This window comes from Streptomyces sp. NPDC007907 (assembly GCF_042959365.1).
Classification (GTDB): Bacteria; Actinomycetota; Actinomycetes; order Streptomycetales; family Streptomycetaceae; genus Streptomyces; species Streptomyces indiaensis.
In genome coordinates this window covers 456,140-510,274 of the sequence record NZ_JBIBKR010000006.1, presented here as the reverse complement: position 1 = coordinate 510,274, position 54,135 = coordinate 456,140, and the positions used below count along the sequence as shown (strand labels likewise).

The 54,135-nt window shown below is 71.7% G+C and carries 56 protein-coding genes, 1 tRNA gene and 1 riboswitch (2 of these 58 only partly in view); of the genes, 31 read left to right on the top strand and 26 right to left on the bottom strand.

All coding sequences use genetic code 11. The features are described from left to right. Positions 1 to 138: the 5' portion of an AraC family transcriptional regulator gene (locus tag ACFZDI_RS26800; protein WP_234845588.1), read on the bottom strand. It extends 669 nt beyond the left edge of the window; the window shows 138 of its 807 coding nt (coding positions 1–138); its start codon is at positions 136 to 138; its stop codon lies beyond the left edge, outside the window. 49 nt (positions 139 to 187) lie between these two features. Here ACFZDI_RS26800 and ACFZDI_RS26795 point away from each other — a divergent pair, with 49 nt between their 5' ends. After that, positions 188 to 613, top strand: coding sequence for a DUF2000 domain-containing protein (locus tag ACFZDI_RS26795; RefSeq protein ID WP_234845589.1), 426 nt, complete (start codon positions 188 to 190; stop codon positions 611 to 613). Between the two features lie 109 nt (positions 614 to 722). Continuing rightward, positions 723 to 1,466 (top strand): hypothetical protein, encoded by a 744-nt coding sequence (locus ACFZDI_RS26790; RefSeq protein WP_391253793.1) that lies wholly within the window; start codon positions 723 to 725, stop codon positions 1,464 to 1,466. A gap of 36 nt (positions 1,467 to 1,502) precedes the next feature. On the opposite strand, the gene ACFZDI_RS26785 is transcribed toward ACFZDI_RS26790, so the two are convergent. Further along, a complete protein-coding gene (locus tag ACFZDI_RS26785; protein ID WP_234845591.1) occupies positions 1,503 to 1,940 on the bottom strand; it encodes a nuclear transport factor 2 family protein in 438 nt (145 codons plus the stop codon). 125 nt (positions 1,941 to 2,065) lie between these two features. On the opposite strand from ACFZDI_RS26785, the gene ACFZDI_RS26780 reads away from it, so the two are divergent. Together ACFZDI_RS26780 and ACFZDI_RS26775 are read left to right on the top strand one after the other, a co-directional pair. After that, a complete protein-coding gene (locus ACFZDI_RS26780; RefSeq protein ID WP_234845592.1) occupies positions 2,066 to 2,401 on the top strand; it encodes a DUF6233 domain-containing protein in 336 nt (111 codons plus the stop codon). Between the two features lie 71 nt (positions 2,402 to 2,472). After that, entirely contained in the window at positions 2,473 to 3,012 is a 540-nt protein-coding gene (locus ACFZDI_RS26775; RefSeq protein WP_234845593.1) for a GNAT family N-acetyltransferase, read from the top strand. Positions 3,013 to 3,071: 59 nt separating this feature from the next. Here the strand turns inward: ACFZDI_RS26775 and ACFZDI_RS26770 are convergent, their stop codons facing one another. Beyond that, positions 3,072 to 4,340: an MFS transporter gene (locus tag ACFZDI_RS26770; protein ID WP_391253791.1), complete on the bottom strand. Its 1,269-nt coding sequence runs from the start codon at positions 4,338 to 4,340 to the stop codon at positions 3,072 to 3,074. A 169-nt stretch (positions 4,341 to 4,509) separates the two neighbouring features. On the opposite strand from ACFZDI_RS26770, the gene ACFZDI_RS26765 reads away from it, so the two are divergent. The 3 genes from ACFZDI_RS26765 (at position 4,510) to ACFZDI_RS26755 (ending at position 7,175) form a co-directional block, all read left to right on the top strand. After that, positions 4,510 to 5,271, top strand: coding sequence for a phosphoglyceromutase (locus ACFZDI_RS26765; protein ID WP_234845595.1), 762 nt, complete (start codon positions 4,510 to 4,512; stop codon positions 5,269 to 5,271). 119 nt (positions 5,272 to 5,390) lie between these two features. Further along, positions 5,391 to 5,540, top strand: a complete 150-nt coding sequence (locus ACFZDI_RS26760; protein WP_391253909.1) for a hypothetical protein — start codon at positions 5,391 to 5,393, stop codon at positions 5,538 to 5,540. 99 nt (positions 5,541 to 5,639) lie between these two features. After that, a complete protein-coding gene (locus tag ACFZDI_RS26755; protein ID WP_391253790.1) occupies positions 5,640 to 7,175 on the top strand; it encodes a ricin-type beta-trefoil lectin domain protein in 1,536 nt (511 codons plus the stop codon). Between the two features lie 96 nt (positions 7,176 to 7,271). Here ACFZDI_RS26755 and ACFZDI_RS26750 read toward each other — a convergent pair whose 3' ends face one another. Next, positions 7,272 to 8,117, bottom strand: coding sequence for a hypothetical protein (locus ACFZDI_RS26750; protein WP_234846610.1), 846 nt, complete (start codon positions 8,115 to 8,117; stop codon positions 7,272 to 7,274). A 358-nt stretch (positions 8,118 to 8,475) separates the two neighbouring features. Here ACFZDI_RS26750 and ACFZDI_RS26745 point away from each other — a divergent pair, with 358 nt between their 5' ends. Together ACFZDI_RS26745 and ACFZDI_RS26740 are read left to right on the top strand one after the other, a co-directional pair. Next, the gene (locus tag ACFZDI_RS26745; protein ID WP_234846609.1) at positions 8,476 to 8,883 is read left to right on the top strand and encodes a YciI family protein; all 408 of its coding nucleotides are present in this window, start codon (positions 8,476 to 8,478) and stop codon (positions 8,881 to 8,883) included. A gap of 8 nt (positions 8,884 to 8,891) precedes the next feature. Then, the gene (locus ACFZDI_RS26740; RefSeq protein WP_391253904.1) at positions 8,892 to 10,037 is read left to right on the top strand and encodes a DUF6596 domain-containing protein; all 1,146 of its coding nucleotides are present in this window, start codon (positions 8,892 to 8,894) and stop codon (positions 10,035 to 10,037) included. 53 nt (positions 10,038 to 10,090) lie between these two features. Here ACFZDI_RS26740 and ACFZDI_RS26735 read toward each other — a convergent pair whose 3' ends face one another. From ACFZDI_RS26735 to phoU, 3 genes are all read right to left on the bottom strand, one after another. Beyond that, positions 10,091 to 10,342, bottom strand: coding sequence for an SCO4226 family nickel-binding protein (locus tag ACFZDI_RS26735; protein ID WP_234846613.1), 252 nt, complete (start codon positions 10,340 to 10,342; stop codon positions 10,091 to 10,093). Between the two features lie 153 nt (positions 10,343 to 10,495). Continuing rightward, positions 10,496 to 10,651: a hypothetical protein gene (locus ACFZDI_RS26730; RefSeq protein WP_234846608.1), complete on the bottom strand. Its 156-nt coding sequence runs from the start codon at positions 10,649 to 10,651 to the stop codon at positions 10,496 to 10,498. 191 nt (positions 10,652 to 10,842) lie between these two features. Further along, on the bottom strand, positions 10,843 to 11,544 hold the full coding sequence (phoU, locus tag ACFZDI_RS26725) for a phosphate signaling complex protein PhoU (RefSeq protein WP_234846607.1): 702 nt from the start codon (positions 11,542 to 11,544) through the stop codon (positions 10,843 to 10,845). 245 nt (positions 11,545 to 11,789) lie between these two features. Between phoU and ACFZDI_RS26720 the strand changes: the two genes are divergently transcribed. Both ACFZDI_RS26720 and ACFZDI_RS26715 read left to right on the top strand, forming a co-directional pair. Beyond that, positions 11,790 to 13,130, top strand: a complete 1,341-nt coding sequence (locus tag ACFZDI_RS26720) for an ATP-binding protein (protein ID WP_391253787.1) — start codon at positions 11,790 to 11,792, stop codon at positions 13,128 to 13,130. Then, entirely contained in the window at positions 13,127 to 13,807 is a 681-nt protein-coding gene (locus tag ACFZDI_RS26715; protein ID WP_030243122.1) for a response regulator transcription factor, read from the top strand. The genes ACFZDI_RS26720 and ACFZDI_RS26715 overlap by 4 nt, the downstream gene beginning before the upstream one ends. A 72-nt stretch (positions 13,808 to 13,879) precedes the next feature. Here the strand turns inward: ACFZDI_RS26715 and ACFZDI_RS26710 are convergent, their stop codons facing one another. Further along, positions 13,880 to 14,554 carry a copper chaperone PCu(A)C gene (locus tag ACFZDI_RS26710; protein WP_234846605.1) on the bottom strand — a complete coding sequence of 225 codons (675 nt, stop codon included), beginning with the start codon at positions 14,552 to 14,554 and terminating at the stop codon, positions 13,880 to 13,882. A 582-nt stretch (positions 14,555 to 15,136) separates the two neighbouring features. Between ACFZDI_RS26710 and ACFZDI_RS26705 the strand changes: the two genes are divergently transcribed. From ACFZDI_RS26705 to ACFZDI_RS26680, 6 genes are all read left to right on the top strand, one after another. Next, positions 15,137 to 15,619: a CarD family transcriptional regulator gene (locus tag ACFZDI_RS26705; protein ID WP_003953493.1), complete on the top strand. Its 483-nt coding sequence runs from the start codon at positions 15,137 to 15,139 to the stop codon at positions 15,617 to 15,619. Between the two features lie 334 nt (positions 15,620 to 15,953). Continuing rightward, complete coding sequence (ispD, locus tag ACFZDI_RS26700; RefSeq protein ID WP_391253785.1) at positions 15,954 to 16,718, top strand: 2-C-methyl-D-erythritol 4-phosphate cytidylyltransferase; 765 nt, start codon at positions 15,954 to 15,956, stop codon at positions 16,716 to 16,718. Next, positions 16,708 to 17,202 (top strand): 2-C-methyl-D-erythritol 2,4-cyclodiphosphate synthase, encoded by a 495-nt coding sequence (gene ispF, locus ACFZDI_RS26695; protein WP_104785887.1) that lies wholly within the window; start codon positions 16,708 to 16,710, stop codon positions 17,200 to 17,202. Before ispD ends, ispF begins: the two co-directional genes overlap by 11 nt. A gap of 97 nt (positions 17,203 to 17,299) precedes the next feature. Next, entirely contained in the window at positions 17,300 to 18,697 is a 1,398-nt protein-coding gene (gene cysS / locus ACFZDI_RS26690) for a cysteine--tRNA ligase (RefSeq protein ID WP_391253782.1), read from the top strand. Positions 18,698 to 18,806: 109 nt separating this feature from the next. Continuing rightward, positions 18,807 to 19,748 (top strand): 23S rRNA (guanosine(2251)-2'-O)-methyltransferase RlmB, encoded by a 942-nt coding sequence (gene rlmB / locus ACFZDI_RS26685; RefSeq protein ID WP_234846602.1) that lies wholly within the window; start codon positions 18,807 to 18,809, stop codon positions 19,746 to 19,748. A 128-nt stretch (positions 19,749 to 19,876) separates the two neighbouring features. Beyond that, positions 19,877 to 21,610 carry a DoxX family membrane protein gene (locus tag ACFZDI_RS26680; protein ID WP_391253780.1) on the top strand — a complete coding sequence of 578 codons (1,734 nt, stop codon included), beginning with the start codon at positions 19,877 to 19,879 and terminating at the stop codon, positions 21,608 to 21,610. Between the two features lie 198 nt (positions 21,611 to 21,808). On the opposite strand, the gene ACFZDI_RS26675 is transcribed toward ACFZDI_RS26680, so the two are convergent. The 4 genes from ACFZDI_RS26675 to ACFZDI_RS26660 all read right to left on the bottom strand — a co-directional run bounded on the left by ACFZDI_RS26675 (position 21,809) and on the right by ACFZDI_RS26660 (position 25,581). Continuing rightward, positions 21,809 to 22,540: a nucleotidyltransferase family protein gene (locus ACFZDI_RS26675; RefSeq protein WP_361116544.1), complete on the bottom strand. Its 732-nt coding sequence runs from the start codon at positions 22,538 to 22,540 to the stop codon at positions 21,809 to 21,811. 117 nt (positions 22,541 to 22,657) lie between these two features. Next, positions 22,658 to 23,107 carry a hypothetical protein gene (locus ACFZDI_RS26670; protein WP_391253778.1) on the bottom strand — a complete coding sequence of 150 codons (450 nt, stop codon included), beginning with the start codon at positions 23,105 to 23,107 and terminating at the stop codon, positions 22,658 to 22,660. A gap of 218 nt (positions 23,108 to 23,325) precedes the next feature. Next, entirely contained in the window at positions 23,326 to 24,414 is a 1,089-nt protein-coding gene (locus ACFZDI_RS26665; protein WP_234846598.1) for an ABC transporter ATP-binding protein, read from the bottom strand. A gap of 198 nt (positions 24,415 to 24,612) precedes the next feature. After that, positions 24,613 to 25,581: a WYL domain-containing protein gene (locus tag ACFZDI_RS26660; RefSeq protein WP_391253776.1), complete on the bottom strand. Its 969-nt coding sequence runs from the start codon at positions 25,579 to 25,581 to the stop codon at positions 24,613 to 24,615. A gap of 132 nt (positions 25,582 to 25,713) precedes the next feature. Between ACFZDI_RS26660 and ACFZDI_RS26655 the strand changes: the two genes are divergently transcribed. Together ACFZDI_RS26655 and ACFZDI_RS26650 are read left to right on the top strand one after the other, a co-directional pair. After that, positions 25,714 to 26,178, top strand: a complete 465-nt coding sequence (locus ACFZDI_RS26655) for a DUF3224 domain-containing protein (RefSeq protein WP_234846596.1) — start codon at positions 25,714 to 25,716, stop codon at positions 26,176 to 26,178. Positions 26,179 to 26,236: 58 nt separating this feature from the next. Continuing rightward, a tRNA-Thr gene (locus ACFZDI_RS26650) sits at positions 26,237 to 26,310 on the top strand. A gap of 157 nt (positions 26,311 to 26,467) precedes the next feature. Here ACFZDI_RS26650 and ACFZDI_RS26645 read toward each other — a convergent pair. The 5 genes from ACFZDI_RS26645 to ACFZDI_RS26625 all read right to left on the bottom strand — a co-directional run bounded on the left by ACFZDI_RS26645 (position 26,468) and on the right by ACFZDI_RS26625 (position 32,148). Beyond that, positions 26,468 to 27,016 (bottom strand): hypothetical protein, encoded by a 549-nt coding sequence (locus tag ACFZDI_RS26645; protein WP_391253774.1) that lies wholly within the window; start codon positions 27,014 to 27,016, stop codon positions 26,468 to 26,470. Positions 27,017 to 27,061: 45 nt separating this feature from the next. Beyond that, positions 27,062 to 28,006, bottom strand: a complete 945-nt coding sequence (locus tag ACFZDI_RS26640) for an aminoglycoside phosphotransferase family protein (RefSeq protein ID WP_391253772.1) — start codon at positions 28,004 to 28,006, stop codon at positions 27,062 to 27,064. Between the two features lie 55 nt (positions 28,007 to 28,061). Beyond that, positions 28,062 to 29,564: a DHA2 family efflux MFS transporter permease subunit gene (locus tag ACFZDI_RS26635; protein WP_391253770.1), complete on the bottom strand. Its 1,503-nt coding sequence runs from the start codon at positions 29,562 to 29,564 to the stop codon at positions 28,062 to 28,064. Positions 29,565 to 29,941: 377 nt separating this feature from the next. Then, the gene (locus tag ACFZDI_RS26630) at positions 29,942 to 30,925 is read right to left on the bottom strand and encodes a zinc-binding dehydrogenase (RefSeq protein ID WP_234846574.1); all 984 of its coding nucleotides are present in this window, start codon (positions 30,923 to 30,925) and stop codon (positions 29,942 to 29,944) included. 62 nt (positions 30,926 to 30,987) lie between these two features. Next, complete coding sequence (locus ACFZDI_RS26625; protein WP_391253767.1) at positions 30,988 to 32,148, bottom strand: FAD-dependent oxidoreductase; 1,161 nt, start codon at positions 32,146 to 32,148, stop codon at positions 30,988 to 30,990. A gap of 143 nt (positions 32,149 to 32,291) precedes the next feature. Between ACFZDI_RS26625 and ACFZDI_RS26620 the strand changes: the two genes are divergently transcribed. Then, a complete protein-coding gene (locus tag ACFZDI_RS26620; protein ID WP_391253765.1) occupies positions 32,292 to 32,969 on the top strand; it encodes a pentapeptide repeat-containing protein in 678 nt (225 codons plus the stop codon). 44 nt (positions 32,970 to 33,013) lie between these two features. Here ACFZDI_RS26620 and ACFZDI_RS26615 read toward each other — a convergent pair whose 3' ends face one another. Then, positions 33,014 to 33,514: a hypothetical protein gene (locus ACFZDI_RS26615; protein WP_114257476.1), complete on the bottom strand. Its 501-nt coding sequence runs from the start codon at positions 33,512 to 33,514 to the stop codon at positions 33,014 to 33,016. A 37-nt stretch (positions 33,515 to 33,551) separates the two neighbouring features. Between ACFZDI_RS26615 and ACFZDI_RS26610 the strand changes: the two genes are divergently transcribed. Further along, positions 33,552 to 34,985 (top strand): M1 family aminopeptidase, encoded by a 1,434-nt coding sequence (locus ACFZDI_RS26610; RefSeq protein ID WP_391253763.1) that lies wholly within the window; start codon positions 33,552 to 33,554, stop codon positions 34,983 to 34,985. Positions 34,986 to 35,215: 230 nt separating this feature from the next. Here the strand turns inward: ACFZDI_RS26610 and ACFZDI_RS26605 are convergent, their stop codons facing one another. Then, positions 35,216 to 35,791, bottom strand: coding sequence for a TerD family protein (locus ACFZDI_RS26605; RefSeq protein WP_234846570.1), 576 nt, complete (start codon positions 35,789 to 35,791; stop codon positions 35,216 to 35,218). Positions 35,792 to 35,951: 160 nt separating this feature from the next. Between ACFZDI_RS26605 and arfB the strand changes: the two genes are divergently transcribed. Further along, complete coding sequence (gene arfB, locus ACFZDI_RS26600) at positions 35,952 to 36,389, top strand: alternative ribosome rescue aminoacyl-tRNA hydrolase ArfB (protein ID WP_234846569.1); 438 nt, start codon at positions 35,952 to 35,954, stop codon at positions 36,387 to 36,389. 131 nt (positions 36,390 to 36,520) lie between these two features. Here the strand turns inward: arfB and ACFZDI_RS26595 are convergent, their stop codons facing one another. Continuing rightward, complete coding sequence (locus ACFZDI_RS26595; protein WP_234846568.1) at positions 36,521 to 37,105, bottom strand: flavin reductase family protein; 585 nt, start codon at positions 37,103 to 37,105, stop codon at positions 36,521 to 36,523. Positions 37,106 to 37,461: 356 nt separating this feature from the next. On the opposite strand from ACFZDI_RS26595, the gene cdgB reads away from it, so the two are divergent. Beyond that, positions 37,462 to 39,120 (top strand): diguanylate cyclase CdgB, encoded by a 1,659-nt coding sequence (gene cdgB / locus ACFZDI_RS26590; protein ID WP_234846567.1) that lies wholly within the window; start codon positions 37,462 to 37,464, stop codon positions 39,118 to 39,120. 117 nt (positions 39,121 to 39,237) lie between these two features. Next, positions 39,238 to 40,176, top strand: a complete 939-nt coding sequence (locus tag ACFZDI_RS26585) for a CBM35 domain-containing protein (protein WP_234846566.1) — start codon at positions 39,238 to 39,240, stop codon at positions 40,174 to 40,176. 9 nt (positions 40,177 to 40,185) lie between these two features. On the opposite strand, the gene ACFZDI_RS26580 is transcribed toward ACFZDI_RS26585, so the two are convergent. The 3 genes from ACFZDI_RS26580 to ACFZDI_RS26570 form a co-directional block, all read right to left on the bottom strand. After that, positions 40,186 to 41,115 carry a hexose kinase gene (locus tag ACFZDI_RS26580; protein WP_391253902.1) on the bottom strand — a complete coding sequence of 310 codons (930 nt, stop codon included), beginning with the start codon at positions 41,113 to 41,115 and terminating at the stop codon, positions 40,186 to 40,188. 119 nt (positions 41,116 to 41,234) lie between these two features. Then, positions 41,235 to 42,446 carry an N-acetylglucosamine-6-phosphate deacetylase gene (nagA, locus tag ACFZDI_RS26575; RefSeq protein ID WP_391253759.1) on the bottom strand — a complete coding sequence of 404 codons (1,212 nt, stop codon included), beginning with the start codon at positions 42,444 to 42,446 and terminating at the stop codon, positions 41,235 to 41,237. Continuing rightward, on the bottom strand, positions 42,446 to 43,387 hold the full coding sequence (locus ACFZDI_RS26570; protein WP_391253757.1) for an ROK family protein: 942 nt from the start codon (positions 43,385 to 43,387) through the stop codon (positions 42,446 to 42,448). Before ACFZDI_RS26570 ends, nagA begins: the two co-directional genes overlap by 1 nt. Positions 43,388 to 43,519: 132 nt before the next feature. Between ACFZDI_RS26570 and ACFZDI_RS26565 the strand changes: the two genes are divergently transcribed. Continuing rightward, positions 43,520 to 44,773: an extracellular solute-binding protein gene (locus tag ACFZDI_RS26565; RefSeq protein WP_391253755.1), complete on the top strand. Its 1,254-nt coding sequence runs from the start codon at positions 43,520 to 43,522 to the stop codon at positions 44,771 to 44,773. A 40-nt stretch (positions 44,774 to 44,813) separates the two neighbouring features. Then, positions 44,814 to 45,059 (top strand): DUF3263 domain-containing protein, encoded by a 246-nt coding sequence (locus ACFZDI_RS26560; protein ID WP_031110589.1) that lies wholly within the window; start codon positions 44,814 to 44,816, stop codon positions 45,057 to 45,059. 85 nt (positions 45,060 to 45,144) lie between these two features. On the opposite strand, the gene otsB is transcribed toward ACFZDI_RS26560, so the two are convergent. From otsB to ACFZDI_RS26545, 3 genes are all read right to left on the bottom strand, one after another. Further along, entirely contained in the window at positions 45,145 to 45,966 is an 822-nt protein-coding gene (otsB, locus tag ACFZDI_RS26555; RefSeq protein WP_391253753.1) for a trehalose-phosphatase, read from the bottom strand. 7 nt (positions 45,967 to 45,973) lie between these two features. Beyond that, complete coding sequence (locus tag ACFZDI_RS26550) at positions 45,974 to 47,362, bottom strand: trehalose-6-phosphate synthase (RefSeq protein ID WP_391253751.1); 1,389 nt, start codon at positions 47,360 to 47,362, stop codon at positions 45,974 to 45,976. Positions 47,363 to 47,435: 73 nt separating this feature from the next. Further along, on the bottom strand, positions 47,436 to 48,380 hold the full coding sequence (locus ACFZDI_RS26545) for a glucosyl-3-phosphoglycerate synthase (RefSeq protein ID WP_234846560.1): 945 nt from the start codon (positions 48,378 to 48,380) through the stop codon (positions 47,436 to 47,438). Between the two features lie 151 nt (positions 48,381 to 48,531). After that, a riboswitch (SAM riboswitch) is annotated at positions 48,532 to 48,687 on the top strand. Between the two features lie 18 nt (positions 48,688 to 48,705). Between ACFZDI_RS26545 and thrC the strand changes: the two genes are divergently transcribed. The 5 genes from thrC to ACFZDI_RS26520 form a co-directional block, all read left to right on the top strand. After that, on the top strand, positions 48,706 to 49,992 hold the full coding sequence (gene thrC, locus ACFZDI_RS26540) for a threonine synthase (protein ID WP_234846559.1): 1,287 nt from the start codon (positions 48,706 to 48,708) through the stop codon (positions 49,990 to 49,992). A gap of 102 nt (positions 49,993 to 50,094) precedes the next feature. Continuing rightward, positions 50,095 to 50,370 carry a MoaD/ThiS family protein gene (locus tag ACFZDI_RS26535; protein WP_003991133.1) on the top strand — a complete coding sequence of 92 codons (276 nt, stop codon included), beginning with the start codon at positions 50,095 to 50,097 and terminating at the stop codon, positions 50,368 to 50,370. Between the two features lie 446 nt (positions 50,371 to 50,816). Further along, positions 50,817 to 51,020, top strand: a complete 204-nt coding sequence (locus ACFZDI_RS26530; RefSeq protein WP_010035953.1) for a cold-shock protein — start codon at positions 50,817 to 50,819, stop codon at positions 51,018 to 51,020. Between the two features lie 334 nt (positions 51,021 to 51,354). Further along, complete coding sequence (gene groL / locus ACFZDI_RS26525) at positions 51,355 to 52,977, top strand: chaperonin GroEL (protein WP_053672570.1); 1,623 nt, start codon at positions 51,355 to 51,357, stop codon at positions 52,975 to 52,977. Positions 52,978 to 53,206: 229 nt separating this feature from the next. Further along, a protein-coding gene (locus ACFZDI_RS26520; RefSeq protein ID WP_391253747.1) for an NADH:flavin oxidoreductase crosses the window boundary here: on the top strand, positions 53,207 to 54,135 show its 5' portion. 199 nt of this gene lie beyond the right edge of the window; only the first 929 of its 1,128 coding nucleotides appear in the window; it begins with the start codon at positions 53,207 to 53,209; its stop codon lies off the right edge, out of view.

Here is a 54,135-nt window from a genome sequence, read left to right as displayed (position 1 = left end):
CAGCGTCCAGGCGTCGTGGACGTGCATCGGATACGCGTACTCGGTGAAACGCGCGTGGAAGACCTCGACGACACCCTCGACGGCGGGCCGCCAGGCGGAGACGGTCCGGGAGGACCGGGAGGCGGACTCGGAGGCCATGCAAAGAACGTACAAGACCCCGGCGGCGGCCGGCGGGCACGCTCGGACCATGAACACCGAACCGATCCGCTTCGACACGAAGATCGCCGTACTGCTGCGCGCGGACCTGGAGCCCTGGCAGCGCCTCAACGTGACATCGTTCCTGGTCAGCGGCCTCGGAACACAGGTGCCCGAGGTGATCGGCGAACCGTACGAGGACGCGGACGGCGTGCCCTACCTCCCCATGTTCCGCCAGCCCGTCATGGTCTTCGAGGCCACCAAGGAGGTCCTGGCCACCGCCCACGCCCGTGCCCTGTCCCGGGCCCTGCCCCGCGCGCTGTTCACCTCCGACCTCTTCGCCACGGGCAACGACCGTGACAACCGCGCCGCCGTGCGGGCCGTGCCGACGGCGGACCTGGACCTCGTGGGGCTCGCCGTGTACGGCCCGAGGAACGCGGTGGACAAGGTGGTGAAGGGCGCGCGGATGCACCCCTGAGCGGGGGCACGAAGGCGACCGAAGTCGCGGGCGCGTAGACCAACGGCTGACGACAGGGGACACGGCGCCTGAGGAGACTGGCCGCATGGAGGAAGCCAGGAACGTTCCCATGCGGAAGAGCCCCCGTGCGCAGGCGGGCGGGGCGACGGAACTCGCCGAATCGGCCTGGGCCGTCGTGCTCTTCTGCGTCGCCTGCGGTGCGGCGGCCGGCGCGCTGCTCCCGCTCCTCGCCCGCCTGCTGCTCGCCCTGCCGTGGGCGCCCCTCGAAGGCCCGGCCGAACTGCTGACCTCGGTTCCGGAGCCCGCCCTCACCCTCGGCACGATCGCTCTGGGGGCGCTCGGCGGACTGCTGCTCGGCTTCTGGGCGGTGCACGAGTCGCTGTCCGTCCGCGTAGCCGACACTCACGTGACGCTGGCCGTCAGGGACAGCTCCCAGGAGTTCACGCGCGAGGAGGTCTGCGCGTGCTTCCGGGACGGCAGGCAGCTCGTCCTGCTCGGCCCCGGCGGTCTGGAACTCGCGCGGGAGCAGTGCGGCCTGGACTGGCGGCGCCTCGCGGACGCCCTGACCGCACACGGGTACAGCTGGGAGGAACAGGATCCGCATCGCGCCGAGTTCCGCCGCTGGGTCCCCGGCACCCCCGGCCTGCCCGCGGGCGCGGACGCCCTGCTGCGGGCCCGCGCCCGGACCCGTGAGGACGAGCACGGCGCCGAGGCCCGGGAGCTGCGCGGGGAACTGCTGCGGCTGGGGGCGGTCGTGCGGGACGAGGACAAGCGGCAGTACGTCCGGGTCGTGCCGGGCGGCGGCAGCGGGTGGCCGGGGACGGCACGGCCATCGGGCGACGGCGACGTATGACCGGGCACGCCTGGCCCCGCTGACGCACGTGGTGGGTCAGGGCGTGCAGGCCGCGGCGATCGACACGCTGTTCTCGTACAGGTGGTGCCGGGTGATCCGCCCGCCGTCGACGGTGAGCCGCAGCGCGAAGGGCCCCGAGAAGGGCTTGCCGGTCGCCCGGACGGTCCCGGAGAGGTGCCCCATGAGCACGGCGTCCGTCCCGTCGACGAGGAAGGTGTCGACGGACGCGCGGGCGTCCTCGGGGACGGTGTACCGGGCCAGGTCGTCGGCCTGCGCCGCGCACTCGGCGGCGGTGGAACGGGGCCGGATCCAGGGCACGACGGGGTTCTCGGCGAGTATCCAGTCGACGGTGTCGGCGAAGAGGGCCGTGAGCCCTTCGGTGTCACCGGCGAGCCGGAGTTCGAGGAACTTCCGGACGGTGGAGCGGGTGACTTCGGATGCGTCGACGGTGTCGGCGATTCCGGCGGTTCTCATGGTCCCAGCTTGCCCGAGCCGCCCGGGGGAGTCGATCACCTCGGAGGTGGTTCGGGAGATCCACCCATGAGCAGGGACGAAGGGCGGGGTGGGCTCGGGGGCGACCTGCTCCTAGAATCGAACGTATGAACGATCCAGAGTCGCGGCTCGCGCTGCTCCGCTTCCTGGAGCGCGTGCAGGTGCGCGACCTGGCCCGCACCCGCCGGTGGATCGCGGACGAGGAACGCCGCCAGGCCGAACACCGGCGCGGCCTCCAGGCCCGCCCGCCCGCGCCGGACTGGCTGATCGAACGCGGCCTGTCCGGGCGCGAAGCCGTGTACGTCCACGTCGGCGGCTGCTGGACCGCGGGCCGACGCAGCAAGGGCGTCGACCGTGACCATGCCCGGCGAGCCCTCGCGGAAGGGGTCAAGCCCTGCCCGCAGTGCCGACCGGACACGGAACTGGGCTTCGTGGACGGGTAGGGCGGCGGTGGCCGGGGGGAGAGAGGAGGAGAGGGGGTGTCGGCGGGATGGTCCTGGATCATGATCCTGGTATGCCAGTGAACGATTCCCCCGGCGGGGGGCCGACCGTCACCCGGCTCTCCCGCTACACGAAGACGGAACAGGACGAGATCCTCGGCACCGGCGACGACCCGTTCGGTGTGGCCGACACCGGTCTGACCTGGCTTCCCAAGGACGAACACTTCGGCGTCCGGCTCGATGGCCGGCTGGTGGCACACGCCGGTCTGCTACGGCTGCCGATCACGGTCGACGGCGTGGAGACGGAGGTCATGGGCGTGGGCGGAGTGGCCGTGGCGCCCGGCGTACGGGGCAGGGGCCTGGCCCGGCTCGTCCTCGCGGCGGCCCTCGACCACGCTCGCACCCAGGGCCCCCGGCACGCGCTGCTGTTCTGCCGACCACCCCTCGTGCCGCTGTACGAGCGCCTCGGATGGCGGCCGCTTGACACGGACGTACGCGTCGAACAGCCCGGCTCGCGCGTGGTGACCATGCCGCTGCGCACGATGGTGACGCCCCTGCGCGACGACGCGCGCTGGCCCGCCGGGCCGGTGCGGCTGCGCTCGCTGCCGATGTAAGGGACGTTCCGCCGCGCATCCCGGCCCGGGCCGCCGCGCCGACCCGGGTGCGCTGCGCCTCACCCCGCGCCGACCTCCGGCTGCGGCCGCACCCCCGCCGACGGCTCGACCACCTTCTCCTCGCCGGGCATGCGCCGCATCAGCAGGGCGTATCCCGCCCCGGCCACGGTCCCCACCACCGCGCACAGCCCCCACAGCCACTCCGCCCCGAACCGGTCGATGACGAACCCGGAGAGCAGCGGGGCGACGAGGCCGGCCACCGACCAGGACATCGTGTACATGCCCTGGTAGCGCCCGCGTCCGTGCACCGGCGACAGCCGTACGACCAGACTGGTCTGCGTCGGCGCGTTGACGATCTCGGCCAGCGTCCACACGCACACCGTGAGCGCGATGAGCCCCAGGGACCCCGCGAAGGCGGTGAGGGCGAAGCCGTACCCGGCGAGGACGGACGAGACGACCAGCAGCCGACGGGGATCGCGGTGCTCGATGAAGCGGGTGACGGGGATCTGGAGCACGACGATCAGCACACCGTTGACGGCGATGGCCATGCCGTACTCGGCCGGGGTGAAGCCGGCCTCGCCCATGGCCACCGGCAGCCCCACCGAACCCTGCTGGAAGATGAGCGCGACGAGGAAGGACAGCCCGACGACGCTCATGAACCGTCCGTCGCGCAGCACGGTGCGCAGGCTCACCAAGTCGTCCTGGGCGCCCGCCGGCACCACCCGCCCGGCCGGCTTGGACTCCGGCAGCCGCAGGAAGACGAGGATCGCGCAGGCCATCGTCATCCCCGCCTCGATCAGGAACCCGGCGCGGTAGCTGACCTCGGCGATGAAACCGGCGGCCATGGAGGAGACGGCGAAGCCGAGGTTGATGGCCCAGTAGTTGAGGGAGAAGGCGCGGATACGGTCCTCGGGCCGGACGATGTCGGCCATCATCGCCTGCACGGCGGGCCGCGAGGCGTTGCTGGCCATGCCGACGAGGAAGGCGACACCGGCGATCGCGACCGGGTCGTGCACGAAGCCCAGCAGTGCCACGAACACGGCGGTGGAGGACTGCGCGATCAGCAGGGTCGGCCGTCGGCCCAGCCGGTCGGTCATCACCCCGCCGCCCAGCGAGGAGACCACGCCGCCGAGCCCGTGCAGGGCGGCGACCAGACCGGCGTAGGAGGCGGAGTAGCCGCGGTCGAGGGTCAGGTACAGGGCCATGAAGGTGGCGACGAAGGCGCCGAGCCGGTTGACGAGGGTGCTGGTCCACAGCCACCAGAACTCCCGGGGGAGACCGGAGACCGTCTCCCGGACGGCTTGTCGGGCACGCAGGGCGTACGGCATGGATCCCCCGGGGCAGCAAGGCGTGAGTGGTGTGTGTAAGCAGCGCTGAAGGCATGAGCACGTTACGAGCCGTCGGTTGACGGGGGCCACTCAATTAACAGATCCCGTCAAACGTCCGCCTGCCGGGCAGCCACGCGAACGGGCGAAAGCGTGGATTACGCTCTGGGGCATGGCCGACGCACCGTACAAGCTGATCCTCCTCCGCCACGGCGAGAGCGAGTGGAACGCGAAGAACCTGTTCACCGGCTGGGTGGACGTGAACCTCAACGAGAAGGGCGAGAAGGAGGCAGTCCGCGGTGGCGAGCTCCTGAAGGACGCCGATCTTCTCCCCGACGTGGTCCACACGTCCCTCCAGAAGCGGGCGATCCGCACGGCCCAGCTGGCCCTGGAGGCCGCGGACCGCCACTGGATCCCGGTCCACCGCAGCTGGCGCCTCAACGAGCGCCACTACGGTGCTCTCCAGGGCAAGGACAAGGCCCAGACGCTCGCCGAGTTCGGCGAGGAGCAGTTCATGCTGTGGCGCCGGTCCTACGACACCCCGCCCCCGCCGCTGGACGTCGACGCCGAGTACTCCCAGTTCCACGACCCGCGCTACGCGACCCTCCCGCCGGAGCTGCGGCCGCGCACGGAGTGCCTGAAGGACGTCGTCGTCCGCATGCTCCCGTACTGGTTCGACGCGATCGTCCCCGACCTCCTGACCGGCCGTACGGTCCTGGTCGCGGCCCACGGCAACTCGCTGCGCGCCCTGGTCAAGCACCTCGACGGCATCTCCGACGCGGACATCGCGGGCCTCAACATCCCCACGGGCATCCCGCTCTCCTACGAACTCGACGCCGACTTCAAGCCCCTGAACCCGGGCGGCACCTACCTCGACCCCGAGGCGGCGGCAGCGGCGATCGAGGCGGTCAAGAACCAGGGCAAGAAGAAGTAAGTCCGCACGAACAAGCCCCCCACCTGCTGTTTCATGGCAGATGAGGGGCTTGTCGGCATCCTGGGGCCGCCTGTGGGCCGTCAGAAGGCTGCGGGCCGGTGCGGGGGCGGGCAGTTGCCGTGAGGAACTCGGCAATCTCCCAGATGCACGTCTCCCGGCTGCTGTCGCGCACGCGGGTGCGGTTGCGCACGGGGCTGACGGTGGAGGAATGCGCCTTTTCGGAGGCCCGCTTCCCGGTGACCGAAGCCCTGTTCAGTTACCTCAGGTAACTCCCTTTTCCGAAAGGGCCGCCTCCGCCACCATGTGGGCACCCCAAACTGGCCGGTACGTCAGGACAGGGGAAGGGTGGCGGGCTAGGAGGGGCGAGGATGGCTCAGGGCGGCGACACTGCCGGGGACGCGGGCCGCGGGCCGTACGGCGAGGCGTCGGACGCGCGGCTGACCGTACTGCTGCGCGGCGACACCGCCACCGCCTACGCGGCGCTGCGGGAGCTCCACCGACGGCACCGCCCGGCGGCCCTCGGCTACGCCCGGCTGTGCACCGCGGGCGAGTCGGCGGCCCGGCGGCTGGTGGCCGAGACCTTCACGGCGGCGGCCCGCGAGACGGCACACGGTGTGGAACCCCGCGTCCCGCTCCGCCACCACCTCCTGCTGCTGACCGCCCGGCTGGCCGCGTCCTGGGCCCGCGACGACCGCTCCGCGGGCCTGGACCCCGGCCTGCTGCTGGTCCTGAACACCGCCGGCACCCCGGGGGGCCCGCTGCCGCCCCTGCTGGCCGCGTTCCACGCCCTGCCCTCCCGCACCCAGGGCCTCCTCTGGTACGCCGTCGTGGACGAGGAACCCGAGGGCCGCACGGCCGCCTTCCTCGACCTCGCCCCCCAAGACGTGGTGTACGGCACGACGCAGGCCCTCCAGGCGATGTCCCAGGCCTGTCTCAGGTCGCGCCTGGCCGCCTCCGACGACCCGCGCTGCGCGGACTTCCGCCGCCTGATCGAGGAGTCGACGCGGGCGCACGCCCCCCGCCACAGTGCCGACCTGCACGCGCACATGGCGCAATGCCCGCATTGCACGGCCGCACACGAGGAGCTGACGACCCTGCGGGACACCCCGCGCGCGGCCCTGGCGGAGGGCTTGCTGCCCTGGTCCGGTTCGGCATACACGACCCGGCGAGGCGCCGAGCCTCGGGTCGTCGCCGGCGGCACGGGGTCGCGGCGCCCTCCGTCCCGCCGTCTACTGCTGGCCTCCGCGGCCTTCGGCGTGGGCCTGGTCCCCCTGGCGATCCTCATGCTGCCCTCGGGCGGCTCCGCGGACCACCGCTCAGCGGGCGCCGGCGGCACGCCCATGACCGCGCCGCCGGTCACGGTCACGGCGACGGTGTCCGCGACGCCGTCGCCGTCCCGGACCTCCAGGTCCCCGTCTCCCACGCGGAGCCCGAGCCCGACGACACGGCCCTCGAGCCGCAGCCCCCGCCCGTCCCCGTCCCCCTCCCCCACGGCCCACGCCCCGAACGGCAGGTACGCCCAGGTCGTGAACGCCGCCTCGGGCCGGTGCCTGCAGGTGTCCGGCGGCTTCGACAACGGCACCGACGTCGTCACCGCGCCCTGCACCGCCGCCCCCACCCAGCGCTGGCGCGTCGACACCGATCGCGGTGTGGTGCAGTCGTCCGCGGACCCCGGCTTCTGCCTGGACAGCCGCGGCTCCGTCGACAGGGGTCTAGGCATCTGGGACTGCGACTCGGTCGACGGCGACCACGGCGAGAACCTGCGCTTCACGGTCGACGCCGACGGGGTCATCCGCCCGGCGATCGCCATCGAGACGGCGGTCACTCCGGACGAGGGCGGCGGGCTGTCACTGGAGCCGCTGACCGGGGGCACGGCTCAGCAGTGGCGGGCGGGGGCGGAATGACCCGCCCCTCCTGACGCCGTCGTACGACGTGGCGGAAACCCGCGTACCCGTACTGGATCGCCGCCGTCAGGACTTGCGGTCGCCCCGACCCACCGTTCAAGGACGTTCGCCGAACTGCAGAAGGCCGCCCATGGAGAAGCACGCCGCGCCGAGGAGGGTGCCCCAGTTGGCGATGTCCGCGTTGGCCGGGTCGGCGGTGGCCGGGCGGGTGTAGGCGGCGAGTGCGGAGACCATGAAGAGGACGGAGCCGAACTGGTTCACGGCGACGATCGACCAGCCGAGGTCGCGCCGACGCAGACACGGGCCCCGGCCGTGGCAGATCTCGACGAAGGCGAGGTGGCCGGAGATCAGGAACAACAGGCAGCCGATCACGTCCGGTACCCAGATCAGCCGGTTGATCTGCTGGACGCTCAGCCCCTGGAGGAAGGAGTCCAGCAGGTTGATGCCGAACACCAGCGTGCCGGCGAACAGGACGAACGCGCTCAGCCAGTCCACCCGCGTCGGCTCGTAGCTCCACCAGCGCCAGCCGCTCGTGACCAGGCGCCCGGCGCCCCCGGGGACGTGCCGGGGCGCGTTGACGACCTGGAGCAGCGAGACGTAGCCGCCGGTGTTGAAGAACAGGCCGCCGGCGAAGTAGATCGAGGCACAGGTGGTGGCGTCGCCGGAGCCGAACTGGGCGACACCCGCGCCGAGTGCGAAGAGCGCGCCGCCGATGACGAAGGAGGTCGCGGCGATGGCGTTGAGTCTGCGCAGCCGGCCGAGCGCGAGATCGTCGGCCCGGGTGTGCCGGCCCGCCGGGGCGCCGACCGGGCGGACCGCGATGATGCCGCGCCGCCGGGCGAGCCGTGACTCCCACACGGCGGTGCCGCCGCCGGGGACGTGCCAGGTGAGCCGGGTGGTGAACGGTCCGGCGCCCTCGGCGCGCTGCTCGGTGGACGTCACGCGGACCGGGTGCCGCGCGTGCGCTGCGTGCAGTGGCACCCGGCCGGAACGGCGGGCGGGAGGGCGGCGATGCGACTCGGGTCGGTGTTCCGTCCGGAGTCGCTCCGTGCGTCGCTCATGGCATGTCCCGGGTGACTGGGCGCAGGGGGCACGCGCATCGGGCGCCCCTCGAACAGGCATCGACTCTGCCAGAGCGGATCACGCGTCGCGGTCATTTCGCGAGCGTTTTGTCCCCGTCCGCGTACCACGACGTGGACGGCGGAAAAAACTTCGGCGGTGATGTCGAGAACCCGCGTCCGGCTCCGTCCCCGGGGTGAAAGCGGCCAAGATGGCCGCACCGGCACCGAGGAGAATCACCATGGCGAAGTACCTGCTGCTGAAGCACTACCGAGGCGCCCCGTCGGCCGTCAACGACGTACCGATGGACCAGTGGACGCCGGAGGAGATCTCGGCCCACATGCAGTACATGCACGACTTCGCGGCGCGGCTGGAGAAGACCGGCGAGTTCGTCGACGGGCAGGCGCTCGCCCCCGAGGGGGCGTGGGTCCGGTACGACGGGGAAGGGCGTCCGCCGGTCACGGACGGGCCGTTCGCCGAGACCAAGGATCTCATCGCCGGCTGGATGATCATCGACGTCGACGGCTACGACCGTGCCGTCGAGCTGGCCGGGGAACTGTCTGCCGCCCCCGGCGCGGGCGGCAAGCCGATCCACGAGTGGCTGGAGGTGCGCCCGTTCCTGACCGCCCCGCCCACCATCACGGAGTGACCCCACCGATGGACGAGGCCCTCATCAGAAGCCTCACCCCGAGTGTGCTCACGGTCCTCGTCCGCCGCGGAGCCGACTTCGCGGCGGCCGAGGACGCCGTGCAGGACGCGCTGGTCGAGGCGTTCCGCGTCTGGCCGGCCGAGCCCCCGCGGGACGCGAAGGGATGGCTGGTCACCGTGGCCTGGCGAAAGTTCCTCGACCAGGCCCGCGCGGACAGCGCCCGCCGCAGGCGGGAGGACCTCGTCGAGGAGGAGCCGGCGCCCGGGCCCGCGTCCGACGTGGACGACACCCTCCAGCTGTACTTCCTGTGCGCCCACCCCTCCCTGACACCGTCGTCGGCGGTCGCGCTCACGCTGCGCGCCGTCGGCGGGCTCACCACCCGGCAGATCGCCCGGGCCTACCTGGTGCCGGAGGCGACGATGGCGCAGCGCATCAGCCGCGCCAAGCGCACCGTCTCCGGCGTACGGCTCGACCAGCCCGGTGACGTGGCGACGGTGCTGCGCGTCCTCTATCTGGTCTGCAACGAGGGCTACTCGGGCGACGTCGACCTCGCCGCCGAGGCCATCCGGCTCACCCGGCAGCTCGCGGCCGCCATCGACCACCCCGAGGTGTCGGGGCTGCTCGCGCTGATGCTGCTCCACCACGCCCGGCGCGCCGGGCGTACCGCGCCCGACGGCAGTCTGGTGCCGCTCGCCGAGCAGGACCGCGGCCGGTGGGACACCCGGCTGATCGCCGAGGGCGTCGGCATCCTCCAGGCGGCCCTCGCCCGCGACCGGCTGGGCGAGTTCCAGGCCCAGGCCGCCATCGCGGCGCTGCACGCGGACGCGCCCACCGCCGAGGAGACCGACTGGGTGCAGATCGTGGAGTGGTACGACGAACTCGCCGGTCTCACCGACAGCCCGGTGGTCCGGCTCAACCGCGCGGTGGCCGTGGGCGAGGCCGACGGACCGCGCGCCGGTCTCGCGGCGCTCGCCGAGGTGGACGACGCGCTGCCCCGCCGTGACGCGGTGGCGGCCTACCTCCACGAACGCGACGGCGACCCGGAGACGGCGGCCCGTCTGTACGCCGAGGCGGCCCGCAAAGCTCCCAACCTCCCCGAACGCGACTATCTGACCCGCCAGGCGGCCCGTCTCAACGCCGGCCGGCGCCGCTGACGGGCCGCGCGCGACGGGTCACCGGCCTGACGACCCGGGACCCGTTCCGCCGGTCACCGCACCATCAAGGGCACGGGGTGCACCTCGTCCGCCTTGTGCCCGGCGCGCTCGTGAATGCGCTGGACCGCTTCGGCCGAGGGTGCCTCGGAGAGGCAGTAGACGTGGCCGGACTCCGGGTCCGCCCAGGCCATCTCGAAGTGGACCTGCTCGTCCTTCTCGATCGCGAGGTCCGCGTTGTGGGCTTCACGCAACTGCTCTTCCGTGATGCCCTTCATGCCGCGATGGACGTCCATGTACTTGGGCATGCCGCGCGCCTCCTTCCCGGCACGGTGCTCGTCCGCGCCGCCTTGCCTACCTCTCATGCTCCGCCCGTACGGCCACCCGGGCGACCGCACGCCGAGGGGCCCCGGCGACACGGCCGGGGCCCCTCGGGTCGTACGGTCGGCGAAGTGTCGGCGTCAGCCGCACTGGCAGGGGCTGCCCGACTGGCACCCGCAGCCGCAGCCCGAGCCGCAGCCGCACGCGGCGATCAGGGGCAGGCTCCTGATCTCGGCGGGCTGCTCGGTCTCACGCTGCCGGGCGGGGTCGGGCGCCGTGCTGGGGGATTCGGCCATGGGTCCCTCCTCGAGGCTGGTGCCTGTACCCATTGGACGCCCGTCCGGCTGGGCGCATCAACGGCGCATTGAGGCGCCCACGCGCCCCGACCGTCCCCGACCCGTCTGCGGGTCACGCCCCGGACGGCCCCCGGGGGTCCCGCCCCCGGGCCGGGCCCGTCTAGGGGTTCTCCGCCTCCCGGCCGGGCCCGTCAGGCGCTCTCCGCCCCCGACACCGCCTGGATGTCCGGCTGCATGTCCGCCTGGAGCTCGTCCGCGTGCTCACCCGTCACCAGGTACACCACGCGCTTGGCGACCGACACCGCGTGGTCGGCGAACCGCTCGTAGTAGCGGCCGAGGAGCGTGACGTCCACGGCCGTCTCGATGCCGTGCTTCCAGCGGTCGTCCATCAGGTGCTGGAAGAGGGTGCGGTGCAGCAGGTCCATCTCGTCGTCGTCCTGCTCCAGCTGGAGCGCCAGGTCGACGTCCTTGGTGATGATCACCTCGGCGGCCTTCGCCATCAGGCGCTGCGCGAGCTGGCCCATCTCCAGGATCGTGGCGTGCAGGTCGCTCGGGACGGCGCGGTCGGGGTAGCGCAGGCGCGCGAGCTTCGCCACGTGCTGGGCGAGGTCGCCCGAGCGCTCCAGGTCGGCCGACATGCGCAGCGACGTGACGACGATGCGCAGGTCCGTCGCCACCGGCTGCTGGCGCGCCAGCAGGGCTATGGCCCTCGCCTCCAGCTCGTGCTGGAGTTCGTCGACCCGCTGGTCGGCCTCGATCACGTTCTCGGCCAGCTTCAGGTCGGAGTCGAGCATGGCGGTCGTGGCGCGCCCGATCGCCGACCCGACCAGCCGGGCCATCTCCACCAGACCGTCGCCGATCGAGTCCAGTTCCTCGTGGTACGCGTCCCGCATCAGGCTTCCCTCTCGTGCGTTTCAGTCGGGGGTCCAAGGGCCGGGGCCCACCGGACAACCGGCGGTACGACCGTCGTACGACCGGTGGTCCGAACCCCACGCTCCCACGTTCCGCCCCGTACGCGTCCGTTTCCGTCATCCCAAATGAACCAATACTGGCTCCAAGGTGAACTCTGGGCGACGAGTGTTCGAGCTCGCAGCCCGACGGCTGTGGAGGGTGCCCGAGCCATGCCTAACCTGGGTGCATGGACGTGAACGCGGCGGTCGCCGCAGCGGCAGCGATCGCCGGGGTGCTCACCGGCGTCATCGCCATGCTCGCGTTCCGCTGGAGTGAGCGCGAGCAGAAGCGCCCCACCCGTAGCTCCCTGCACACCGACGCGGTGCTCCCGCCCGGCGTGGACACGGTCCTGTCGGTCCTCCGGTCGTCCGCCGTCGTCCTCGACGAGGCCGACGCCGTGGTCAAGGCCAGCTCGGCGGCGTACGCCCTCGGCCTGGTCCGCGGTGGCAAGCTCGCCGTCGAGCCGATGCTGCAGATGGCCCGGGACACCCGGCGGGACGGCGAGATACGCCAGGTCGAGCTGGACCTGCCCCGGCGCGGCACCGGACGCGGAGAGGCCCTGGCCGTCTCCGCGCGGGTCGCGCCGCTCGGCTCCCGGCTGGTGCTGCTGCTGGTGGAGGACCTGACCGAGGCCCGCCGCATCGAGGCGGTCCGGCGCGACTTCGTCGCCAACGTGAGCCATGAGCTGAAGACGCCGGTCGGCGCCCTCTCGCTGCTCTCCGAGGCCGTGATGGACGCCTCCGAGGACCCCGAGGCCGTGGAGCGGTTCGCCGGGCGCATGCAGATCGAGGCCACCCGGCTCACCAGCCTGGTGCAGGAGCTCATCGACCTCTCGCGCGTGCAGAACGACGACCCGCTGGAGGACGCCGAGCCGGTCCGCGTCGACGAACTCGTCGCCGAGGCCATCGACCGCTGCCGGCACCAGGCCGGGGCCAAGCAGATCACCATGGCCTCGAATGTATGGGCGCCCGAAGGGCCCGATCAGGGTGGTGGCGGGCGTCGGGCGGGCGGCACCGCCGACCTGCGCGTGTGGGGAAACCGCGGCCAGCTCGCCGCCGCCCTCGGCAACCTCGTCGAGAACGCGGTCAACTACTCGCCCGCCCGCACCCGCGTCGGCATCGCGGCCCGCAGCGTCAGCGCCGCCAGCGGGGACCACATCGAGATCGCCGTCACCGACCAGGGCATCGGCATCTCCGACAAGGACAAGGAGCGCATCTTCGAGCGCTTCTACCGCGTCGATCCCGCCCGCTCCCGCGCCACCGGCGGCACGGGGCTGGGGCTGGCCATCGTCAAGCACGTGGCCGCCTCGCACGGCGGGGAGGTCACGGTGTGGAGTGCCGAAGGCCAGGGCTCCACCTTCACCCTGCGCCTGCCGGAGGCCGGTGCGGCCCGCGGCGCACGTCAGCAGCCCGCCCGAGAGACACGCGCAGGAGGCGCGGGCCTCGACGAGGAGGCCGGGCGGTCCACCCCCACATCCCCCGAATCAGACGCGTACGAAACGCTTCCCGCCCCGGAGGTCCTTCCGTGACCCGAGTGCTCGTCGTCGAGGACGAGGAGTCCTTCTCCGACGCCCTGTCGTACATGCTCCGCAAGGAGGGCTTCGAGGTCGCCGTCGCGACCACCGGGCCCGACGGACTCGACGAGTTCGAGCGCAACGGCGCCGACCTCGTCCTCCTCGACCTGATGCTGCCCGGCCTGCCGGGCACCGAGGTGTGCCGCCAGCTGCGCGGCCGGTCCAACGTCCCCGTCATCATGGTGACCGCCAAGGACAGTGAGATCGACAAGGTCGTCGGGCTGGAGATAGGAGCTGACGACTACGTCACCAAGCCGTTCTCCTCGCGCGAGCTGGTCGCGCGGATCCGTGCCGTGCTGCGCCGCCGCGGCGAGCCCGAAGAGGTCACCCCGGCGGCCCTGGAGGCCGGCCCGGTCCGCATGGACGTCGACCGGCACGTGGTCACCGTCGGCGGCACCAAGATCGATCTGCCGCTGAAGGAGTTCGACCTGCTGGAGATGCTGCTGCGCAACGCCGGCCGGGTGCTGACCCGCATGCAGCTCATCGACCGCGTCTGGGGCGCCGACTACGTCGGTGACACCAAGACCCTCGACGTCCACGTCAAGCGGCTGCGCGCCAAGATCGAGCCGGACCCGGGCGCTCCGCGCTACCTGGTGACGGTCCGCGGTCTCGGCTACAAGTTCGAGCCGTAGGCCGGCGGGCGGCGACGGCGGCACGAAGGGCGGGCCCCCTCCTCGGAGGGGGCCCGCCCTTGTCGCGTCTGCTCAGTGACCGGCGCTCGCGCTCGCCGAGGCCGCGTCGGTCGGCGTGCCGGACGCGTTGTGGCCGCCCTCACCGGCCGCGGGGCTCTCCGGCGCGCCCGACTCGCCCTCGGCGGGGGAACCGGACGGCGAACCCGACGGGGACGACGAGGCGCCCGGCGCCGGGACCTCGGTGGGGCCCCACTCCTTGAAGTAGTGCTCGGCGGGCACGACGAACGCCTGCAGGCTCACGGCACCCGTCTTGCTGAAGGTGAAGGTGATCTTCTGGGCGTTGCCGTCCTGCACGGCCTCACGGCTGCTCGGCAGCATCGCCGTGGCGTTGTCCTTGCCGCCCAGGATCAGCGAGCCACCGGCCGGGATGCTGAGGCTGCCGCCCTTGGCGGGCTTGAGCTCGGCGGTCTTGCCGGTGCCGGGCAGCGTGATGGACTCCAGCGTCTCGGCGCTGCGGCCCGAGTTGAAGAGGGTGGCGGAGATCGCGGCCGGGCCGGTCGACTCGAGGTCGGGCTGCGTGATCACGATCGCGTTCTGGACCTTGATGTCGCCGACGCTCGTCGCTGCGTTGTCCGGCTTGATCTCCAGCGTCTGGGCGTCGTTGCCGGCGCCGCACGCGGCGAGCGAGGCGATCGAGAACGCGGTGACGACGGCGGCGAGGGCACCGCGTCGAAGGCTGCTGCTCACGGCGGCGGCAACTCCTTGACTCGAGCGGAGCGGCCGATAAAGCCGCCCTAAGTGTCTGTCAGCGGGCCTTAGGTTACCGAGCCGCCCTCGTCCGGCCGCACCCGACCCCCCGGCACCGCCGATCCCACCTGAGTCTCCTGTGACTCCCGCGTCACATTGGCGTGGTCGTCGTCCGGCATTCACATAAGAGACCCGCGCGGCACCGCAAATGTTCCGTGGAGGAATGCGCGGACCGCCTCGGAATTGATCACCGGCGGCTCGTCGGAGGGCCCTGTGATCAATTCCGGATTCGACGTGAACCCGGCGCGGACCGCCGAACGGAGTAGCGGAAGTCGATCATACGGAACCGGACATATGGGGATGTTCGGCCTTCCGGAGGATGCTCCGGATGCGTGTAACGTACGCGTTTCACTCGCCCCGAAGAGCCGCTCCCACCTGCGAATACCTTCTTCCGATCCCTGTCCGAAGCACGTTCCTGTCGGAGTTGTCAAGCCCCGAGATATGCCCTGACCTGCGAAAACGCCATTCAGTACCCGCAGTTTCCGTGTTACCCTGGATAGCCACGGAAGGGGTACCTGTCACATGACGTTCAAGGTTGGCGACACCGTGGTCTATCCCCATCACGGGGCCGCGCTGATCGAGGCCATCGAAACTCGCCAGATCAAAGGCGTGGACAAGACCTACTTGGTGCTGAAGGTCGCCCAGGGCGACCTGACGGTACGTGTGCCAGCGGACAATGCGGAGTTCGTCGGCGTGCGTGATGTGGTCGGTCAGGACGGGCTGGACCGGGTCTTCGAGGTGCTGCGCGCACCCTACGCCGAGGAGCCCACGAACTGGTCCCGTCGATACAAGGCAAACCTGGAGAAGCTCGCCTCGGGCGATGTCATCAAGGTCGCGGAAGTGGTGCGTGACCTGTGGCGTCGTGAGCGCGAGCGCGGACTCTCCGCCGGTGAGAAGCGCATGCTCGCCAAGGCCCGCCAGATTCTGGTGAGCGAGCTCGCCCTCGCGGAGAACACCAACGAGGACAAGGCCGAAGCCCTGCTCGACGAGGTGCTCGCCTCCTGAGGCGAAACCCGTCGCACAGCGCTCTGCGCTTGCCGAAGCCGCTGATCAAGGCTGCTGGTCGAGGCTGATCGGCCGAGCGCGCGCCTGCACATCGAAATGCCGCGGTGCCCGATGACGAATGACTTGTCGCCGGGCGCTGCGGCATGTTCGTACTCCGAAGCCGATGCGCCGTCACTCCGAGATGTGTTATCACTCACGCCCCGGTGTTCAGGGGTGCCGGGCCCGGGCAGCCGGCTCGACCAGCGTCACGGAAGGGTCCGGTCGAGCGCGTCGCGCCCGGCACTCCTCCAGGCCATACCCACGCCGGGCCAGCACACAAACCTGACAGGAACTGATGTCTGACGATTCGCGTCCCTCGCCGCCCGCCGGCCCCTCCGCGGCCCGTACGGCGGCCGTGATCCCCGCCGCCGGCCGCGGTGTCCGGCTGGGCCCGGGCGCCCCCAAGGCGCTCCGCGCGCTCGGCGGTACCCCCATGCTCATCCACGCCGTCCGCGCGATGGCCGCCTCCCGCGCCGTCGGCACGGTCGTCGTCGTGGCCCCGCCCGACGGCGCCGCCGAGGTCCGCTCGCTGCTCGACGCGCACGCCCTGCCCGAACGCACGGACTTCCTCGTCGTCCCGGGCGGGCAGACCCGCCAGGAGTCCGTGAAGCTCGGCCTCGACGCGCTGCCGCCCGGCCACGACATCGTGCTCGTCCACGACGCGGCCCGGCCGCTGGTGCCGGTGGACACCGTCGACGCCGTGATCGAGGCCGTACGGGACGGCGCCCCGGCCGTGGTGCCGGCCCTGCCGCTCGCCGACACCGTCAAGCAGGTCGAGCCCGCCGGCACCCCCGGCGAGCCGGAGCCGGTCGTCGCCACGCCGGAGCGCGCCCTGCTGAGGGCCGTGCAGACCCCGCAGGGCTTCGACCGGAACACCCTGGTCAGGGCGCACGAGACGGTGACCGGCGAGGTCACCGACGACGCCGGCATGGTCGAACAGCTCGGCCTCACCGTGGTGGCCGTCCCCGGCCACGAGGAGGCCTTCAAGGTGACCCGTCCCCTGGACCTGGTCCTCGCGGAGGCGGTCCTGGCCCGCAGGAGGCTCAACGATGGCTTCTGACCAGCCCGTACTGCCCCAGGTCGGCATCGGAACCGACATCCACGCCTTCGAGGAGGGCCGCGAGCTGTGGTGCGCCGGCCTGAAGTGGGAGGACGCGGGCCCGGGCCTGGCCGGGCACTCCGACGCGGACGTCGTCGCCCACGCCGCCTGCAACGCCCTCTTCTCCGCCGCCGGCCTCGGCGACCTCGGGCAGCACTTCGGCACCGGCCGCCCCGAGTGGTCCGGCGCCTCCGGGGTCACGCTCCTGACGGAGGCCGCGCGCATCGTGCGCGAGGCCGGATTCCGCATCGGCAACATCGCCGTACAGGTGGTGGGCCCTCGCCCGAAGATCGGCAAGCGCCGGGACGAGGCCCAGAAGCTGCTGTCGGAGGCGGCCGGAGCGCCCGTGTCGGTGTCGGGCGCGACCACGGACGGGCTCGGCTTCCCCGGCCGGGAGGAAGGACTGATGGCGGTGGCCACGGCCCTGGTGGTGCGCGCCGGCTGAGGGCGGGCGCCGGGCCTTCCCGTTGCCTGTGTCACGAATGTGTGCGTCCCGTGGTGAAGGTCCTGAGGCACACCCCGGGGCCCACTACCCTGGAGTGGTGACTATTCGCCTGTACGACACCAGCGCCCGGCAGATCCGTGACTTCTCCCCGCTCCGGCCGGGTTGTGTCTCGATCTACCTGTGCGGTGCCACCGTGCAGGCGGCCCCGCACATCGGGCACATCCGCTCCGGGCTGAACTTCGACATCATGCGCCGCTGGTTCGAGTACCGCGGCTACGACGTCACGTTCGTGCGGAACGTGACGGACATCGACGACAAGATCATCGCGAAGTCGGCCGAGCAGAGCCGCCCCTGGTGGGCCATCGGCTACGAGAACGAGCGCGCCTTCAACGACGGCTACACGGTGCTCGGTTGCCTGCCGCCCACCTACGAGCCGCGGGCCACCGGCCACATCACCGAGATGGTCGAGATGATGCGCGGCCTCATCGAGCGCGGGCACGCCTACGAGGCCGACGGCAGCGTCTACTTCGACGTCCGCTCCTGGCCCTCCTACCTGGAGCTGTCCCGGCAGGACCTCGACGAGATGCGGCAGCCCGCCGAGGAGGGCATCACCGGCAAGCGCGACCCGCGCGACTTCGCCATGTGGAAGGGCACCAAGCCCGGCGAGCCCGACTGGGAGACGCCGTGGGGACGCGGCCGGCCCGGCTGGCACCTGGAGTGCTCGGCCATGGCGCACAAGTACCTCGGCCCCGCCTTCGACATCCACGGCGGCGGCCTGGACCTGATCTTCCCGCACCACGAGAACGAGATCGCCCAGGCCAAGGCCTACGGCGACGAGTTCGCCCGGTACTGGGTGCACAACGCCTGGGTCACCATGAGCGGCGAGAAGATGTCCAAGTCGCTCGGCAACTCGGTCCTGGTCAGCGAGATGGTCAAGCGCTGGCGGCCCATCGTGCTGCGCTACTACCTCGGCACCCCGCACTACCGCTCGATGATCGAGTACAGCGAGGAGGCGCTGCGCGAGGCCGAGTCGGCGTTCGCGCGGATCGAGGGCTTCGTGCAGCGCGTGGTGGAGAAGGCCGGCGTCGTCGAGCCCGCCGCCGAGGTGCCGCTGGCCTTCGCCGAGGCCATGGACGACGACCTGGGCGTGCCGCAGGCCCTCGCCGTCGTGCACACCACGGTCCGGCAGGGCAACAGCGCGCTGGCCGCCGACGACAAGGAAGCCGCCGTGGCCCGGCTCGCCGAGGTCCGCGCGATGCTCGGCGTGCTCGGCCTCGACCCGCTCGACCCGCAGTGGGCCGGGGAGGGCGACCGCGGCCAGGACCTGCACGGCGTGGTCGACACGCTCGTGCGCATGGTCCTCGACCAGCGCGAGGCCGCCCGGGCCCGCAAGGACTGGCCCACCGCCGACGCCATCCGCGACCAGCTCGGCCAGTCCGGCCTGGTCATCGAGGACAGCCCGCAGGGCCCCCGCTGGAGCCTCGGCCCCCGCTAGGGCCCGGCCGCGGCCGGAAGATCGATTGTGCCGCCCGGGCCCCCGGGCGGCACACTTCATAGACGTACGCACTTCACCGCCTCACGGCGACAGCAGAGACAGGTAGGTCATGGCAGCCAACAACCGCCGCATGTCCGGCAAGAAGGGCGCGCAGGTCGGCAGTGGCGGCCAGCGGCGCAAGGGTCTCGAGGGCAAGGGCCCCACCCCGCCCGCCGAGATGCGCAAGGGACACAAGAAGAACCGCATCGCCAACGCCAAGGCGAAGCAGTCGGTGCGCCGGCCCGTGGCCCGCGGCCGCGGCGGCAAGGGCACGTCCGAGCTGGTCGTCGGACGCAACCCGGTCCTGGAGGCGCTGCGCGAGGGCGTCCCGGCCTCCACGCTCTACGTCCAGCAGTTCATCGACAACGACGAGCGGGTGCGCGAGGCCCTCCAGGTCGCCGCCGAGCGCGGCGGCATCAACCTCATGGAGGCCCCGCGTCCCGAGCTGGACCGGATGACCAACGGCCTCAACCACCAGGGCCTGGTCCTCCAGGTCCCGCCGTACGAGTACGCCCACCCCGAGGACCTGGCGGCCGCCGCCTACGACCACGGCGAGGACCCGCTGATCGTCGCCCTGGACGGCGTCACCGACCCGCGCAACCTCGGCGCGGTCGTCCGTTCCGTCTCCGCCTTCGGCGGTCACGGCGTCGTGGTCCCCGAGCGCCGCGCGGCCGGCATGACGGCCGGTGCCTGGAAGACGTCCGCCGGTACGGCGGCCCGCACCCCGGTCGCCCGCGCCACCAACCTGACCCGGGCCCTGGAGGCGTACAAGAAGGCCGGCATCACGGTCGTCGGCCTGGCCGCCGACGGCGAGGCGGACCTCGGTGAGCTCGCGGCGCTGGACGGCCCGCTCGTCATCGTCGTCGGCAGCGAGGGCAAGGGCCTGTCCCGGCTGGTCGGGGAGACCTGTGACGTCCGGGTGCGGATCCCGATGCCGGGCGGCGCCGAGTCGCTCAACGCCGGTGTGGCGGCGGGGATCGTGCTGTACGAGGCGGCCCGCCGACGGCGCTGAACAAGCGTCCGGAACTTCACCTGTACGGGGCAATTCCGGTGTCATCGGGGCGACGAGGGCAAGCTTGACGGGGTCCGGACAGATCCGGCGGGTCAAAGCAGTGTCCTAACGCGACGTCACTCGGTTAGATGAGTGTGGACACCAGAACACCCCGCACACCCACGGGGGACCGCTCGTCGGGACTCGACGACGCTCCCGCGCTGAGCATGGTGAAGGTGCCGAGCGACCCGGCGCAGGTCATCGTCAATCACGCGAGTTTCCGCGTGCTGTTGGGCGTATCGACGCGTCACGTCCAGTCCCCCCGGGTCGCACGGCATCTGACCGCCACCGAGGACACCGCCCGCATTCCCCAGGCGGGGGGAGGGGCGGACGGGGCCGGCGCCCGACGCCGACCCGTCGTCTGGAGTGGCAGATCCGCCCCCGACGACACCGGGGCACACCGGCTCCTTCAGGCCGTGCGGCACGAGAGCGTCCGCCACGCCGACGAGCCCGCCGCCGACGCCGGGGCCACCCAGGTCATCTCCCGCGTGGGCCCGGGCTACGACACGCCCGGGTACCAGGGCGTGGGCTACGGCGGCGACGGCTACGCGGGCGACGGCTACGAGGGCGACCTCGCCCAGACCGTCGAGACGCCGGTCGTCGGCCCGCAGCGCACCCACGAGCCCGCCGAAGGCACCCGGCTGCTGCCCCCCATGCGCACCGTCGGCAGCGCCTACGACGAGCAGGCCTACGACGAGCAGGGCTACGGCGATCCGGACTACGAGGACGGCGAGTTGGAGGAGTCCGCGACCGAAGCGGACGACACCGGACGCCGGGCCAAGCGGCGCGGCGACGACCCGGCCCGGCACGGCTACTACCCGGGCCGCTGGATGAACCTCGGTGTCGTCCTGCTCCCGCTGCGCGTCTTCCTCGGCTTCATCTCCATCTACGCCGGCATGGGCAAGCTGTGCGACCCCGTCTACTTCGAAGGCGGCAAGCGCGGCTCGATGGTCAAGTGGCTCAACACCCTGCACCCGTGGGAAGTGGCCGAGCCGCTGCGCCAGTTCGCCCTGGAGCACCCGGTCGGCGCCGGTCTGGTCATCGCCTTCGCGCAGGTCATCGTCGGCGTTCTGACGGTGCTGGGCTGCTGGCAGCGTGTCGCCGCCTGCCTGGGCGCCCTGCTGTCGGCCGCGCTGCTGGTGACGGTCAGCTGGAAGAGCGTCCCGGCCTACGAGACCCCCGACATCATCTACCTCGCCGCCTGGTCGCCGCTGATCATCGCCGGCGCCCCCGTCTACTCCGTCGACGGCCGCCTGGCCGGCAGCGCCTGGCGCCGGCTCGGCCCTCGCACCGACATCTGGGACCTGCGCCGCTACGTGCTGCGGCGCGGCGCCCTCGTCACCGCGATCGTCACCGGCATCACCCTGCTCGTCGGCTCGTTGCTCGGCGGTGCCGTCCGGGACGCCGACCGGGTCGTCGTCCCGGGCCCCGGCGAGGCCCCGCGCAACGAGCTGCCCGGCTCCCCGCTCCCGGGCGAGCCCGGCAAGCGCAAGGAGAAGCGGACCCCGTCGGCCTCCTCCTCCGCGCCCACCCAGGGAGCCACGGCCGGCTCGGCGAGCCCCAGCGCGGGCACCACGACCCGGCCCGACGCCACCCGCGACACCGGCACCGTCACCGGCGGATCCCCCAGCCAGACCCAGGGGACCACGGGCCAGGCACCGCCCCAGCAGACCGCCCCGGCCGACCAGGCCCCGAGCACCACGACCGGCCCCACGTCCGGCGGCGGCACGGCTACGGGCGGCACGGGCTCGACCGGCGGCACCGGCAGCGGAGGCTCTTCCTCCCCGGGCCGCTCGGGCCTGGTGGGCGGCCTCCTGGGCTGACACCCGACCAGCACACCAGAAGGCCCCGCATCAACAGATGCGGGGCCTTCTCACGCGTAAGGGGGCAACGTCCCCAAGGGGCTGCACGGATCAACGGGCTCGGAGGCCAACACCTCAAGGGGCGCGGGGAACTGCGCGACAAGCCACGACGAGCCCGCAGCCGAAGCACACCACGCCACGCCACGCCACCCGCCACGGCTACCGCTTCAGCGCCTCCAGCTCCTTCGCCGCCTCGGTCAGATCCTTCGCCGTGTCGATGGCCCGCCAGTACGCCCCCTGCGGGATCGTGAACCCGGCCAGCCGCCGCTCACGCGCCAGATGCGGGAACGTCGTCCGCTCATGGTCACCCCGGTGCGGCAGCAGCCCGGCGAACTCGGGGGAGAAGACGTACACACCGGCGTTGATCTCGAAGGTCGACGGCGGTGCCTCGATAAAGTCGGTGATCCGCCCGAAACCGTCGGTCTGCACCGCACCCCACGGCAGCCGGGGCCGCGCCAGCGCCAGCGTCGCGACGGCGTCCCGCTCGGCGTGGAAGTCGGCCATGTCCCGCAGCGAGAACCGCGTCCAGATGTCGCCGTTCGTCGCGTACCAGGGCTGGTCGGGGTGCGGGAGGTGAGCCGCGGCGTACTTGAGGCCGCCGCCGCGCCCGAGCGGCTCCGGCTCGACGACCGTCGTGACGGAGACGGGCAACTCGGCCGTCTCGAGCCACTTCTGCAGCACCTCGGCGAGATGACCGCAGGACACGACGACGTCCGTCACACCCTCGTCGGCGAGCCAGGACAGCTGATGGCCGATGATCGGCGTCCCCGTCCCGGGGATCTCGACCATCGGCTTGGGCCGGTCGTCGGTGTACGGACGCAGCCGGGAGCCCTGGCCACCGGCCAGAACGACGGCTTGAACGGGGCGGGACGCGGCGCTCGGATCGCTCATGAGAACGAACTGTACGTGGCGTCCCGCCCGGGACAGCGGCTGACGACCGTTCCCGTGTCAGCCGTGGTGGACGTCCCGCACGGTGGCGGGGCGGTATGCGCGGGCAGGGTGGTGCGCTCAGCGGTGCGCGGCGGCGACGCCGGTGGCGAAGGCCGTGTCACAGACCGGGCGCGCGTAGGACTGCGCGCGGGTCGGGCCGTAGACCCGGACGGCGGCCTGGCCGAGCGCGCGGGCGATGGACGCGCAGTGCTTCGCCAGGGCGGGGCGGCCGTTCACGGCTTGCTGGAGGTGGGTGAGGGCGACGCCCGGGTCCTCCTCCTGCAGTTCGGTCAGCAGCTTGTCGCGCAGGACGTCCTGGGGGGCGCGCTTGGCGGCCCGCGGGGTGCCCACGGAGGCGTCGGCGGCGGTGAGCACCGGGTCCGTGGAGTTCCCCGACCAGTTGACCCGGGTGACCGCCAGGGTCCCGGAGAGCACCAGGACGACGGGCAGGACGAAAGCGAGGGTGCGGCCGATCCGGCGGGCGGGGCCCCGGCCGCGTCGCGTCTGTTGGTTCATGGAGTGCTTCACGCGTGTGAGGGTAGCGCCCGGTAATGGTTTGTAGACATTTAGTCACCGGTTCGGGGGATGAGAGAGTGCCACTTTCCGGGTAGTGCGTTGACGCACAGCGCTCGAAACGTCCGGTCTGCCGGGGTATTTGTCGACAACGTGAAGGGCCCCGCAGCACGCTGCGGGGCCCTCTTCGTCAATCTGGGTGATTCACCCGGGATGGTGCGCTCGCTGGTTGATCAGTCGGACAGGCGCGCACCGGTCGACGTCGAGAACACGTGGGTCTCGCCGGAGCGGGGCACGATGTGCAGCTGGCTGCCCTTCTCCGGGACGTCACGGCCGCTGACGCGGACGACGAGGTCCTTGGACTCGTCGCCGACCGTGGCGGTGCCGTAGACGTACGCGTCGGCGCCGAGCTCCTCGACGACGTTGACGGTGACCGCGAGGCCCAGGTCGGACTCCGGGCCGGCCACGTCGAAGTGCTCGGGGCGGACGCCGACGGTGACGGTCTTGTCGGTGGCGGCGGCGATCGCGTCGCGCTGCACCGGCACGACGGACTTGCCGAACTTGACGCCGCCGTCGGTGATCGGCACCTCGACGAGGTTCATCGCCGGGGAGCCGATGAAGCCGGCCACGAAGAGGTTGGCGGGCTTGTCGTACATGTTGCGCGGGGTGTCGATCTGCTGGAGCAGACCGTCCTTGAGGACCGCCACCCGGTCGCCCATCGTCATGGCCTCGACCTGGTCGTGGGTGACGTAGACGGTGGTGATGCCCAGGCGGCGCTGGAGGCTCGCGATCTGCGTACGGGTGGAGACACGGAGCTTGGCGTCCAGGTTGGACAGCGGCTCGTCCATGAGGAACACCTGGGGCTCACGGACGATGGCGCGGCCCATGGCGACACGCTGGCGCTGACCACCGGAGAGGGCCTTCGGCTTGCGGTCCAGGTACTCGGTGAGGTCGAGGATCTTCGCGGCCTCCTCGACCTTCTGCCGGATCTCCGCCTTGTTGACGCCGGCGATCTTGAGCGCGAAGCCCATGTTGTCGGCGACCGTCATGTGCGGGTAGAGCGCGTAGTTCTGGAACACCATGGCGATGTCCCGGTCCTTGGGCGGCAGGTGGGTGACGTCGCGGTCGCCGATGCGGATGGCGCCGGCGTTGACGTCCTCGAGCCCCGCGAGCATGCGGAGCGAGGTGGACTTGCCGCAGCCGGAGGGGCCGACGAGGACGAGGAACTCGCCGTCCTCGATGTCGATCTCCAGCGCGTCGACGGCGGGCTTGGTGGAACCCGGGTAGATCCGGGTCGCCTTGTCGAACTGCACAGTGGCCATGGTGAATGAACCCCTTCTACCGGCAGGAACGTGCCGGACGATCCGAGTAGGAAGGCGGTGCCACGACGGTGATCCCGTTGTGGTGTAGTCCACGCGTGTGAACTGGCTCAGGACGGTACCTGGCGTTCACACGTATGTCAGCAGTTCCGGCCCTGTGAACTTCGCGGAAATTTTCGAAGCGGCCCGATCTCTTGCGTGTCACTCCCGCCCGTAGCGGCGGGCCAGGGCCGCCACCGCCCGGGCGACGGCCTGCCGCAGCTCGGGCGGACCGAGCACCTCGGCCTCGGGGCCCAGCCGCAGCAGATCGCCGACGGCCACGGCCTCCGTCTCCACACTCAGCTCCACCTCGGTCCAGCCGTCCGCGTCCGGTGCGCTCGCGCTCTCCAGGGCGCGTACGCCCGCCGCACCGAACTGCATCGGCAGCAGCTTCTGCCCGCGCGGTGAGAGCCGCACCCGGGCGGTGCCCTCCCGCAGGGCGGCCTCCAGGTGCCGGGAGGACGTCTCCCAGTAGGCGGCCAGGTCGAACCCGGCGGGGCGGTCGAACAGCTCGCCCGTCTCCGCCACGGACAGCACGCGCGAGACCCGGTAGGTCCGTACGGCCCCCTCCGCCAGGGCGACCAGGTACCAGATGCCGCCCTTCAGGACGAGCCCCAGCGGCCGCACCTCCCGGTGGATCTCGCCGCGCCAGCGCCGGTAGTGCAGCCGCAGCACCCGCCGCTCCCACACGGCCGCCGCCACGGCCTCCAGACACGGCACCGGGTCGGCCTCCCGGAACCAGGCGGGCGCGTCCAGGTGGAACCGCTCCTGGACCCGGCGCGCCTGCCCGGACAGCTCCGCCGGCAGGGCCGCCTGGACCTTCAGCTGAGCGCTGGCCAGGACCGCCCCCAGCCCCAGGTCCCGGGCGGGCCCGGGCATCCCGGCGAGGAACAGTGAACCGGCCTCGGCGTCGGTGAGACCGGTCAGCCGGGTCCGGTATCCGTCGACCAGCCGGTAGCCGCCCTCGGGCCCCCGGTCGGCGCACACGGGCACACCGGCCGCCCCCAGCGCCTCGACGTCCCGGTAGACCGTCCGCACCGACACCTCCAGCTCGGCGGCGAGCTCGGGTGCGGTCATCCGCCCGCGGTTCTGGAGCAGCAGGAGCAGGGAGAGGAGCCGGTCGGCGCGCATGGGGGCATTGTCGCGGCGTACGAGGCATACCTGACAGGGGATGTCAGGTACGGCGTCCAGGCTGGGGGAGCACATCGAGGCACATCGAGGTCATCGAGGCACACCGACGAGCGGCCGACCGAAAGGACCACCATGTCCGGCACCCGCACCACCGCCGCCACCACCACCGGAAACTTCACCTTCGCCGACTGGCGGGAACGCGTGATCGGCCCCGCCGAGGACGCGACCCCCCGCCTCGCGCACGCGTCCGTCCGGAACACCTTCACGGGCGGCATCGAGGCGGCCGGGACGACGTGTGAGTACGCGATCGTCTACGTCACCGCGAAGACCGGCTCCTTCAGCGGCATGGAACTCCTCACCGGCCGCGTCGACGGCCGTGAGGGGAGTTTCGCGGTGGAGGAGCGGGGGTGGTTCGGCGAGGACGGCACCGTGCACTGCACCTTCGAGGTGGTGCCGGGCTCGGGCAGCGGCGAGCTGACCGGCCTCACGGGGGAGGGCGGCTTCACCGCACGGCACGGCGAGACGGCGGTGCCGTACCGCTTCGCCTACGACCTGGAGGAGACCCCCGACGGCACGGAACTTCGTGGCTCGGCGTAACGGGCTCTGTGTACAGTGGTGCCGCCCCTCACGCGCGGCAACGCGCGACACGGCACCCGCCTCCTTAGCTCAGCTGGCCAGAGCAACGCACTTGTAATGCGTAGGTCGTCGGTTCGAATCCGACAGGGGGCTCTGCTGAACCCCAGGTCGGATGTGCTCTGACCTGGGGTTTTGTCGTCAGTGGGGGTGCGGCGGCGCCGTGCGCGACCGCGCGGCGGGCGCCGGTCCCGGTTGTGGTTCCACGGGGGCAGTCGCCGCCTTTGGGCGAGGGTGCTCCGGCCGTCGGGCCTCAGGGCGGCAATTGGCGTGACAGTTGCTCGATGCGTTCGAGGAGTCTCACGTTGAGTGCTGCTCGGAGGTCCTTGATGTGGGCGATTCGTCTGGAGAAGTCCGGGATGGCTGCTCCGGGGCCGGGGCTGCGGATGATGTGGGAGCGGATCTCCCAGGAGAGATCCTGCAGTTGGTCGAAGATCCGCGCGGAGAGATCCTCCACTTCACGGGAGGGGTCTGCCGTCGGGCTCGGGGGCTGGTAGCCCGCGGAAGCCGCTCCCGTGCTGGTGCTCATGAGCTCGTCGTCGAAGCGGTCCAGGTCGACGTCCCGGCCCGCTTCGAGGCTCTGGTGGACACGGAGCAGGACGTCGAACCAGGCCCGCCCCGTGGTCCGCAGCCGGGTGAGCCGGCTGATCTCCTCGCGGAGGAGACGCTCGTGGAAGGCCCGCTCCTCGTCCCGGGACTGATGCCGTCGCTGAAGCATCGGTACCCAGACGGCGGCTGCGGCTCCGATCACGGCCCCGCCCAGCCCGGTGACCAGAGGGACCACGGTGGATGCGTCAGTCATGGAGACGCCCTACCCGGCGAGCGGCCCGAAGCCGACGCGCGCCCTTCACCGTCCGCGCCGGGACGCCCGGGTTCCGGCCCTTCCCAGTCGGCGGGCGATCTCCAGCTGGGCGTCGTCGACCGGGCGGCCGTCCTCGATGTCCCACAGGGTGTTCTGGAGGAGGCGGGCGAGGGTCCAGGCGTGGGCCCGGGCGCGGTCCAGGGCGAGGATGTCGGTCATGGCGTCGAAGCGCCAGAGGATGTCCTCGGGGTCGTAGCGGTTGTCGAGGGCGGGCCACAGTTCGAAGCCGGGGTCGCCGGCGAGCGGCTTGGGGTCGATCGCGAGCCAGGGGGCGCGGTCGGAGGCGAGGACGTTCTCGTCGTGCAGGTCCCAGTGCAGGAGGCGGTCGCCCGGCTCGTCCGCGACCTCGCGCAGCGCGGCCGCGCAGTCGGAGACCAGGCGACGGGCCTCCGGGTCGGGGATGCGGGCCAGGGCCCGGGGGGTCCGGTCGAGCATGCCCCGGGCGATGTCGCCGAGGCTGCGCAGACCGGGCGGGGCCTGGAAGGACGTGAGGTGGGCCAGGAGCTCGGCGATGGTGACCACGGCCTCGTGGGCGTGAGGCACGTGGGCCAGCATGCGCGTCTCGTCGAGGCGCTCCAGCAGCATGGTGCCGGTGAACTCGTCGTGGTCGAGGAGACGGACGGCCCCGTCGCCGCCCCAGGCGCGCAGCGCCACCGGCTCGCCCGCGCTCTCCTCGTCGAGGACCTGGAGCTTGAGGACCGCCGGCATGCCGTCGCCGCGGACGACCGGCAGGACCAGGGCGGAGACGCCGTGCATGGGCGGTCCGTCGAGGCTGAGGTCCCAGTGGTCGAGGAAGTGGGCCGTCTGCTCGGGCAGTCCGGCGATGAACGCGCGGCCCGCCTCGCCGTTGAACTTCTCCTGTGACGCCGCCAGTTCCCGGGGAATGTCGATCACTTCCGGCACGGTAGTGCGGCGCGCCGGGTGCGGCATACGAATTTCGCGGGGCGCATTTCGCGGGGCGTTTTTCGCGGGGCGTTCCGGTTCTTCAGGTCACCTGTTCCGGTACGGGTGCGTCCGCCGCCGCGCCGTGTCCGGGGGCCTTCGTCGTGACCATCAGGCCCGCGATCAGCCCGGCCAGCAGCATGATGCCTGCGGCCCACCAGAGGGCGACGGTGTAGCCGTGGACGACGCCCTCCCGCATCACCCGGGTGCGGTCGGACGGGTCGGTGAGGTGGGCCGTGACGTACGTGGCGGTGCTGGTCGTCGCGATGGTGTTGAGAAGGGCCGTGCCGATGGAGCCGCCGACCTGCTGCGAGGTGTTGACGGTCGCCGAGGTCACGCCGGAGTCGTGCGGCGCGACCCCCGCCGTCGCGGTGGCGAAGACCGGCATGAACGTCAGGCCCATCCCGAGGCCGAGCAGCAGCAGCGCGGGCAGGATCTCCGACGCGTACGACGAGTGCGTCGTCATCCGGGTCAGCAGCACCATGCCGCCGGCCGCCAGGACCATGCCGGGGACCATCAGCATGCGAGGGGGCACCCGTTGGAGCAGCCGGGCGGAGATCTGGGTCGAGCCGATGATGATCGCGGCCGTCAGGGGCAGGAAGGCCAGGCCGGTCTTGACGGGGGAGTACTCGAGCACGGCCTGGAGGTAGTACGTCATGAAGAGGAACAGGCCGAACATGCCGATCACGGCCAGCGCCATGGTCAGGAAACAGCCGGCCCGGTTGCGGTCCCGGACGATGTGCAGCGGCAGCAGTGGCATGGGCGCCCGGGACTGCCACCAGACGAACACGACGAGCAGCAGGATCCCGGCGGCGAACAGCGCCAGCACCATGGGGTCCGTCCAGCCGCGGGACTCGGCCTCGCTGAAGCCGTAGACGATCGCCACGAGGCCGCCGCAGCCGAGCAGGACGCCGGGGACGTCGAGGCGGGCGCCGGCACGGCCGGGGCGGTCGTGCAGCAGGGCGAGCGCGCCGAGGACGGCGACGAGGGCGATGGGCACGTTGACGTAGAGGCACCAGCGCCAGTCCAGGTACTCGGTGAGGAGCCCGCCGACGATGAAGCCGATCGCGGCGCCGCTGCCGGCCAGGGCGCCGTAGATGCCGAAGGCTCTGCCGCGCTCCTTCGGGTCGGTGAACGTCGTGGTCAGCAGGGACAGCGCGGAGGGTGCCAGGACCGCGGCGAAGGCGCCCTGGAGGGCCCGGGCGCCGAAGAGCATGCCCGCGTTGATGGCGGCGCCGCCGAGCGCGGAGGCGGCGGCGAAACCGACCAGCCCGGCGACGAAGGTCCGTTTGCGGCCCACCAGGTCGGCGATCCGGCCGCCCAGCAGGAGGAGTCCGCCGAAGGCGAGGGTGTACGCGGTGATCACCCATTGCCGGTTGCCGTCGGACATGCCGAGGTCGCGCTGCGCGGAGGGCAGGGCGATGTTCACGATGGTCGCGTCGAGTACGACCATCAGCTGTGCCAGGGCGATGACGACCAGGCCCCACCAGCGGCGCGGGTCGGTGTCCACGGAGGGGCCCTCTTCGCCGGTCCGGGTGACACTCATCCCGCCAGAAGACCACGGTTCGGGGTGGCCTGCACCCGCGGAAGCCCCGCGGAATCCCCGCGAAATGGTCGCCACAGGCGGGTGCCGGATCAGGGATCGCCGGGGTGCGGGTGGCCGGGTGACGGATCGGCGAGGTGGGGCTGTCGGGTCACGGATCGCCGCGGTGGGGGTGCCGGGTCAGGGATCGGCGAGGTGGGGCTGCCGGGTGACGGATCGCCGCGGTGGGGGTGCCGGGTCAGGGATCGCCGCCGTGCGGTGCCGGGGCACACGCCGACGCCGTCGTAGGAGTGGCCCGCATGCGTGGAACCCCGGTCGCCGCCGTCGGGGTGCCGTCGGGGTGGCCCGCATGCGTGCCCCCCGGCCGCTGTCGCTTCGCCTCACGGCTCCAGTACCACCTTTCCGATCGTCCCCCTGCTCTCCAGCGCCCGGTGTGCCGCCGCCGCCTCGCGGAGCGGGAAGCGTTGTACCGCCGGGGTGAGGCGGCCGGCCGCGGCCTCCGTGAGGGCGCGTAGTTCGAGGGTGCGGACGGGGTCGGTGCCGCCGGCCTTCCCCAGCATCACCGGGCCGAGGACCTGCTCGGAGACGCCGTCGACGAGGTAGGGGCCGCCCTCGCGGATGCCCTCGCCGGACCAGCCGAAGACGATGTGCCGGCCGCCCGGGCCGAGGAGGGCGACCGCCTCGCGGGCGATGTCCCCGCCGACGCCGTCGAAGACGACGGTCGCGGCCCGGCCGCCGAGGTGGGCGCGGACCTTCGCGGGCCAGGCGGGGTCCTTGTAGTCGACGGCGAGATCCGCACCCGCCGCCTCCACCCGGGCGGTCTTCTCCGGCCCGCCCGCGAGGCCCACGACGGTCGCGCCGGCGTTCTTGGCGTACTGCACGAGAAGCGTGCCGATGCCTCCGGCGGCGGCCGGGACGACGACCACGGACTCGGGGCCGAGCTCGGCGAACTGCAGGATCCCCATCGCCGTACGACCCGTGCCGATCATGGCGACGGCCTCGGCGAAGTCCAGGTTGCCGGGGATCTCGTGCAGGCGCTCGACCTCGGTGACGGCCAGTTCCGCGTAACCGCCGGGGACGAAGCCGAGGTGGGCGACGACCCGCTTTCCGAGCCACAGGTCGGCGACGCCCTCGCCCAGCGACTCGACGACCCCGGCGACCTCGCGGCCGGGGACGGTGGGCAGGGCCGCCGGCTCGTTCGCCGGGCCGCCCGGCATGCCCTCGCGCAGGGCGGCGTCCAGGAGGTGGACGCCCGCCGCGCGTACGGCGATGCGCACCTGGCCGGGGCCCGGGCGGGGGTCCTCGACCGGCTCGTAGGTGAGGTTCTCGGCCGGGCCGAAGGCGTGCAGGCGGATGGCGTGCATGACGACTCCTCTGGTGAACGTCGGCTCTCTGGTGGGGCGTTCGCTGCGACCAGCTTTCAACCTCAAGCTTGCTTGAGGTCAAGCTCGTGGCGGCCGAGGGCCAGGGAGACGGCCGTCAGGGCGCTGTTGAAGGACACCTCCGACAGCACGCCGGGGGCCGCGACCTGGTCTCCCGCGAGGTAGACCCCGTCACCCCGACCCACGGCCGGCCGGTCGCGCCAGCTGGTGCCGGGCAGGTCGACCGCGCCCGTACGGCCGTTCGCCACCGACTCGCGTCGCCAGGTGAGCCGTTCGCGCCAGCCCGGGAAGCCGAGGTCGAGCAGCTGCTCGGCGCGGGCGGTGCCGTCGGCCTTCGACTCGTGGGGCGCGAGCGGGATCTGTCCCTGGATCAGCTGCTCCCCGGCCGGGGCCAGGCCGCGGTCCTGGGCGGTGAACCGCTCCAGCCAGCCCGGTGCGTCCAGGTCGGAGACCACGAAGGCGTCCCCGCGCCGGGTGCGCACGGCCAGGTCGACGAGGGCGGTACGGCCGCTCGGCCAGGTCAGGGAGCCGTCGCCGAGCAGACGGCGGGCGGCGTCGAGGGAGGTGGCGACGATGACGGGTGTGTCGGTGGGGAGCGTGTCGACGCGGGACACGGTCTCCATCCGGACGCCCAGGTTCCAGGCGCGGGCGGCCATCCGGTCGATGAGGCTCGCCCAGCCGCCGCGCGGGTAGTGCGCCTCGGGCGGCAGCTTGGTGGCGCGGCGCAGCCGCTCCTGCACGAACGCGGCCGAGAGCGAACCGGGGTCGTGGTGGAACAGGGCGACCGCCGCATAGTTGGCGGCGGCGCGGGCCCCCTCCTCGCCCGCGATGTCCGTCGCCCAGGTGAGGAAGTCGGCGTCCACGGGTGCCTGCCGGCCCGTCCGGCGCAGCAGCTTCAGCATGGCGAACGGCGGGGTGCGGCGCAGCACGCCCTGGTGCCGCAGCCGGAGCCGGGCCGCCTCCAGGGGCGGGAGGGGCGCGAGCGGGCCGATGAGGTCGCGCTGCTTGAGCCAGGCCCAGTGCGGGCCGCCGTTGTAGAGGGCGTGCGGGCCCTCGTTGGTGCGGTACGGGCCCTCGGCGGTGCGCGCCCGGCCGCCGAGGGTGTGATGGGCTTCGTGGACGGTGACCTTGGCGCCCGCCTCGGCGGCGGTGATGGCCGCGGTCAGTCCGGCGAGGCCGCCGCCGATGACGGTGATGCGGTGCATGGCTGGGGATCTCCCTCGGGTCGGGGTCGCCTTCTGTATGTGTCGCCTTCTGTATGTACGACCGAACGACGGCCCGGAATGTGACATCGCTGGAGTGCGCGCAGGTCAGGAGCGTTGTCAGTGGCGCGGTGCAGCATGGGGGCATGGCGAGGAGAGCGGCGGGCGGTACGGGTGTGAAGGGCGCGCGGCGACCGGAGGTGCGGCTGCCGGTGCTGGAGCCGTACGGCGGCGGGGGCCTGGAGCCGGACGGGGACTACGACGGGCTGGAGTTCCGCGAGGCCGACCTCTCCGGGCAGGACGGATCGGGCGCCCGGTTCATGGACTGCGCGCTGACGGGCTGTGCGCTGGACGAGACCCGGCTGCGGCACGCCCGCGTGCTGGACTCGGCCCTCACCGGCGTCCGGGGCGTGGGCACCGACCTCGCCGAGGCGACCCTGCGCGATGTGGAGCTGACGGACGCCCGGCTCGGCGGGCCGCAGTTGCACGGGGCGGTGCTGGAGCGGGTGCTGATCCGCGGCGGCAAGATCGACTATCTGAACCTGCGCACGGCCCGGCTCAGGGACGTCGTCTTCGAGAGCTGTGTCCTGGTCGAGCCGGACTTCGGCGGCGCCCGCCTGGAGCGCGTGGAATTCGTGGACTGCGCCCTGAAGGGCGCCGACCTGCGCGCGGCGACCCTCACGGACGTCGACCTGCGCGGCGCCGCGCCCCTGGAGATCAGCCGGGGGCTGGACCGGCTGTCGGGGGCGGTGATCAGCACGGCGCAGCTGCTGGATCTGGCGCCGGTGCTGGCGGCGCAGTGGGGCATCCGCTTCGAGGGCTGAGGCCCCCTGAGCCGAGGACCGAGGCCGCCTGAGCCGGGCGGCGCCTACGGCAGGCGTGGGAAGCGGGCCTGGAGGGTCCAGATCGCCGGGTTCTCCGCGAGGTCGTCGTGCAGGTCGGTGAGGTCGGCGATCAGGTCGTGCAGGAAGTCCCGCGCCTCGCGGCGCAGTTCGCTGTGGGAGACGGTGAGCGGGGGCTCCTCCGCGCGCATCCAGTCGGCCTCGATGTCCACCCAGCCGAAGCGGCGCTCGAACAGCATCCGGTCCGTCGACTCGGTGAAGTCCAGCTCGGCCCGCTGCGGCCGGGACGCCCTGGAGCCCGCCGGGTCCCGGTCGATCCGCTCCACGATGTCGCACAGCGCCCACGCGAAGTCGAGCACCGGCACCCATCCCCAGGCTGTGGACACCTCGTGGTCGGTCTTGGTGTCCGCCAGATAGACGTCCCCGCAGAACAGGTCGTGCCGCAGCGCCCGGACGTCCGCGCGGCGGTAGTCGGTCTGCGGCGGGTCGGGGAAGCGGTTGGAGAGGGCGTAGCCGATGTCGAGCACGGAGGTGATGGTGTCACGTGATCGTAGGATCGCGGTCGTGGCCCGTTCTGCACGACTTGTCCCCCCGCTCGCCGTAACCACCCGCCTCCCCGCAGCCACCCTCGTGGTCTCGGCTCTCGTCCTCACCGCGTGCGGCGGCGGGGTGCACGGCGCCCCGGGCGGCTCCGGCGTCCGCGACCCGTACTTCCCGAAGGCGGGCAACGGCGGCTACGACGTCAGCCACTACGGCCTGCGCCTCGGCTACGACCCCGGCGCCCACCGCCTCACCGGCACGGCCGTCCTCACCGCCCGGGCCACCGAGGACCTCTCCGCCTTCAACCTCGACCTCCTCGGCATGGAGGTCGAGAAGGTCACCGTCGGCTCCCGGATCGCCCGCTGGAACCGCGCGGGGCAGGAGCTCACCGTCCGGCCGCACGACGACATCGAGCGGGACGAGACGTTCCGTGTGACCGTCCGCTACTCCGGGACGCCCGAGACCGTCACCGACCCGGACGGCTCCGAGGAGGGCTGGCTGCGTACCGCGGACGGGACGCTCGCGCTGGGCGAGCCGACGGGGTCGATGGCATGGTTCCCCGGCAACCACCACCCCTCCGACAAGGCGGCGTACGACCTCACGGTGACCGTGCCGAAGGGGCTGCGGGCCGTGTCCAACGGGGAGTTGCGGAGCGAGACGACCGCGCGGGGGCGTACGACGTCCGTGTGGCACACCGGTGAGCCGATGGCGAGCTACCTCGCGACCCTCGCCATCGGCCGCTTCGACATCAGCCGCTCCCGGGCCGGTGACCTGCCCGTGTACACGGCCGTCGACCCGGCCGAGGCGGCGGCGAGCCGGCCCGTGCTCGGGCGGCTTCCCGAGGTGCTGCGGTGGGCCGAGCGGCGGTTCGGGCCGTACCCCTTCGCCACCACCGGGGCCATCGTCGACAGCGCGCCCTCCGTCGGCTACGCCCTGGAGACCCAGAGCCGCCCGGTGTTCCCCGGTGCCCCCGACCTCCCGCTCCTCGTCCACGAACTCGCCCACCAGTGGTACGGCGACTCCGTCACCCCCGAGAGCTGGCGGGACATGTGGCTCAACGAGGGCTTCGCCACGTACGCGGAGTGGCTGTGGGAGGAGGACCACGGCGGACGCACCGCGCAGGAGATGTTCGACGCGGTGTACTCGGGTGAGCACTTCGACACCGAGGAGGCGGCGGAGGAGATCTGGGAGTTCCCCCCGGCCGACCCGCCGAGCGCCGCCCGGATCACCGACCCGCCGGTGTACTGGCGGGGGGCGATGGTGCTCCAGAAACTGCGGCAGGCCGTCGGGGACGAGCGGTTCTTCCCGATCCTCAGGGAGTGGGCGGCGCGGTACCGGTACGGCAACGCCGACACGGCCGACTTCACGGGGTTCGTCGAGAAGCAGGCGCCCGGGGACGACCTCCGGCCGGTGTGGGACGAGTGGCTCTACGGGGACGGCAAGCCGGAGCGCGCCTGAAGGCCTCAGGGCGTGGACAGGTCCTTGCGCAGGACCGCGCAGGGGCGCCCGTGCCGCAGATCCTCACGATGGTCGATGACCTGGTGGCCGAGGGCCCACGCCGCAGGGGCCGGCGTGCCTTGTCCGGTGCGGGTGGGCTGTGGCTGTTCGCGCAGTTCCCCGCGCCCCTGGGGGGAGCCCCCGGGCCGGTTGTCCGGCCCGGGGGGTTTTGCGCAGTGCTCAGGCGTGTGTCAGACGTTCACGCCGAAGTCCTGGGCGATACCGACCAGGCCCGAGGCGTAGCCCTGGCCGACCGCGCGGAACTTCCACTCGGCGCCGTTGCGGTAGAGCTCGCCGAAGACCATGGCCGTCTCCGTCGCCGCGTCCTCCGACAGGTCGTAGCGGGCGATCTCGGCGCCGCCGGCCTGGTTGACGATGCGGATGTAGGCGTTGCGGACCTGGCCGAAGTTCTGGCTGCGGGTCTCGGCGTCGTAGATCGAGACCGGGAAGACGATCTTGTCGATGTCCGCCGGGAGGGCGGCGAGGTTGACGTTGATCGCCTCGTCGTCGCCGGCGCCCTCGCCCGTGCGGTTGTCGCCGGTGTGCACGATGGAGTTGTCCGGCGTCTGCTTGTTGTTGAAGAAGACGAAGTGGGCGTCCGAGTAGACCTTGCCCTGCGTGTTGACCGCGATCGCCGAGGCGTCGAGGTCGAAGTCCGTGCCGGTGGTGGTGCGGACGTCCCAGCCGAGGCCCACGGTGACGGCGGTCAGGCCCGGAGCCTCCTTGGTGAGCGAGACGTTGCCACCCTTGGACAGGCTTACAGCCATTGTTGGGAGTCCCTTCCCTCGTTTACATGCGGCGGAGAAGCTGCGGCACCGAAGCTACAGCTATCCCCATGAACGCGGAGAGGGGTACGCAGGGTTCCAGCTCCTTTACTTTCTCTACCCGCGATTATTGGGATGACGTGGACGGGACAGAAGCGGGAACATGGACGGCATGTCCGGTCACCACGTCATCCGCGGCTCCGTCTCCCTGCCCGAGGCCGAGCTCATGTGGCGTTTCTCGCGGTCGTCGGGGCCGGGCGGGCAGCACGTCAACACCAGCGACTCGAAGGTCGAGCTGAGTTTCGATCTGGCGAAGACCGAGGCACTGCCCGCGGTGTGGAAGCAGCGGGCCCTGGAGCGGCTGGCCGGGCGGCTGGTCGACGGGGTCGTCACCGTGCGGTCCTCCGAGCACCGCTCCCAGTGGCGCAACCGCGAGGCCGCCGCCGTACGCCTCGCCGCGCTCCTGGCCGAGGCCACCGCGCCCCCGCCCAAGCCCCGCAAGCCCACCCGGATCCCCCGGGGCATCAACGAGCGCCGGCTGCGGGAGAAGAAGCAGCGCTCGCAGACCAAGCAGGGGCGCTCAGCTCGGGACTGGGGCTGAGCTCCAGCACCCCCACCGTCTGGCCTCCACTGGTCTCGTTCTGCGGCCGCGTTCGGCCTCGGCCGAGATCTCTGCGGCGCACGCTCCGCCCCCGGCCGATGGCTTCTGCTGAGCGTCCGTCCCGGGGCCGTTCAGCCCAACTGACGGTAGCGGCCGCGGAAGTACGTCAGGGGGCCGCCCTCCGCGCTCGGTACGCGGGCGGTCAGGACGCGGCCGATCACCAGCGTGTGGTCACCGGCGGCCACGCGCTGCTCGGTGCGGCACTCCAGGACGGCCAGGGCGCCGCCGACCAGCGGGGCGTCGGTGTACTCGCCGCGCGTGTACGGGATGTCGGCGAACAACAGCCGGTCGCTGACGCGGCCCTTCATCGCGAAGCGGCCCGCGATGTGCCGCTGGCTCTCGGACAGCACCGAGACCGCCCACAGGTCCTGCTCCTCCAGCAGCTCGTCCATGCGGGAGCCCTCGCGCAGGCTCACCAGTACCAGGGGCGGGTCCAGGGACACCGACATGAAGGCCGTGGCCGTCATGCCCACGTCCTCGCCGCCCGGCGCCGTGGGGTCGTCCGGGTCGAGCGGCGGCTCTTGCGCGGTCACCAGGACCACGCCCGAGGCCAGCCGGGCCATGGCGGCGCGGAACTCGTCGTTGCTCACCCCCTCAGCATGCCCGGAGGCGGGCGACGGAATGATCGGGGACGTGGCAGCGGGTGTGTTCGGCACACCCGGAACGCTAATCTCCGTCCCGCGGGGCCCGCATCGGACTCCCGCCCGATCACGGTCTTAGGACCACCGACGGACATACGCGGTCGCGGAGGGGGCACCGGCAGGGAGCAGGGGCACCCGGGAAAAACACGCGCGCAATCCGACAAACTTTGCGTTCGGTAGCCGCAGGTGAAGAACGCAGAAACTCCACTCAATTGTTCAGCTTTGCCTGTGACTTGAGTCACAAGGGGCAGGAATTGTTGACCCTGTGTACCGAGTGAGCAGCGCGCTGTGATTCAGTGGCGGGGAAGCTGCCAGGGCGATACGCCGACGAGACCCTTGAATCGCTGCGAGTACTCGGGGGGAGGGCGAGCATGGAGACCGAGTCGGAGCCCTACGTCCGTCTTGCGTCCCTGCGACAACTGCACCAGGTCATGGCCGACATGAACACGGCCCGCAGCCTGGCGGACACACTGCAGACCGTCGCGGAGGGCGTCGTCACCGCCCTCGGGTACGAGCTGGCGTGCGTGAACCTCGTACGGCCGGACGGCGACCTCGTCGTCGCCGCCTTCGCCGGGAACCCCGCCGCCGAGGCCCTCATCACCGGCCGGGTCGGCTCGCGCGATTCCTGGGAACGCCGGCTCGGCATGGGCGAGCACTGGGGTGACCTGGTGTTCATACCGCACACCGAGGGCTGGGTCCTCGACGACGACGACGTCCCGCAGTGGTACACCGACGGCCCCGCCCCCCGCTTCGAGGACGAGTGGCACCCGGCCGATCGCCTCTTCGCCCCCATGTACGCGCCGGGCCCGCAGGGCAGCGCGGCGGGCGGCGAACTGATCGGCGTGCTCTCCGTGGACCGCCCGCGCAACGGCCGCCGGCCCGGGGCGTGGGGCCGTGAGGCGCTCCAGATGTACGCCTTCCAGGCCGCCATCGCCATCAGCAACGCCCGGCTGCGCGCCAACATGCAGCGTGCCCTCGTCCGCCTGGAGCGCGAGCAGCAGGCCCTGCGGGCGAGCGAGGAAAGCTTCCGGCAGGCGTTCGAATACGCGCCGTCCGGCATGGCCATCGCCGAGATGGGTGGCGACCAGCACGGCCGGATCCTGCGCACCAACGACGCGCTGTGCCGGCTGCTGGGCCGCCCCGCCTCCGCGATGCGCCGCTACTCGTTCTCCGACCTGGTCCACCCCGAGGACATAGGCACCCTGCTGCGCACCTCGGCGGAGGGCGGACGCGCGGAGCTGCGCCTGGGCCGCCGGGACGGCACGTACGTGTGGGTGTCGCTGCGCAACAGCGTCGTCGCGGACGCCGCCGACGGGCCCCGCTTCCTCCTCACCCACGTCGAGGACATCGAGGAGCGCAAGCGCCGCGAGCTCCAGCTCGCCCACCGCGCCTCGCACGACTCGCTCACCGGCCTGCCGAACTCCGCGGAGCTGCGCTCCCGGCTGTCCTCGCGGCTCTGTCAACGCGCGTCGTCCCCGCACAGCGCGGTGGAATCCGTCGACGCGGCCTACGGCCACGCGGCGTTCGACGTGGCCGGGCCCGGCTTCGACTTCCGGCAGGGCGCCGAGCCGTTCGACGCCTACGACCACCACGTGCACACCGTCGCCCCGGACGGGGCCCACGACGACGGCACCAAGGGCCTCGCCGTGCTCTTCTGCGACCTCGACGGCTTCAAGTCGATCAACGACCGGTTCGGGCACAACGCGGGTGACGCGGTTCTCATCGAGGTCGCGCGGCGGCTGAGCAACGGTGTGCGTGACGGGGACACCGTGGCCCGGCTCGGGGGCGACGAATTCGTCATCCTGGCCGACGGGCTCGGCCGGGCCGACGCGCAGGACCTCGCGGTCCGGCTGCGCAACGAGATCATCCAGCCGATCCGCGCCGAGGGGCGGGCCGTCCGGGTCGGGGCCAGCTTCGGCATCGGATGGGCACACTGTGGAATGACGGCGGACGAAGTGTTGAAATCCGCTGACGAGCGGATGTACGTCGAGAAACGATCTCGTCCCAAACAACACAGACGCGCCGGGTGAAGCCCAGGTCAGCGAGTTGATGCGGTCTGAGTCACCCGTTTGGGTCTCCGGGAGCGGGTAGGCTCGCTTACTCACCCAAGTACCGCATGCACCGCACCTGACTGAGGAGACCAAGGGATGACGCCCGGCAACAACGGCGCGAGCACGCCCGAGGACGACGACCCGTTCGGCTATCTCTACGCCGACGGGCAGGCCAACGGAGCCCAGCCGCCGTCCGGGGGCTACGGCTACCCGAACTCGGTCAGCCGGGTCAGGGCGGTCGGCACCCGCCAGTACGGCCAGCAGCCGCAGCACGCGCAGACGGCGCCGTACGGTCAGGTCCCGCAGCAGGCCTCTTACAGCCAGCCGAACGCGCACTACGCCGCGCCGGAGACGCTGCCCGGCGGTGCGCAGACCGCGCAGCAGCAGATGCCGTCCGGCGGTGGCGGTGGCGGCCGGGGTGGCCGCGGCCCGAACACCAAGGGCCTGCTGATCGGCGCGATCGCGGTGGTCGCGGCGGTCGTCGTCGGCATCGGCGTGGCCATGATGGGCGGCGACAAGGACAAGGACAAGGCGTCCGACGAGGTGGGCACCAGCCCGACCCAGTCCGAGGAGTCGAAGCCGAGCCCCTCGAGCACCAAGGCCGGTGCGGCCCAGAAGGACCTCCCGGAGGTCGACGCGAAGGCCCTGCGGCTCAGCCCCGGCCTGACGACGGCGTCGGACTTCAAGGGCGCGAAGGCCGACGGCGGCGTCTACGTGACGGGCTTCAATCAGGTCGGTGCCAAGGTGACCTGGACGGTGGACGGCATCGAGAAGGCAGGCAGCTACCGCCTCTACGTGCGCTACGGCATCCCCGGCGTGGACGCCAACGCCACGCTGGTGGTCAACGGCGACACCCAGGACCGGCCCGTCAACATGAAGAACTTCGCCGGTCTGCCCAAGGGCGACTGGGAAAAGGGCTGGCAGGAGACGTGGTCCAACGTCAACCTGACCAAGGGCACCAACACGATCGAGATCGCCTGCAACGAGGGCAACCAGTGTGACGCGGTTCTCGACCAGCTCTGGCTGAAGAAGTGACGGCTCCGCTCAAGCCGCGCTGACCTCTCCCGAGACCGTCACCCTTTCCAGCAGCTCCTCGTAGGCCTCACGGTCGAACTCCCCCGCCACCGGCGTCAGCACCGTCGCCGCCGAGAGGGCGATGGCCCGGGCCAGCCGGTCCGGCCAGGGGAGGTGTTCGGCCGAGGCCGACAGCAGGCCCGCCACCACCGCGTCGCCGGCGCCTGTGGGGTTGCCTCGTACAGAGGCCGGTGGGGTGGCCTGCCAGCGGCCCTCGCGGGTGGCTGCCAGGAGGCCTGCGGGGCCCAGGGACGCCACCACCGCGGACGCGCCCCGGCGGCGGGCGTCCTGGGTGGCGCGCAGGGGGTCGTGGGAGCCGGTCAATTCCGCCAGTTCGTCGGCGTTGGGCTTGATGATGTCGGGGCGGGCCGCGACCCCCCGGCGCAAGGGCTCGCCGCTCGTGTCCAGCAGGACCGGGACCGAGAAGGAGCGGGCCGTGCGGATCAGGCCCGCGTACGCGCCCACCGGGACCCCCGGCGGCAGGCTGCCGCACAGGGCCACCGCGGAGGCGGAGGGCAGCAGGTCCTCGTAGGCCTCCTGGAAGGCCGACCACTCGGCGGGCGTGACCGTCGGGCCCGGTTCGTTCAGCTGGGTCGTGTCGCCGGTGCGCTCGTCCACCACGGCGATGGTGCGCCGGGTCGTCCCGGACAGCGGCACCAGCGCGTCCACCACGCCCGGCACCGCCGCGAGTCTCTCCTGCACGACCCGGCCCGTCGCCCCGCCCGTGAATCCCGTCACCGTCACCTCGTGCCCGAGCGCCGCCAGCACCCGGGCCACGTTGACGCCCTTGCCGCCGGGGCGTTCCGTCACCTCGGAGACGCGGTGGGAGGCGTGCGGCCGGAGGGACCGAACGCGGTAGGTGATGTCGAGAGCGGTGTTCAGCGTGACCGTGAGGATCACCGGGCCGACCTCCCCCGATGTGCGTGCCGACATGAACGTGCAGGTAGTCCGATCATGCCAAAGAGACGGCGGTCGGCCCAGTCCTGGAGTCGGCCACCGTCTCCCGACTGCGGGACGGATCATTCCAGTTGGGGACCGACCACCCATTCGCCCCGGCGCATCACGCCCTTCACCTCGTACGCGGAGTCCAGGATCAGCAGGTCGGCGTACTTCCCGGGCTCCAGTGAGCCGATCGTGTCGGCCATGCCGAGGAGGCGGGCCGGGGTGGCGGACAGGGCCGTCACCGCGTCCTCGACGGAGAGGCCGTCGACGGTGACCGCCCGCTTGAAGGCGCGGTCCAGGGTGAGGGTCGAGCCGGCGATTGTGCCGTCCTCCACCAGACGGGCCACGCCGTCCGCGACCTCCACCTCCAGCGGGCCCAGCCAGTAGCGTCCGTCGCCGAAACCGGCCGCGTCCATCGCGTCCGTGATGAACGCGACCCGGTCCGCGCCCGCGTGACGGAACGCCAGTCGCAGCGCGGCGGGGTGCAGGTGCGTGCCGTCGTTGATCAGCTCGACCGTGACCCGGTCGTCCTCCAGCAGCGCGGTGATCGGGCCGGGGGAGCGGTGGCCGAGCGGCGGCATCGCGTTGAAGAGGTGGGTGGCGACGGTGGCGCCCGCGTCGATGGCCTGCACCGTCTGCTCGTACGTGGCGTCCGTGTGGCCGATCGCCGCGATCACGCCCTGGTCGGCGAGGAGGCGTACGGAGTCGAGGCCGCCGGGCAGTTCGGTGGCCAGTGTGAGCATCTTCGCCCGGCCCCGGGCCGCGTCGACCAGCTTGCGGACCTCGGCGGGGTGCGGGTCGCGCAGGAGGGCCTCGGAGTGGGCGCCCTTGCGGCACGGGGAGATGAACGGGCCCTCGAAGTGGACGCCGGCGATCTCGCCCTGCTCGGCGAGTTCGCTCAGCAGCCCCGCGCGATGGGTGAGGGAGTCCATGTCGCCGGTGACGGTGGAGGCGACCAGGGTGGTCGTGCCGTGCAGGCGGTGGGTGTGGATGCCCTTGAGAACGTCGTCGACCGTGCCGGAGGTGAAGGAGGCTCCGCCGCCGCCGTGGTTGTGCAGGTCGACGAAACCGGGGATGACGTAGTGGTCGGCGGCGTTGATGACCTGGGCGTTATCCGGTGCCGATCGGGTGATGTGGGTGCCCTCGATGGCCACCTGGCCGTTTTCGACGGATCCGGTGGGGAGTACCACTGTCGCGCCGGTGAGGACCGTGGGCGTTCCCGATGTGGCGGGGTGCGGGTGGGATGTGGCTGGTCGCGCAGTTCCCCGCGCCCCTGGGGCATCCGTCATCAGGGCGTTACCTCCATGCGGTCGGTCGATGCCAGAAGATCCCAGGCCAGTAGGCCCGCGCCGAGACAACCTGCACTGTCGCCCAACGCCGCCGGGACGAGTGTCGGTTGTTTCTGGAAGGTGATGCGGCTGCGGATCGCTTCCCCCAACGGCGTGAACAGGGTCTCTCCCGCTTCCGCCAGGCCGCCGCCGATGATCAGGACGCGGGGGTCCAGCAGGGTCAGGGCCGTGACCAGCCCGTCGGCCAGAGCGTCGATCGCCTGGTGCCAGACCGCCCGGGCCGTCGGGTCGCCGGAGTCCACCGCCTTCGCGCAGTCGGCGGCGTCGGCGCCCGGGTCGCCCGAGGCCGTGGCCCACGCCTCGCTCACGGCCGCCGCCGAGGCGAAGCGCTCCAGGCAGCCGTGCTGTCCGCACGGGCAGAGGGCGCCGCCGGGGCGGACGACGATGTGGCCGATCTCGCCCGCGAAGCCGTGCGCGCCCGCCTCGACCCGGCCGTCGACGCCGATGGCGCCCGCGATGCCGGTGCCCAGCGCCACGAACAGGAACCGGTCCGCACCCCGGCCCGCGCCGACCCGGCCCTCGGCGAGGCCGCCGGTGCGCACGTCGTGCCCGAGGGCGACGGGGACGCCCAGCCGCTGCTCCAGCAGCTCGCGCAGGGGGACGTCCCGCCAGCCGAGGTTGGCCGCGTAGACGGCGACGCCGTCCGCCTCGTCGACGATGCCCGGGACGGCCACGCCGGCGGCGGACGCGGGCGTGCCGAACCGCTCGGCGCCGTGGGCGTGCAGCTCGGCGGCGAAGTCGAGGATGCCCGCGACGACGGCGTCCGCCCCCTGGGTACGTCCGGTGGCCCGGCGGGCCCGGTGCAGCACCTCGCCCCCCGGACCCGCCAGGGCGGCCTTCATCCCGGTGCCGCCCACGTCGAGGGCGATGACATGTTTCACGGGGACAGTGTGACCCGGGGACCCGCAAGAGGTCTAGTCCACTCACGTGGTGTAGACCTTGTTCCGGATATCGAAATCTTTCGGCGGCGGTGACGCCGGGGTTGGGGAAGAACAGCGGTGCAGCGGCGGCGGATGGCAGGAACGATCGCGGTGGTGTCCGCACTGGGCATGACGGCGGTCCTCGGCGGCTGCGGACTCACGGGCGGCTCGGCCGACGTGACCCTGAAGCTGGTCGCCGCCGACTACGGCGACAGCGCGGCCAACAGCTCCAAGAAGTACTGGGACAAGCTCGCCGAGGAGTACGAGGCCGACCACCCCGACGTCGAGATCGACGTCAGCGTCTACTCCTGGAACGACGTCGACCGCAAGGTCCGGGAGATGGTCGCCGCCGGTGACCCGCCGGACATGGCGCAGATCGGCGCCTACGCCGACTACGCGGCGGAGAACCAGCTCTACAAGGCCGACGACCTGCTCTCCATACCCGTGCAGGCCGACTTCGTGGGGCAGCTGGCCTCCGCGGGCCAGGTGAAGGGCGTGCAGTACGGCATGCCGTTCGCCGCCTCCACCCGCGTGCTCTTCTACAACAAGTCCCTCTTCGCCAAGGCCGGCATCACCCCGCCCGAGTCCTGGGACGACCTGGCCGAGGACGCCGAGGCCCTCAAGGCGAAGGGCGTGAAGTACCCGTACGCGCTGCCCCTCGGCCCGGAGGAGGCGCAGGCCGAGACCATGCAGTGGATGCTCAGCGGCGGGGGCGGCTACACCGACGGCGCCGACAGCTACGGCATCGACTCCCCGGAGAACATCGACACCTTCTCGTGGCTGAAGAACGACCTGGTCGGCAAGGGCCTGACCGGGCCGGTCGCGCCGGGGCAGCTCAACCGGGCGGCGGCGTTCGCGGCGTTCGCCAAGGGCGAGGTCGGCATGCTCAACGGCCACCCCTCGCTGATGAAGATCGCCGCGAAGCAGGGCGTCAAGTACGGGATGGTGCCCACCCCGGGCCACGAGGGCCCGAGCCGGTCCACGCTGGGCGTCTCCGACTGGATGACCGCGTTCCGCAAGAACGGCCACCGCGACCAGGTGGGGGGCTTCCTCGACTTCGTCTACAGCGAGAAGAACGTGCTGGCCTTCTCGCGCGAGTACGACCTGCTGCCGGTCACCACGTCCGCGTCCGGCACGATGGCCTCCTCCGAGGAGGACCGGCACCTCAAGCCGTTCCTGGAGGAGCTGCTGGCCTCCGAGCTCTACCCGGTCGGCAAGACCTCCTGGGCCGATGTCAGTGCCCGGGTCAAGCAGCAGATCGGCAAGGCCGTCGCGCCCGGCGGCAGCCCGTCGGGCGTCCTGGGCCACCTCCAGGCCGAGGCGACCCGGGCGGAGAGCGCGGAGTAGCTTCGCTGTGCTGTCGGTGGGGGGCGTTACGGTGCCGTGCATGGACGAGGACACGGGTGAGCAGGGGCTCGGGCGCAGGGAGCGGGACATTCTCGCGCTCGAACGCCGGGGGTTCTCCGGGCCCGGTGCGAAGGAGCGGGCGATACGTGAGGAGCTGGGGCTCGCGCCTGTTCGCTACTACCAGCTGCTCAATGCGCTGCTGGATGATGCTCGGGCGTTGGCGCATGATCCTGTGACGGTGAATCGGCTGCGGCGGGTTCGGGAGCGGCGTCGGTCTGAGCGGTGAGGGGCGGGGGCTTCTGGCCGCCGCGGGGTGCGGGTGCGTCGTGGTTGTTCGCGCAGTTCCCCGCGCCCCTGAAGGGCGTGACCCTTCAGCCCATCCGGTCCGCCAAGGCCGTCAGTAGGTCCACAACCCCCTCCGGGCCGTCCACCACCACGTCCGCCCGCTCGCGCAGCTCGGTCACCTCGTCGCTGCCGCTGCACACCAGCAGGCCCGGGGTGCCGGTCGTGCGGAGGGTGTCCACCGCGGCGTAGGCGGGCAGGTCGCCCAGGTCGTCGCCGGCGTAGAGGACCGAGCCGGCGCCGATCTCCCGGGCGTGGTCGATCAGGGCCACGCCCTTGTCCATGCCGGGCGGGCGCAGTTCGAGGACCATGCGGCCGGGCTCGACGATCAGGCCGTGCCGGGTCGCCAGGGCGGTGAGCGGCTCGCGCAGGGCCTCGAAGGCGGCCTGCGGGTCGGCGGCCCGGCGGGTGTGCACGGCCACCGCCCGGCCCTTGTCCTCCACCCAGGCGTCGCTCCCTTCGAGCAGCCCGGGCAGTTCGGCGCGGACGGCGTCGACGCCGGGGTGCGGCGCGGGCGCGGTGACCTCGCCGCTGCGGGCGTCCCACCGCTCGGCGCCGTAGTGCCCGAGGACGACGAGGTGCCCGAGGCCGGGCACGTTCGCGAAGCCGCCGTTGCGTACGGCGACGTCGGCGGGCCGGCCGGTGATCACCGCGATGGCGGCGACCTTCGGGGCGAGCGCCGCCAGTGCGCCCAGCGCCTGTGGATGGGCCCGGGCCTGCTCGGGGTCGGCCACGATCGGCGCGAGCGTCCCGTCGAAGTCCAGCGCGATCAGGGCCTTGCCGGGCTGCGCGAGGAGGGCGTCGAGGCCGTATTGCCCGGCCTTGGTGGCTGGGGTGGGAAGGCTGCTCATTCGGCCCTCAGCCCCTCAACGCGTCGAGCTGGTCCAGGAACCACCGCGCCGGTGGCAGGGCCGTCGCCGCGGCGGCCAGGCGCTTGCTGCGTTCGGCGCGTTCCTCCGGGCGCATCGACAGCGCCTCGTGCAGGGCCGCCGCCGTGCCCGTCACGTCGTAAGGGTTCACGGTGATCGCGTCCTCGCCCAGCTCCTCGTGCGCCCCGGCCTCCCGGGACAGCACCAGCGCGCAGCCCGCGTCGGACACCACCGGGACCTCCTTGGCGACGAGGTTCATGCCGTCGCGGATCGGGTTGACCAGGGCCACGTCGGCCAGCCGGTAGGCGGCCAGCGAGCGCGCGAAGTCGTCCTTGACGTGCAGCACGACCGGCTTCCAGCCCGGCGTGCCGTACTCGGCGTTGATCTCGTCCGCGAGCCGCTGCACCTCGGCCGTGTAGTCCCGGTACACCGCGAGGTCCTGCCGGGAGGGGTAGGCGAAGGCGACGTGCACCACCTGCTCGCGCCACTCGGCGTGGGTCTCCAGCAGCCTGCGGTAGGCCAGCATGCCGCGCACGATGTTCTTGGACAGTTCGGTGCGGTCCACGCGGACGATGGTGCGGCGGCCCTCGCCGATCTCCTGCCGCAGCGCGGTGATCCGCTCCTCGACGTCCGGCTCGTGGGCCCGCTTGCGCAGAAAGTCGGCGTCGGCGCCGAGGCCGTGCACCCCGACCCGGGTGCCGCCGAGCCCGCCCGCGAACCGCTCGGCGCACGCGGTGAACGCCTCCGCCCAGCGCTCGGTCAGGAAGCCCAGCCGATCCGCGCCGAGCATGCCGCGCAGCACCTGCCCGGCCACGTCGTCGGGCAGCATCCGGAAGTACTCCGGCGGCGCCCACGGCGTGTGCGAGAAGTGCCCGATGCGCAGGTCGGGCCGCAGCTCGCGGAGCATGCCCGGCACCAGCGTCAGGTGGTAGTCCTGCACCACGACCGCCGCGCCCTGCGCCGCCTCCTCGGCCAGCGCCTCGGCGAACGCCCGGTTGTACGCCTCGTAGGACGCCCACTGCCGCCGGAACTCCGCGTCGAAGACGGGCTCCAGGGGCGTCTGGTAGAGCATGTGGTGCACGAACCACAGGACCGAGTTGGCGATGCCGTTGTACGCGTCGGCGTGCACGTCGGGCGGGATGTCCAGCATCCGCACGCCGTCCTCGCCGACGCCGCGCCCCACCGCCTCCCGGTCGCCGTCGGAGAGCGCCGAGCACACCCACAGCGCGTCCGCGTCCGAGCCGATCGCGGAGAGCCCGGACACCAGCCCGCCGCCGCCCCGCTTGGCGTCCAGCGAACCGTCCGCTCCCACCGTGTACGAGACCGGGCCACGGTTGGAGGCCACCAGCACCTGTGCAGCACCGTACGTTGAAGCCATAAGCCTCAACCTAGCCCGGCCCCGAAACGCTCAAACGTGCGGATCTGCCGCGCCCGGCCGAAAACGGCCCCGGTCAGGCAGCCTTCCGGGCCTGGTACTCGGAGATCTCCACCATCGGCGGACGCTCCTCGGTGTCCACGGAGTAGGTCCTCGGCTCGAAGCCGTCCGTGCCCCGCTCGAACTGGGTCAGGGACGGCCGGATCAGGTGCCCGCGGGCCAGCCGCAGCTGGGCCGTGCGGTAGATCGCGGCGGCCATCCGGCCCAGCGCCTGCCCGTCCTGGTGCCGGTGCTTGCGCACCCCCACGTCCACCTGGGCGAGGGCGTCCAGCCCCGCCAGGTGCAGCGCGTCGACCATCATGCCCAGCTCGACGCCGTACCCGACCGGGAAGGGCAGCTGCTCCAGCAGGGAGCGGCGGGCCGCGTACTCGCCGCCGAGCGGCTGCACGAAGCCGGCCAGCTGCGGCCAGTGCATGTTGAGCAGCGGGCGGGCCATCAGCTCGGTGACCCGGCCGCCCTGCCCGGTGGCGCCGCCGAGCGGGCGGTCGTACATGGCCTTCACCAGGTCCACGTCCGGGTCCGTGAGCAGCGGGCCCACGATCCCCGAGACGAAGCCGGACGAGAAGTCCCTGAGGTCCGCGTCGACGAAACAGACGATGTCCCCGCGGGTGACCAGCAGTGAGCGCCACAGCACCTCGCCCTTGCCGGGCACGGCTGGCAGGCGCGGGAGTATCACGTCCCGGTGCACCACGCGCGCGCCCGCGGCGGCGGCGACCTCCGCGGTGCGGTCGGTCGACCCCGAGTCGACGACGACCAGCTCGTCGACGAGCGGGACCTGCAGCATCAGGTCGTGGCGGATGACGGAGGCGATGTCGCCGACCGTCTCCTCCTCGTTCAGCGCGGGCAGCACCACACTGACCGTCTGGCCCGTGCGCTGCTTCGCTGCGAGGATCTGGTGGAGGGGGCGATCGTTCGCGGACCAGGAACGGGTGCTCAGCCAGCGCTCGACTTCTTCCAGCACCGTGCGGCTCCTCTGCGTGCTCCGGGCGGGACGGAGTGATCCATCTCGCGGTTCGGACGACTATCTCAACTGTCCTGGTCGTCGGTTACAGTCTTGAACAACGCGGATGACCATCGCATGTCCGGGGTCACCCGCCTTTACAACCGCATACAGCTCATCCAGAGGGGCAGAGGGAAACGGCCCGATGAAGCCCCGGCAACCCTCCAGTCGGTACTCGTAGGTCGCTGTCGACCACTTCGCGAGGCTCCCGGCTAGGGAAGGTGCCAAATCCGTCTCACGGCGAGATGCGTCGTGAGGAAGATGAGGAGAAAGGGCCTCGCCTCACATGGCTGTGCAGACTGTTGCAAGCACCACTGACTCCACCGTAGACCTCGGTCCCGCGGCTGCCCTCAGCTGCCGCGAGTGCGGTCACCGCGTACCCCTCGGCCCGGTCTTCGCGTGCGAGGAGTGTTTCGGCCCGCTGGAGATCGCCTACGACTTCTCGGGCTACGACACCGAAGAGCTCCGCAAGCGCATCGCAGCGGGCCCCGCGAACATCTGGCGCTACGCCCCGCTGCTGCCGGTCCCGGCCGACGTGGCGGACAAGCCGAACATCAACCCCGGCTGGACCAAGCTCGTCAAGGCCGACAACCTCGCACGCGAGCTGGGTGTCGACGCCGGCAAGCTGTTCGTCAAGGACGACTCCGGCAACCCGACGCACTCCTTCAAGGACCGGGTCGTCGCCCAGGCCCTGGAGGCCGCCCGCGCCTTCGGTTTCACCACGCTCTCCTGCTCCTCCACCGGCAACCTCGCCGGTGCGGTGGGCGCCGCCGCGGCCCGCGCCGGCTTCCGCTCCTGCGTGTTCATCCCGCACGACCTGGAGCAGGGCAAGGTCGTCATGGCCGCGGTCTACGGCGGCGAGCTCGTCGGCATCGAGGGCAACTACGACGACGTGAACCGCTTCTGCTCCGAGCTGATCGGCGACCCGGCCGGTGAGGGCTGGGGCTTCGTCAACGTCAACCTGCGGCCGTACTACGCGGAGGGTTCCAAGACCCTGGCGTACGAGATCTGCGAGCAGCTCGGCTGGCGGCTGCCGGACCAGCTCGTGGTGCCGATCGCCTCCGGCTCGCAGCTCACGAAGATCGACAAGGGTCTGCAGGAGCTGATCAAGCTCGGTCTGGTCGAGGACAAGCCGTACAAGATCTTCGGTGCGCAGGCCGAGGGCTGCTCGCCGGTGTCGACGGCGTTCAAGGCCGGGCACGACGTCGTCCGTCCGCAGAAGCCGGACACCATCGCCAAGTCCCTCGCGATCGGCAACCCGGCGGACGGGCCGTACGTGCTGGACATCGCGCGGCGGACCGGTGGGGCGGTGGAGGACGTGAACGACGAGCAGGTCGTCGACGCGATCAAGATCCTTGCGCGGACCGAGGGGATCTTCGCGGAGACCGCCGGTGGGGTGACCGTGGGTGTCACCAAGAAGCTGATCGAGAGCGGGCTGCTGGATCCGTCGAAGACGACGGTGGTGCTCAACACCGGGGACGGTCTGAAGACGCTGGACGCGGTGGCGGGCACGGGGCTCACCGCGACCATTCGGCCCAACCTGGAGTCGTTCCGGGATGCCGGGCTCGTCTGATCGTTGTTCGCTGCGGGCCGGTGGGGGCTGGTCGCGCAGTTCCCCGCGCCCCTGAGGGTGCGCCCCAGCCGTAGCTTCAACAAAACCGGAGGTCATGTTCCGATGAGCGTCACCGTTCGCATCCCCACCATCCTGCGCACCTACACCGGCGGGCAGGCCGAGGTCGCCGCCGAGGGGGCGAATCTCGGGGAGGTCATCGCCGATCTGGAGAAGAACCACACCGGGATCGCCGCCCGGGTGCTCGACGACCAGGGCAAGCTGCGCCGGTTCGTCAACGTGTACGTCAACGACGACGACGTGCGCTTCGAGCAGGGTCTGGAGACGGCGACGCCGGACGGTGCCGGTGTGTCGATCATTCCCGCCGTCGCGGGTGGCTGAACCGACCGGCCGACCTGATTGTTACCTTCGGTAACGACAGTCACTGAGAGTTTATCGAATTGCCCCCTCCGTGAGAGAAACGGAGGGGGCAATTCTGTGTGGTTGAGCGGGGTACAGTTGGGGAACGCGATCCCGATCCGTTGATCGGAACCCTGAGTTCCTGCTTCGAGCCCGACAAGATGTAGCCAAAGTGTGCATGTCTTTTGAGGCTTTTGTTCCCTTTGTGTGGCCCGACTTGCCCTGAAATCGGGCGAATGCTCCCCACATTCCGGACCCCGCGCGTCCTGAATTCTCGTCCGATTGACCTGTTGCAGACGGCAGTTGGACAGATACATTCAGCCGCGGTCGACGCGTTCCGGCGCACGCCCCCAACCGTGGGGGGTGAGGTCTGACCCGGGTCCGCGAAGTGTGGATCTGTGCAAGGGCCAGTAATAGGGGAGTTAGGCATGGCTCAGGGCACCGTCAAGTGGTTCAACGCGGAGAAGGGGTACGGCTTCATCGCGGTCGACGGTGGTGCGGATGTTTTCGTCCACTACAGCGCGATCCAGATGGACGGCTACCGCACCCTTGAAGAGGGCCAGCGGGTCGAGTTCGAGATCTCGCAGGGTCAGAAGGGGCCGCAGGCCGACATGGTTCGCGTCTCTGCCTGAACGCGCACCACGACCAACGCTCGAACGACCGGTCTTCTCAGAAGGGCCCGTACCCCCCGGGGTGCGGGCCCTTCGGCCTGCTCGCAGCGGGTGCCGGGGGGTGTTCGCCGGGGGCTGACGCCACCGCCCGATCCCCGGGAGGCGCTTGCACTCGCCATGCCCGAGTGCTAATCATTGCGTTAGCACTCTGAAGGTGAGAGTGACAACGTAAGGACCGGGTCGGTGAGGCCCGCAGGCCGGGTGGGGAAGGAACCCACGAGGCAAGCGAGCCGTCCGTCGCGGGCGCGGGCGCGGTCCGAAGTAATCACCCCCAGTCCTGGAGGGACCACTTCACATGGCCAAGATCATCGCGTTCGACGAGGAGGCGCGGCGCGGCCTCGAGCGCGGCATGAACCAGCTCGCGGACGCCGTCAAGGTGACGCTCGGCCCCAAGGGCCGCAACGTCGTCCTCGAGAAGAAGTGGGGCGCGCCCACGATCACCAACGATGGTGTCTCCATCGCCAAGGAGATCGAGCTCGAGGACCCGTACGAGAAGATCGGCGCCGAGCTGGTCAAGGAAGTCGCCAAGAAGACGGACGACGTCGCCGGTGACGGTACGACCACCGCGACCGTTCTCGCCCAGGCCCTGGTCAAGGAAGGCCTGCGCAACGTAGCCGCCGGTGCCAACCCCATGGCCCTCAAGCGCGGTATCGAGCGCGCCGTCGAGGCCGTCTCCGCCGCCCTGCTGGAGCAGGCGAAGGACGTCGAGACCAAGGAGCAGATCGCCTCCACGGCCTCCATCTCCGCCGCCGACACCCAGATCGGCGAGCTCATCGCCGAGGCCATGGACAAGGTCGGCAAGGAAGGCGTCATCACCGTCGAGGAGTCCCAGACCTTCGGTCTGGAGCTGGAGCTCACCGAGGGTATGCGCTTCGACAAGGGCTACATCTCGGCGTACTTCGCCACCGACATGGAGCGTATGGAGGCCGTCCTCGACGACCCGTACATCCTGATCGCCAACTCGAAGATCAGCAACGTCAAGGACCTGCTGCCGCTCCTCGAGAAGGTCATGCAGTCCGGCAAGCCGCTGCTGATCATCGCCGAGGACGTCGAGGGCGAGGCCCTGTCGACCCTGGTCGTCAACAAGATCCGCGGCACCTTCAAGTCCGTCGCCGTCAAGGCCCCGGGCTTCGGCGACCGCCGCAAGGCGATGCTGCAGGACATCGGCATCCTCACCGGCGGCGAGGTGATCTCCGAGGAGGTCGGCCTCAAGCTGGAGAACGCCACGCTCGACCTGCTGGGCAAGGCCCGCAAGGTCGTCATCACCAAGGACGAGACCACCATCGTCGACGGTGCCGGCTCGGCCGACCAGGTCCAGGGCCGTGTCAACCAGATCCGCGCCGAGATCGAGAACAGCGACTCGGACTACGACCGCGAGAAGCTGCAGGAGCGCCTGGCGAAGCTCGCCGGCGGTGTCGCGGTCATCAAGGCCGGTGCCGCCACCGAGGTGGAGCTCAAGGAGCGCAAGCACCGCATCGAGGACGCCGTGCGCAACGCCAAGGCGGCCGTCGAGGAGGGCATCGTCGCCGGTGGTGGCGTGGCCCTGCTGCAGGCCTCCCAGGTCTTCGAGAAGCTGGAGCTCGACGGTGACGAGGCGACCGGCGCCAACGCCGTGAAGCTCGCGCTGGAGGCCCCGCTGAAGCAGATCGCCGTCAACGGTGGTCTCGAGGGCGGCGTCGTCGTGGAGAAGGTCCGCAACCTCACCGTCGGCCACGGCCTGAACGCCGCGACCGGTGAGTACGTCGACATGATCGCCGAGGGCATCATCGACCCGGCGAAGGTGACGCGTTCCGCCCTTCAGAACGCCGCCTCCATCGCCGCGCTGTTCCTCACCACCGAGGCCGTCATCGCCGACAAGCCGGAGAAGGCCGCCGCGCCGGCCGGCGGCGGCATGCCGGGCGGTGACATGGACTTCTGATCGACCTGAGGGTTGATCAACGTCCGTACCGAGGGCGGCACTTCCTGTTCCGGCAGGAGGTGCCGCCCTTCGGCGTGCCCGGGGGTCGTGCCGTGCCGGCCCCGGGCGGGGAGTGGCGTGTCCGGGATCACAGCGGGGGTGGGATGGCGGGGCCGGGCCGGATGGTTGAAGGTTAGGTCGATCCCATGCGTATGCACATACCCCCCGGTATCCGAAAGTGAGCCCTCACGTGACTGTCGCCGCCTCCGCTTCCCGCGCCGCCGCAATCCTGTCCCGGCCCCTGTCGCTGGGCGGCCTGACCGTTCCGAACCGGATCGTGATGGCGCCGATGACCCGCATGTTCTCCCCCGGCGGTGTGCCCGGTGAGGACGTCGTGTCGTACTACGCGCGCCGCGCCGCCGCCGGAGTCGGCCTGATCGTCACCGAGGGCACCTACGTCGGCCACGAGTCGGCCGGGCAGAGCGACAGCGTGCCGCGCTTCCACGGCGACGAGCAGCTCGCGGGCTGGGCGAAGGTCGCCGAGGCGGTGCACGCCGCGGGCGGCACGATCGTGCCGCAGCTGTGGCACATCGGCATGGTCCGCAACCAGGGCGAGCCCCCGGTCGCCGACGCCCCGGCCGTCGGCCCCTCCGGCCTGCGCATCGGCGCCGACGAGCCCACCGGCAAGGTCATGACGCAGGCCGACATCGACGCCGTCATCGGCGCGTTCGCCGAGGCCGCGGCCGCCGCCGAGCGCATCGGCTTCGACGGTGTCGAACTGCACGGCGCCCACGGCTACCTGCTCGACCAGTTCCTCTGGGAGGGCACCAACCGCCGCACCGACGCCTACGGCGGCGACCGCGTCGCCCGCGCCAAGCTGTCCGAGGAGATCGTCGCGGCCGTCCGCGAGGCCGTCTCCGCCGACTTCCCCGTCATCTTCCGCTTCTCCCAGTGGAAGCAGGAGGCCTACCGCGCCCGCCTCGCCGAGACGCCCGAGGAGCTGGAGTCCATCCTCGCGCCGCTGGCCGCCGCCGGTGTCGACGCCTTCCACGCCTCCACCCGCCGCTACTGGGTCCCCGAGTTCGAGGACTCCGACCTCAACCTGGCCGGCTGGACCAAGAAGCTCACCGGCAAGCCCACCATCACCGTCGGCTCGGTCGGCCTGGACGGCAACGACTT

What these genes read in the sequence shown, in the direction of transcription:
- ACFZDI_RS26795 (WP_234845589.1), top strand. Translation starts at nt 188, where the DNA reads ATGAACACCGAACCGATCCGCTTCGACACGAAGATCGCCGTACTGCTG.
- ACFZDI_RS26790 (WP_391253793.1), top strand. Translation starts at nt 723, where the DNA reads ATGCGGAAGAGCCCCCGTGCGCAGGCGGGCGGGGCGACGGAACTCGCC.
- ACFZDI_RS26785 (WP_234845591.1), bottom strand. Translation starts at nt 1,940, where the DNA reads ATGAGAACCGCCGGAATCGCCGACACCGTCGACGCATCCGAAGTCACC.
- ACFZDI_RS26780 (WP_234845592.1), top strand. Translation starts at nt 2,066, where the DNA reads ATGAACGATCCAGAGTCGCGGCTCGCGCTGCTCCGCTTCCTGGAGCGC.
- ACFZDI_RS26775 (WP_234845593.1), top strand. Translation starts at nt 2,473, where the DNA reads ATGCCAGTGAACGATTCCCCCGGCGGGGGGCCGACCGTCACCCGGCTC.
- ACFZDI_RS26770 (WP_391253791.1), bottom strand. Translation starts at nt 4,340, where the DNA reads ATGCCGTACGCCCTGCGTGCCCGACAAGCCGTCCGGGAGACGGTCTCC.
- ACFZDI_RS26765 (WP_234845595.1), top strand. Translation starts at nt 4,510, where the DNA reads ATGGCCGACGCACCGTACAAGCTGATCCTCCTCCGCCACGGCGAGAGC.
- ACFZDI_RS26755 (WP_391253790.1), top strand. Translation starts at nt 5,640, where the DNA reads ATGGCTCAGGGCGGCGACACTGCCGGGGACGCGGGCCGCGGGCCGTAC.
- ACFZDI_RS26745 (WP_234846609.1), top strand. Translation starts at nt 8,476, where the DNA reads ATGGCGAAGTACCTGCTGCTGAAGCACTACCGAGGCGCCCCGTCGGCC.
- ACFZDI_RS26740 (WP_391253904.1), top strand. Translation starts at nt 8,892, where the DNA reads ATGGACGAGGCCCTCATCAGAAGCCTCACCCCGAGTGTGCTCACGGTC.
- ACFZDI_RS26735 (WP_234846613.1), bottom strand. Translation starts at nt 10,342, where the DNA reads ATGCCCAAGTACATGGACGTCCATCGCGGCATGAAGGGCATCACGGAA.
- ACFZDI_RS26730 (WP_234846608.1), bottom strand. Translation starts at nt 10,651, where the DNA reads ATGGCCGAATCCCCCAGCACGGCGCCCGACCCCGCCCGGCAGCGTGAG.
- phoU (WP_234846607.1), bottom strand. Translation starts at nt 11,544, where the DNA reads ATGCGGGACGCGTACCACGAGGAACTGGACTCGATCGGCGACGGTCTG.
- ACFZDI_RS26720 (WP_391253787.1), top strand. Translation starts at nt 11,790, where the DNA reads ATGGACGTGAACGCGGCGGTCGCCGCAGCGGCAGCGATCGCCGGGGTG.
- ACFZDI_RS26705 (WP_003953493.1), top strand. Translation starts at nt 15,137, where the DNA reads ATGACGTTCAAGGTTGGCGACACCGTGGTCTATCCCCATCACGGGGCC.
- ispD (WP_391253785.1), top strand. Translation starts at nt 15,954, where the DNA reads ATGTCTGACGATTCGCGTCCCTCGCCGCCCGCCGGCCCCTCCGCGGCC.
- ispF (WP_104785887.1), top strand. Translation starts at nt 16,708, where the DNA reads ATGGCTTCTGACCAGCCCGTACTGCCCCAGGTCGGCATCGGAACCGAC.
- rlmB (WP_234846602.1), top strand. Translation starts at nt 18,807, where the DNA reads ATGGCAGCCAACAACCGCCGCATGTCCGGCAAGAAGGGCGCGCAGGTC.
- ACFZDI_RS26680 (WP_391253780.1), top strand. Translation starts at nt 19,877, where the DNA reads ATGAGTGTGGACACCAGAACACCCCGCACACCCACGGGGGACCGCTCG.
- ACFZDI_RS26675 (WP_361116544.1), bottom strand. Translation starts at nt 22,540, where the DNA reads ATGAGCGATCCGAGCGCCGCGTCCCGCCCCGTTCAAGCCGTCGTTCTG.
- ACFZDI_RS26665 (WP_234846598.1), bottom strand. Translation starts at nt 24,414, where the DNA reads ATGGCCACTGTGCAGTTCGACAAGGCGACCCGGATCTACCCGGGTTCC.
- ACFZDI_RS26660 (WP_391253776.1), bottom strand. Translation starts at nt 25,581, where the DNA reads ATGCGCGCCGACCGGCTCCTCTCCCTGCTCCTGCTGCTCCAGAACCGC.
- ACFZDI_RS26655 (WP_234846596.1), top strand. Translation starts at nt 25,714, where the DNA reads ATGTCCGGCACCCGCACCACCGCCGCCACCACCACCGGAAACTTCACC.
- ACFZDI_RS26645 (WP_391253774.1), bottom strand. Translation starts at nt 27,016, where the DNA reads ATGACTGACGCATCCACCGTGGTCCCTCTGGTCACCGGGCTGGGCGGG.
- ACFZDI_RS26640 (WP_391253772.1), bottom strand. Translation starts at nt 28,006, where the DNA reads ATGCCGCACCCGGCGCGCCGCACTACCGTGCCGGAAGTGATCGACATT.
- ACFZDI_RS26635 (WP_391253770.1), bottom strand. Translation starts at nt 29,564, where the DNA reads ATGAGTGTCACCCGGACCGGCGAAGAGGGCCCCTCCGTGGACACCGAC.
- ACFZDI_RS26630 (WP_234846574.1), bottom strand. Translation starts at nt 30,925, where the DNA reads ATGCACGCCATCCGCCTGCACGCCTTCGGCCCGGCCGAGAACCTCACC.
- ACFZDI_RS26625 (WP_391253767.1), bottom strand. Translation starts at nt 32,148, where the DNA reads ATGCACCGCATCACCGTCATCGGCGGCGGCCTCGCCGGACTGACCGCG.
- ACFZDI_RS26620 (WP_391253765.1), top strand. Translation starts at nt 32,292, where the DNA reads ATGGCGAGGAGAGCGGCGGGCGGTACGGGTGTGAAGGGCGCGCGGCGA.
- ACFZDI_RS26605 (WP_234846570.1), bottom strand. Translation starts at nt 35,791, where the DNA reads ATGGCTGTAAGCCTGTCCAAGGGTGGCAACGTCTCGCTCACCAAGGAG.
- arfB (WP_234846569.1), top strand. Translation starts at nt 35,952, where the DNA reads ATGGACGGCATGTCCGGTCACCACGTCATCCGCGGCTCCGTCTCCCTG.
- cdgB (WP_234846567.1), top strand. Translation starts at nt 37,462, where the DNA reads ATGGAGACCGAGTCGGAGCCCTACGTCCGTCTTGCGTCCCTGCGACAA.
- ACFZDI_RS26585 (WP_234846566.1), top strand. Translation starts at nt 39,238, where the DNA reads ATGACGCCCGGCAACAACGGCGCGAGCACGCCCGAGGACGACGACCCG.
- nagA (WP_391253759.1), bottom strand. Translation starts at nt 42,446, where the DNA reads ATGACGGATGCCCCAGGGGCGCGGGGAACTGCGCGACCAGCCACATCC.
- ACFZDI_RS26565 (WP_391253755.1), top strand. Translation starts at nt 43,520, where the DNA reads ATGGCAGGAACGATCGCGGTGGTGTCCGCACTGGGCATGACGGCGGTC.
- ACFZDI_RS26560 (WP_031110589.1), top strand. Translation starts at nt 44,814, where the DNA reads ATGGACGAGGACACGGGTGAGCAGGGGCTCGGGCGCAGGGAGCGGGAC.
- otsB (WP_391253753.1), bottom strand. Translation starts at nt 45,966, where the DNA reads ATGAGCAGCCTTCCCACCCCAGCCACCAAGGCCGGGCAATACGGCCTC.
- ACFZDI_RS26550 (WP_391253751.1), bottom strand. Translation starts at nt 47,362, where the DNA reads ATGGCTTCAACGTACGGTGCTGCACAGGTGCTGGTGGCCTCCAACCGT.
- thrC (WP_234846559.1), top strand. Translation starts at nt 48,706, where the DNA reads ATGGCTGTGCAGACTGTTGCAAGCACCACTGACTCCACCGTAGACCTC.
- ACFZDI_RS26535 (WP_003991133.1), top strand. Translation starts at nt 50,095, where the DNA reads ATGAGCGTCACCGTTCGCATCCCCACCATCCTGCGCACCTACACCGGC.
- ACFZDI_RS26530 (WP_010035953.1), top strand. Translation starts at nt 50,817, where the DNA reads ATGGCTCAGGGCACCGTCAAGTGGTTCAACGCGGAGAAGGGGTACGGC.
- groL (WP_053672570.1), top strand. Translation starts at nt 51,355, where the DNA reads ATGGCCAAGATCATCGCGTTCGACGAGGAGGCGCGGCGCGGCCTCGAG.